Source organism: Peptoniphilus sp. BV3C26 (assembly GCF_000478985.1).
In the GTDB taxonomy this organism is placed as follows: domain Bacteria; phylum Bacillota; class Clostridia; order Tissierellales; family Peptoniphilaceae; genus Peptoniphilus_B; species Peptoniphilus_B koenoeneniae.
Genome location: NZ_AWXB01000046.1, coordinates 1 through 41,426, shown reverse-complemented (window position 1 = coordinate 41,426; position 41,426 = coordinate 1). Strand labels below are relative to the sequence as shown.

The 41,426-nt window shown below is 30.8% G+C and carries 40 protein-coding genes and 5 pseudogenes; 43 read left to right on the top strand and 2 right to left on the bottom strand.

All coding sequences use genetic code 11. The features are described 5' to 3' along the window. The first annotated feature begins 145 nt into the window (after positions 1 to 145). The 4 genes from HMPREF1253_RS05305 to HMPREF1253_RS05290 all read left to right on the top strand — a co-directional run bounded on the left by HMPREF1253_RS05305 (position 146) and on the right by HMPREF1253_RS05290 (position 2,631). Positions 146 to 361, top strand: coding sequence for a helix-turn-helix transcriptional regulator (locus HMPREF1253_RS05305; protein WP_005399336.1), 216 nt, complete (start codon positions 146 to 148; stop codon positions 359 to 361). A gap of 61 nt (positions 362 to 422) precedes the next feature. After that, positions 423 to 677: an N-6 DNA methylase gene (locus HMPREF1253_RS10485; RefSeq protein WP_227932434.1), complete on the top strand. Its 255-nt coding sequence runs from the start codon at positions 423 to 425 to the stop codon at positions 675 to 677. A gap of 34 nt (positions 678 to 711) precedes the next feature. Next, entirely contained in the window at positions 712 to 2,133 is a 1,422-nt protein-coding gene (locus HMPREF1253_RS05295; RefSeq protein WP_023055700.1) for an SIR2 family protein, read from the top strand. Further along, entirely contained in the window at positions 2,134 to 2,631 is a 498-nt protein-coding gene (locus HMPREF1253_RS05290; protein ID WP_023055723.1) for a TIR domain-containing protein, read from the top strand. Between the two features lie 20 nt (positions 2,632 to 2,651). Here the strand turns inward: HMPREF1253_RS05290 and HMPREF1253_RS05285 are convergent, their stop codons facing one another. Together HMPREF1253_RS05285 and HMPREF1253_RS05280 are read right to left on the bottom strand one after the other, a co-directional pair. After that, positions 2,652 to 3,983, bottom strand: coding sequence for a relaxase/mobilization nuclease domain-containing protein (locus HMPREF1253_RS05285; protein ID WP_023055695.1), 1,332 nt, complete (start codon positions 3,981 to 3,983; stop codon positions 2,652 to 2,654). A 1-nt stretch (position 3,984) separates the two neighbouring features. After that, positions 3,985 to 4,341: a plasmid mobilization relaxosome protein MobC gene (locus HMPREF1253_RS05280; RefSeq protein WP_023055693.1), complete on the bottom strand. Its 357-nt coding sequence runs from the start codon at positions 4,339 to 4,341 to the stop codon at positions 3,985 to 3,987. A 329-nt stretch (positions 4,342 to 4,670) separates the two neighbouring features. Here HMPREF1253_RS05280 and HMPREF1253_RS05275 point away from each other — a divergent pair, with 329 nt between their 5' ends. From HMPREF1253_RS05275 to HMPREF1253_RS05085, 39 genes and pseudogenes are all read left to right on the top strand, one after another. Then, the gene (locus HMPREF1253_RS05275) at positions 4,671 to 5,264 is read left to right on the top strand and encodes a TetR/AcrR family transcriptional regulator (RefSeq protein WP_009345225.1); all 594 of its coding nucleotides are present in this window, start codon (positions 4,671 to 4,673) and stop codon (positions 5,262 to 5,264) included. Between the two features lie 17 nt (positions 5,265 to 5,281). Further along, complete coding sequence (locus HMPREF1253_RS05270; RefSeq protein WP_002836642.1) at positions 5,282 to 5,863, top strand: MptD family putative ECF transporter S component; 582 nt, start codon at positions 5,282 to 5,284, stop codon at positions 5,861 to 5,863. A 24-nt stretch (positions 5,864 to 5,887) separates the two neighbouring features. Further along, positions 5,888 to 6,550 (top strand): energy-coupling factor transporter transmembrane component T, encoded by a 663-nt coding sequence (locus tag HMPREF1253_RS05265; protein WP_002841870.1) that lies wholly within the window; start codon positions 5,888 to 5,890, stop codon positions 6,548 to 6,550. A gap of 30 nt (positions 6,551 to 6,580) precedes the next feature. After that, positions 6,581 to 7,972, top strand: a complete 1,392-nt coding sequence (locus tag HMPREF1253_RS05260; RefSeq protein ID WP_002836639.1) for an ATP-binding cassette domain-containing protein — start codon at positions 6,581 to 6,583, stop codon at positions 7,970 to 7,972. A gap of 35 nt (positions 7,973 to 8,007) precedes the next feature. Then, entirely contained in the window at positions 8,008 to 9,750 is a 1,743-nt protein-coding gene (locus tag HMPREF1253_RS05255) for an ABC transporter ATP-binding protein (RefSeq protein WP_023055696.1), read from the top strand. Beyond that, a complete protein-coding gene (locus HMPREF1253_RS05250) occupies positions 9,747 to 11,480 on the top strand; it encodes an ABC transporter ATP-binding protein (protein WP_002836637.1) in 1,734 nt (577 codons plus the stop codon). Before HMPREF1253_RS05255 ends, HMPREF1253_RS05250 begins: the two co-directional genes overlap by 4 nt. A gap of 36 nt (positions 11,481 to 11,516) precedes the next feature. Continuing rightward, complete coding sequence (locus tag HMPREF1253_RS05245) at positions 11,517 to 12,866, top strand: MATE family efflux transporter (protein WP_002836636.1); 1,350 nt, start codon at positions 11,517 to 11,519, stop codon at positions 12,864 to 12,866. Positions 12,867 to 13,185: 319 nt separating this feature from the next. Then, positions 13,186 to 13,596: a sigma-70 family RNA polymerase sigma factor gene (locus HMPREF1253_RS05240; RefSeq protein WP_002836635.1), complete on the top strand. Its 411-nt coding sequence runs from the start codon at positions 13,186 to 13,188 to the stop codon at positions 13,594 to 13,596. Positions 13,597 to 14,031: 435 nt separating this feature from the next. After that, the gene (locus HMPREF1253_RS05235) at positions 14,032 to 14,241 is read left to right on the top strand and encodes an excisionase (RefSeq protein WP_009345237.1); all 210 of its coding nucleotides are present in this window, start codon (positions 14,032 to 14,034) and stop codon (positions 14,239 to 14,241) included. 77 nt (positions 14,242 to 14,318) lie between these two features. Then, on the top strand, positions 14,319 to 15,554 hold the full coding sequence (locus HMPREF1253_RS05230; RefSeq protein ID WP_023055720.1) for a tyrosine-type recombinase/integrase: 1,236 nt from the start codon (positions 14,319 to 14,321) through the stop codon (positions 15,552 to 15,554). Between the two features lie 144 nt (positions 15,555 to 15,698). After that, positions 15,699 to 16,175, top strand: a pseudogene (metG, locus tag HMPREF1253_RS05225) (methionine--tRNA ligase subunit beta); the annotation flags it as partial. 63 nt (positions 16,176 to 16,238) lie between these two features. Further along, complete coding sequence (locus HMPREF1253_RS05220) at positions 16,239 to 16,520, top strand: CD1845 family protein (RefSeq protein ID WP_036739552.1); 282 nt, start codon at positions 16,239 to 16,241, stop codon at positions 16,518 to 16,520. A gap of 82 nt (positions 16,521 to 16,602) precedes the next feature. Next, a pseudogene (locus HMPREF1253_RS05215) lies at positions 16,603 to 16,707 on the top strand (replication initiator protein A); the annotation flags it as partial. Positions 16,708 to 17,013: 306 nt separating this feature from the next. Beyond that, on the top strand, positions 17,014 to 17,244 hold the full coding sequence (locus HMPREF1253_RS05210) for a FeoA family protein (RefSeq protein WP_023055725.1): 231 nt from the start codon (positions 17,014 to 17,016) through the stop codon (positions 17,242 to 17,244). A 93-nt stretch (positions 17,245 to 17,337) separates the two neighbouring features. Beyond that, positions 17,338 to 17,430, top strand: a pseudogene (locus HMPREF1253_RS10480) (FeoB small GTPase domain-containing protein); the annotation flags it as partial. Between the two features lie 103 nt (positions 17,431 to 17,533). Beyond that, positions 17,534 to 17,929: a DUF4418 family protein gene (locus tag HMPREF1253_RS05200; RefSeq protein ID WP_023055721.1), complete on the top strand. Its 396-nt coding sequence runs from the start codon at positions 17,534 to 17,536 to the stop codon at positions 17,927 to 17,929. Then, the gene (locus HMPREF1253_RS05195; protein ID WP_023055713.1) at positions 17,929 to 18,606 is read left to right on the top strand and encodes an ABC transporter ATP-binding protein; all 678 of its coding nucleotides are present in this window, start codon (positions 17,929 to 17,931) and stop codon (positions 18,604 to 18,606) included. The genes HMPREF1253_RS05200 and HMPREF1253_RS05195 overlap by 1 nt, the downstream gene beginning before the upstream one ends. A 2-nt stretch (positions 18,607 to 18,608) precedes the next feature. Continuing rightward, positions 18,609 to 19,946 carry an FTR1 family protein gene (locus HMPREF1253_RS05190; RefSeq protein WP_036739548.1) on the top strand — a complete coding sequence of 446 codons (1,338 nt, stop codon included), beginning with the start codon at positions 18,609 to 18,611 and terminating at the stop codon, positions 19,944 to 19,946. A 9-nt stretch (positions 19,947 to 19,955) separates the two neighbouring features. Further along, the gene (locus tag HMPREF1253_RS05185; protein WP_023055711.1) at positions 19,956 to 20,621 is read left to right on the top strand and encodes an iron transporter; all 666 of its coding nucleotides are present in this window, start codon (positions 19,956 to 19,958) and stop codon (positions 20,619 to 20,621) included. A 95-nt stretch (positions 20,622 to 20,716) separates the two neighbouring features. Next, positions 20,717 to 21,940, top strand: a complete 1,224-nt coding sequence (locus tag HMPREF1253_RS05180) for a DUF2318 domain-containing protein (RefSeq protein WP_023055697.1) — start codon at positions 20,717 to 20,719, stop codon at positions 21,938 to 21,940. Positions 21,941 to 21,948: 8 nt separating this feature from the next. Further along, positions 21,949 to 23,232, top strand: a complete 1,284-nt coding sequence (locus HMPREF1253_RS05175) for an ABC transporter permease (protein ID WP_023055694.1) — start codon at positions 21,949 to 21,951, stop codon at positions 23,230 to 23,232. After that, the gene (locus HMPREF1253_RS05170; RefSeq protein ID WP_023055710.1) at positions 23,222 to 24,370 is read left to right on the top strand and encodes an FtsX-like permease family protein; all 1,149 of its coding nucleotides are present in this window, start codon (positions 23,222 to 23,224) and stop codon (positions 24,368 to 24,370) included. The genes HMPREF1253_RS05175 and HMPREF1253_RS05170 overlap by 11 nt, the downstream gene beginning before the upstream one ends. A gap of 11 nt (positions 24,371 to 24,381) precedes the next feature. After that, the gene (locus HMPREF1253_RS05165; protein WP_023055704.1) at positions 24,382 to 25,101 is read left to right on the top strand and encodes an ABC transporter ATP-binding protein; all 720 of its coding nucleotides are present in this window, start codon (positions 24,382 to 24,384) and stop codon (positions 25,099 to 25,101) included. After that, a complete protein-coding gene (locus HMPREF1253_RS05160) occupies positions 25,098 to 25,523 on the top strand; it encodes an FMN-binding protein (RefSeq protein ID WP_023055716.1) in 426 nt (141 codons plus the stop codon). The genes HMPREF1253_RS05165 and HMPREF1253_RS05160 overlap by 4 nt, the downstream gene beginning before the upstream one ends. Continuing rightward, positions 25,523 to 26,725, top strand: coding sequence for an ABC transporter permease (locus HMPREF1253_RS05155; protein ID WP_023055701.1), 1,203 nt, complete (start codon positions 25,523 to 25,525; stop codon positions 26,723 to 26,725). The genes HMPREF1253_RS05160 and HMPREF1253_RS05155 overlap by 1 nt, the downstream gene beginning before the upstream one ends. A 171-nt stretch (positions 26,726 to 26,896) precedes the next feature. Continuing rightward, positions 26,897 to 27,373 (top strand): annotated as a pseudogene (metG, locus tag HMPREF1253_RS05150) (methionine--tRNA ligase subunit beta); the annotation flags it as partial. Positions 27,374 to 27,433: 60 nt separating this feature from the next. Then, positions 27,434 to 28,303 carry a radical SAM protein gene (locus HMPREF1253_RS05145; RefSeq protein WP_023055699.1) on the top strand — a complete coding sequence of 290 codons (870 nt, stop codon included), beginning with the start codon at positions 27,434 to 27,436 and terminating at the stop codon, positions 28,301 to 28,303. 85 nt (positions 28,304 to 28,388) lie between these two features. After that, positions 28,389 to 29,726 (top strand): aminopeptidase C, encoded by a 1,338-nt coding sequence (locus tag HMPREF1253_RS05140; protein WP_023055705.1) that lies wholly within the window; start codon positions 28,389 to 28,391, stop codon positions 29,724 to 29,726. A gap of 248 nt (positions 29,727 to 29,974) precedes the next feature. Next, complete coding sequence (locus HMPREF1253_RS05135) at positions 29,975 to 30,352, top strand: YbaN family protein (RefSeq protein WP_023055717.1); 378 nt, start codon at positions 29,975 to 29,977, stop codon at positions 30,350 to 30,352. Continuing rightward, the gene (locus HMPREF1253_RS05130) at positions 30,342 to 32,051 is read left to right on the top strand and encodes an ABC transporter ATP-binding protein/permease (protein ID WP_023055698.1); all 1,710 of its coding nucleotides are present in this window, start codon (positions 30,342 to 30,344) and stop codon (positions 32,049 to 32,051) included. Before HMPREF1253_RS05135 ends, HMPREF1253_RS05130 begins: the two co-directional genes overlap by 11 nt. Next, positions 32,048 to 33,706 (top strand): ABC transporter ATP-binding protein, encoded by a 1,659-nt coding sequence (locus HMPREF1253_RS05125; protein WP_023055719.1) that lies wholly within the window; start codon positions 32,048 to 32,050, stop codon positions 33,704 to 33,706. The genes HMPREF1253_RS05130 and HMPREF1253_RS05125 overlap by 4 nt, the downstream gene beginning before the upstream one ends. Beyond that, a complete protein-coding gene (locus HMPREF1253_RS05120) occupies positions 33,707 to 34,522 on the top strand; it encodes a hypothetical protein (RefSeq protein ID WP_023055706.1) in 816 nt (271 codons plus the stop codon). Between the two features lie 301 nt (positions 34,523 to 34,823). After that, complete coding sequence (locus HMPREF1253_RS05115) at positions 34,824 to 36,212, top strand: NEAT domain-containing protein (RefSeq protein WP_081696589.1); 1,389 nt, start codon at positions 34,824 to 34,826, stop codon at positions 36,210 to 36,212. Next, the gene (locus HMPREF1253_RS05110; RefSeq protein ID WP_023055702.1) at positions 36,209 to 37,189 is read left to right on the top strand and encodes a heme-binding Shp domain-containing protein; all 981 of its coding nucleotides are present in this window, start codon (positions 36,209 to 36,211) and stop codon (positions 37,187 to 37,189) included. The genes HMPREF1253_RS05115 and HMPREF1253_RS05110 overlap by 4 nt, the downstream gene beginning before the upstream one ends. Further along, entirely contained in the window at positions 37,176 to 38,093 is a 918-nt protein-coding gene (gene isdE / locus HMPREF1253_RS05105; protein WP_023055715.1) for a heme ABC transporter substrate-binding protein IsdE, read from the top strand. The genes HMPREF1253_RS05110 and isdE overlap by 14 nt, the downstream gene beginning before the upstream one ends. Next, positions 38,080 to 39,069, top strand: a complete 990-nt coding sequence (locus HMPREF1253_RS05100) for an iron ABC transporter permease (RefSeq protein WP_023055709.1) — start codon at positions 38,080 to 38,082, stop codon at positions 39,067 to 39,069. The genes isdE and HMPREF1253_RS05100 overlap by 14 nt, the downstream gene beginning before the upstream one ends. Then, positions 39,059 to 39,820 carry an ABC transporter ATP-binding protein gene (locus tag HMPREF1253_RS05095; RefSeq protein ID WP_023055714.1) on the top strand — a complete coding sequence of 254 codons (762 nt, stop codon included), beginning with the start codon at positions 39,059 to 39,061 and terminating at the stop codon, positions 39,818 to 39,820. The genes HMPREF1253_RS05100 and HMPREF1253_RS05095 overlap by 11 nt, the downstream gene beginning before the upstream one ends. Positions 39,821 to 39,829: 9 nt before the next feature. Continuing rightward, on the top strand, positions 39,830 to 40,345 hold the full coding sequence (locus HMPREF1253_RS05090; protein WP_023055712.1) for a flavodoxin family protein: 516 nt from the start codon (positions 39,830 to 39,832) through the stop codon (positions 40,343 to 40,345). Between the two features lie 38 nt (positions 40,346 to 40,383). Beyond that, positions 40,384 to 41,426, top strand: a pseudogene (locus tag HMPREF1253_RS05085) (hypothetical protein); the annotation flags it as partial.

Sequence of the window (41,426 nt, the reverse complement as noted above, 5' to 3'; positions counted from 1 at the left end):
GATACAGAGAGATAAATATCGGCAGTCTTCGGACTGCCTTTATTTTTTTGTATTTGTGTTTTAGAAAAGTGAATAATATTATGAAAAAAGTGAAGATTTATGCTATAATATAATTGATACAGAATTCATGAATGGAGAGATAGTCATGTTAAAAATCAGCTATAAAAAGCTATTTAAAAAAATGATTGACCTAGATTTAAATAACACAGAATTAATGGAAAAAACAAATATTAGTAGAAGTACATTTTATAAAATGAAAAATGGGGAGAATATTACAACTGACGTATTGTTAAGAATATGTGAAGGATTAAATTGTAATCTTTGCGAAATTATGGAGTTAGTTAAAGATGAAAATGATTGATTATGTTTTAGATAAGACAAATGAATATATTAAGATCGCATCTAAAGAAACTTGAAAAAGAATAGGACAGTTTTTTACGAGTAAAGAAACAGCAAAATTTATGGCATCTTTAATTGAGTTAAATATTAAAAGAGATGAAATATCTATTCTTGATCCAGGAGCTGGCTCTGGAATCCTTTCTGCGGCACTAATTCAGAGAATTATTGATAGTAAACTTATAAAAAAGATAAATTTAACATGTTATGAAACAGATGAAGATATTGTAAATTTGCTGGAAGCTAATTTATATTGGATAAAGGAAAATTCAAATGAATGAAGATAAGTTTTTAGGACCGAGAAAATAAGGGGAGGTGTTTATTATTAAAGGTGAAGTATCTAAAAAAGATTTGATTAGAGAAATTGAAAAAGCCATTAAAAGTGATGAATTGGGAGCATTCATTGGAGCGGGACTATCAATTCCTGCTGGATTTTGTAGTTGGAAAGAACTTCTAAGAGAGCCTGCAAAAGAAATTGGGTTAAATGTTGAAAAAGAAAATGATTTGGTTAGCTTAGCTCAGTATTATGCTAATTCAAAGAAGAGAACATCAATAGATGACTTGATCAAAGTGCAATTTTCTCAATTACTAAAACCTACTGATAATCATAAACTATTATCACAGTTACCGATTTCCACTTTTTGGACGACTAATTATGATAAGTTAATTGAAAAAGCTTTAGAAGATAATATGAAAAAGCCTTATGTAAAAACAACAGATGAGCAATTAAGAGGCACAAATCATGATTTTGATGCAATCGTTTATAAACTACACGGAGATGTAGAAACTCCTGAAGATGCAGTACTTACAAGAAGTGATTATGAAGAATTTGGATATAACAAAAGAAAGTTATTCAGAGAAGTTTTAGAGGGAGATTTGCTTACCAAGACATTTCTATTTTTAGGATTTAGTTTTGAAGATCCAAACTTTAACTATGTAATTGGAAGATTGAGGGTATTGCTCGATGAAAAGAATACAAGAAAACATTACTGTATTATGAAAAGGATCCAAGATACCGATGAGGATTATGAATACAAAAAAGCAAGACAGGAGCTACAAATTGAAGATCTAAATAGATATGGTATTTTTACATATTTAGTAAATAAATATGATGAAATCACTGAAATATTAAGTACTCTTGTTGATAGATTTAGAAGGAAAACAATATTTATATCGGGTAGTGCGTACTCCTATTCGACTTATTCTCAGGAAACTGGAGAAAATTTTATTCATAAACTATCTTTTGAACTATCAAAAAATGGTTATCATATTGTGAATGGATATGGTAAAGGTGTCGGTGATTTTGTATTAAATGGAGTTGCAGATTATTGTTTGACTCATAAGTCCAAAATAAATGATTTTTTAACGCTTATGCCTTTTCCTCAAAATAGTTCATTAGGTATTGATTTAGATAAGCTATATAAAGAAAATAGAGAGCAGATGATTGAAAATTGTGGCATCGCTATATTCATTTTTGGAAACAAAAAAACAGAAGATATTGCACATGGAGTGATGGATGAATTTGAGTTATGTAAAAAACATGGATTAGTATGTTTGCCTATTGAATATACTGGCGGGGCAGCCAAAGAAATATTTAAACAAACAACTCAAGAAATTTTAGACAAACATATAATAAGTGCAATTGAACAGGCAAATAAACAAAGCAATGGCGATATAGATATGTCTATTAAAAACATAGTACAAGCAGTTAAAATATTAAATAAGGAGGAGTTTTAAATGGCAAAAAGACAGGTGTTTTTTAGCTTTCATTACGACAATGATAATTGGAGGGCAGGACAGGTTCGCAACATGGGGAAAGTAGACAGTAGCTCTACCTTTTCAGATAATGACTGGGAGGAAGTAAAAGAAAAAACTGAAAGTAAAATTAAAGAATGGATTGATGAACAGCTAAACAAGCGTTCATGTTTAGTTGTTTTGATTGGAGAAAAAACAGCAAATAGAAAATGGATAAATTATGAAATAAAAAAAGCATACGAGTTAAACAAAGGTATTGTTGGAATTTATATCCACAAGTTGGAGAATGCATTGGGAGAGCAAGATGATAAGGGCAACAATCCTTTTGATTATTTAACATTAGAAGGTGAAAAACTGTCAAAGTATGTTAAATGTTTTGATTCTGTATACTTATCAAGCAAAAATGTTTATAGCGATATTAAAGATAATATTGAAGATTTAATTGAGTATGGAATAGAACATAAACCATCAACTTGGTAATAAATGATGATGGAGAGCAGCTACCTCTCCACCTCCTTCCCATAATAATTTTCATAGTTTTTCCTATAATGAACAAGGTCAGAAAATTGTTCTTTATTTAAAGAATACTCTTGCATAAGGGTGTTCTTTTTTTCTTGCAATTTATCAAGGTTTGATAGTATTTCTTTTGTGTTGGGTAGTTTTTTATAGTTTTCTAAAATTTCTTTAGCAGCTATTTTATAGACGGAAAGTTCACTATAATATTCTTCTGCAAATTGTTTATCTTCAGGATTTTTCTTATGATATTTATAGATTTCACGATACTTGTTTATAGTATTTATATTTTCCATATCTTGAGATAGACTCTTCATTTCAGCTTCAATTTTCTTTATTTCATCTAACAAGTCTTGTCTATCATCTGCAGATTTTTTAATAAGATCATCGAGTTGTGTAATTGAATTAATTCCTTGTTCTCTTAATTTAATTATTGAATCAGCCATTGTTTTGATATTATGTTTTCTTGCCCAAACTTCATAACCTTTTGAGGATTGAGCTTTTTCATTAGTAGATATATCAATGACGTTTCCTACACGTTTTTTAATAGGATTAGTTTTGTTTTTAATAGCTAAATCTATTCTTTCTTTAATTTTTTCTTCGGTATAATCTTCTCCGATAGTCTTTGCCCTTGTAAATCTTTGCTTATCTTTATGACGAAAAGCAATGTGTTTACCAAACTTAATTTCATAATCAAGAGCTTTCATATTTTCTAAAAACTCTTCCCACGAGTTAGACCTATTAATCATTCTATCTATATCAAATTGCAGTTTAGATTTCCAAGAATTTCCTTTCTTGTTTTGGTCATACTCGTACCAAGATTTACCAGCAGTTTTATATTTTCTCTTGTAAGCTTCATAATATTCATCAATGACTGAAAGCTTATTTTCTTTACATAACTCATCACTTTGATATCTGATTTTATGGTAAGTTTTTTTGTTGGATTGGTAGCATTTACCAGTCTTGTAATTAACATTATTAAAAATAATATGGTTATGGATATGCCCTCTATCTATATGAGTTGCAAGAACAAATTCATAATCTTCTTTTAAAATTTTCTTACATAATTCCATTCCAATTTCGTGAGCTTTTATAGGATCAACCTCTCCTGGTAGAAAAGATTGGATCAAATGTCTAGCCAAAACTGTACCTTTAGTATCATTGTCTTCTCGTGTTTTCATAAATTGAATATGAGCAGTAGATGGATGACAATTAAATGAAGATACCAAGACTTTTTCATCAGTTTTTTCGCTCTTAGTAATGTAATCTATTGCCAAATTTAGAGTTGATTTTATAGGATGTATTTTTGTAATTGCCATACTAATCACCAGAACTTTCTTTTGATTTGTTAAGAAGTAGGGAATGGATCTGCCATATTTCTTTTGATAATTTTTCTATCTGATTATTCATAGATTCAATTTCATTCTTGTAAATAACACCAGTTGTATTAGTTGCTTTTGCAATCTGGTTTATATTATTCGTAGCATTTGAGAGTAACCATTGCAGGTTTCTAAATGGTTCTAAATCTACTACATAAATTTCTTTTTCTAATACACATTTCCTAAGAAAGTGGGACATTGTTTTGCAATTAGCAAGTTTCATTTTCTTTTCAAAAACTTCCTTTTCTTCTTTAGTTACTTTTATTTCTATTCTTTCATTTCTAAATCTATTTGCCATTTTATTCTCCTTTATAAAATATATTTCGGGGTCTTAGGGTTCTCCCTAACAAGGTAAAAATTAAAAAAATGGAGCATTCCGTAAAGGGCTGCTCCATTAATTTTTTCGTAAGTGTCCGTACACTTACTGTGCTTGCTATTAAAGTTGTAAGCGTTAAGCGTTTATTAGGTTTTATTAATTATACCGCATTTAAATAAATTAATTAAGAAGTATACGGTAGAGTAGAGCAAAATTTATAATTTGATTGATATTGAAAATATTTTTCAATTAAGATATAATAAAAACCGAGGGAATCCTCGGAAAATAATTGAATGATTGGAGGTATTTTATTGAAAGATAAGGAAACAAAAGTTGGTCAAATTAGAAAAAAAGAAATTCGAGATGCAGCAATGAGATGTTTTTTGAATAAAGGATTTCAGAATACAACAATGGAAGATGTGATTAAAGAAGTTGGCATGAGCACAGGTGGTGTCTATCATCATTATAAAAGCACAGCTGAAATGCTTAAAGATTTAATGCTTGATGGAAATCAGTATAGAAATAATTTAATTGATAATTATTTAGAAGCTCACATAGGTCAAGATAAATATGAACAGATGAGTGAAATTTTAGTGGATAAGTGTCTACCAGATACAGATATTACTAAGGTTTATTCTCTTTTATTACAATCAAAAAAATATAATGAAGATTTAGAAAAGATGTTTCAAGATTTGAAAACAGAAACAGTAAATCAATTAGATTCAATATCTAATAAATTAGGAATTGATTCAAAGATTTTTGAAGATGGTTTTTTAGTAAATTATATAAATGGAATGATATTAAGCTCGCAAGTTCTTAATGCAAGAGATTCATATGATGAGAATAGGAAATATCTAAAAGATACAATTTTAAATTATATTTTAGATTTAGAAAAAAATAGATAACTAAGGAGGTTTCAGAAATGAATAAAAAATTAGAAGTTAGAGATTTAATTAATGTTGGTTTGTTTGCAGTACTTGGGTTTATTTTTATGCTAATAGGCTCATTTACAGCTATGGTTCCTGTTTTGATGCCAATTGTTCCCTTAGTACAGGGAATTTTAGTTGGACCTAGTAACATGCTTTTTTCAACAAAAATTAAGAAGCCAGGAATGCTTTTTATTCAAACAATGCTAATATCTTTAGCTTATGTCATCATGGGTCATGGTCCATGGGCACTTTTAACAGGAGCAATTGCAGGATTTATTGGAGAAATAATATTAAAATCAGGCTCTTATGACAGTAAAGGAAAATCTAGATTAGCATTTTCTTTTTCAAGTCTTTGCACTTTAGGAAACTATGTTCCGATTATCATCTCAAGAAATGAGTATGCACAAGGGCTTTTAAATCAAGGTTATAAGCAAGAATTTATTGACACAATGATGAAAGTTATGCCTGATTGGATTTTAATAGTTATGGCTATTTTAGGATTTATTGGTGCTTTTGTAGGTTGTAGCTTAGGAATTGTGTTTTTGAAAAAACATTTTTCAAAAATTGGTAAGTAAGAATTAGGGAGCGGGTTATTAGATATGATAAGGATAGATTTTAGAGCAAAATTATTTTTAATGATGGTTATTTCTTTTATTATGACAATTGGAAATATTCAAAGCCTAAATCCTATATATTATGTATTAATATGTATGCTCCCTACTTTTTTATTATTTTTATCTGGACATATAAAATCCGGGATTAAATCAATCATACTTTTTATAATATTGAATATTATAGAAATTAATATTAGGGAATTAAATGATTCTATAATATTATCACTTATACACATAGTTATAATTATAATAAAAAGAGTTTTTGCACCTATGGTTATGGGAAATTATATAATTTTAACGACTAGTGTAGGAGAAGCAATTTGTTCATTAAAAAAGGTGAAGTGTCCTGATCAGATAGCCATTCCTGTTGCGGTTATGGTTAGATATTTTTATGCAACAAGAATTGAGTATAGACAAATAAAACAAGCTATTTATTTGAGGGGTATAAGTTTTAGGAAATTTTTAAAGAATCCTATTTTATTAATTGAATATAGGATAATCCCACTATTGATGACCCTATCAAATTCTGCTGATGAATTGACAGTAGCTTCATTAACTAAGGGTCTTGCTGTCAATCAAAATAGATCAAATATTAGAGAAGCAAAGTTAACATTTGCTGACTATTTAATTTTTTTGTTTCTATTTTAGTTTTATTTTTTTATATAAGAGGTAGAAAATATGCTTAAAATAAGAAAGCTTGATTTATCTTTTGATGATGAAAATATCTTAAAAAATCTAAATTTTGAATGTAAAGCTGGTGAAATTACAGTTATTACAGGACATTCTGGATGTGGAAAAAGCACACTATTAAAAGCAATTAATGGAGTAATACCTGAATACCTTGATGCTAATATTAATGGAGAAATAAAATATAACAGCCTAGATTTACTTAGTAAAAATATATTTGAAAGATCATGTATTATTTCAAATGTATTTCAAAATCCAAAATCTCAATTTTACTGTATGAATTCCACTGAGGAGTTAGCCTTTCAGCTAGAAAATAGAAATACTGACAAGTCAGAGATAATCAATAGAATAAAGAAATACTCAAAACTCTTAAATATAGAATACTTATTAGACAAAAATATATTTGATTTATCTGGTGGAGAAAAGCAAATGATAGCACTTGCAGCTTGTGCAATTTCTGAAAATGATATTATTTTATTAGATGAACCATCTTCATCATTAGATAATGAATCTATAGAAAGGTTAAAAGAAGCCTTAGTGAAATTAAAAGAATTAAATAAGATAATAATTGTTGTGGAACATAGATTATTTTATTTAAAAAATATAATGGATAAGCTATGTATTATTGATAATGGGTCTTTAAATTTATACGAAAAAGAAGATTTAAATGATTATAATTTGAAAGCTATTGCAGAAGGATATGAACTTAGAACATTTAATAAAATAGAGAAAAGTGATTTAGAAATTAATAAATATTATAAAGTGAATTTATTGGATGATAAAAATAATTTTAGCAATGGAGATTTATCATGTCATAATTTTAAGAAAAAATATGAAAAGAATAAAATTTTTGACTTTAGTATTTCCTTTAATAAGGGAGTAAATTTTATCATTGGAAAAAATGGAATAGGGAAAAGTACTTTCATTAAATTATTGACCGGTATTACAAAAGGTCACGGAGATGTATTTGTTAATCAAAAAAAAGTTACAAAACAAAATAAAGAAATTTTTATGGTAATGCAAGATCCTAGCTCCCAGCTTTTTACAGAAAGTGTATTATCGGAAGTATCAACAGTAAGTGAAGATAAAAGCCTAAATGAAAAAATGTTGGAAAAGATGGGATTATTATCAAAGCTTGAAAAACATCCTCAAAGTTTATCGGGAGGAGAGAAGCAAAGATTGTTGATTGCTATAGCAAGGCTTAGTAATAAACCTATTATTATCTTAGATGAGCCTACAAGTGGATTATGTAAACCACAGATGAATACATTAATTAATTTCCTACACGATATGGAGAGAGAAGGAAAACTCATTATAATTATTACACACGATTTTGAATTTATAAAACACTGTGATGGTACAATATATGAATTTCTAAAATAAAATGCAAATGGATACAATTATGGAGGTGTTAAATTATGAAAGAAAAAAGTCCTGCTGTAATATTGTGGGAGCTTGCATATAAGGAACATTCAAAGTTAAAAACATCTGTATTTATAGCAAGTATCGGTGTTATTGCCGGAATTGTTCCATACATTGCTGCAAGCCGTATTTTAGTCTATTTATTAAATGGAATTGCAGATTTCAAGGTCTATTTTTTATGGATGGGAATAGGTCTGTTATCTTATATTTTAAAATCTGTTTTATACTCTACGGCGTTATCTGTATCTCATAAAGCGACTTTTAGTGTATTGAAAGATATTCGCTTGAGAATGATTGATAAACTTCCGAAGATGCAGTTAGGAGAAATAATCTCTGTTCCAAGCGGAAACTTTAAGCAGATTATAGTGGATCAGGTTGAAAGTATGGAGAAACCGCTCGCTCACCTGTTGCCTGAAATGACATCGAATCTCTTAGGTTCTTTGAGTATATTTATTTACTTATTATTTCTTGATTGGAGAATGGCTCTTTTATCATTAGTATCCATTCCTGTGGGGATGCTTTTTATGGGACTCGTAATGAAAAATTATGCTGTTCAATATGAAGGATCTGTAAAGGTAAATCGAGAAATGAATTCTGCAATTATTGAGTATGTTAATGGAATAGAAGTGATAAAAACATTTAATCAAGACAAGAGATCGTACGCAAAGTACAAAGATAAAGTCATTGCAAATGCAAGATACTTTTATGAATGGATGAAGAGCTGTCAGTTACCTGTGTCTTTATCTAAAAACATATCTCCTACTACAATAATCACAATGCTTCCATTTGGTTGGTATTTCTACATTAGCGGCAGTTTAAGTGCAGAAGTATTTATATCTGTAATTATTCTATCTTTAGGTATTGCAGGACCTTTACTTGAAACAATCAATTTTGTTGATGGTCTTGCTAAGATAGGGACTATTGCAAATTCTATTAACTTAATTTTAGAAGGAAAAGAACAAAAGCATTCTGATAGAGAAGTGACTATCCAGCAATATAATATTGATTTACAAAATGTAAAGTTTGGATATGAAGAAGAAAAAGAAATTCTTCATGGAATATCCCTAAACATAAAAGAAGGTACAACAGTGGCTTTTGTTGGACCAAGTGGAAGTGGCAAGTCAACTTTAGCAAAATTAATAGCTGGATATTGGGATAGCATGGAAGGAAATATAAATATTGGTGGACACAATCTTAAGGAAATTCCATTAAAGCAATTATATAGTTTGACCGCCTTTGTTTCTCAGGATAATTTTTTGTTCAACGAAAGTATTAGGGAGAATATAAGAATGGGCAATCCAAGTGCCAGTGATAAAGAAGTAGAAGACATTGCTAAGAAATCGGGTTGTCATGATTTTATTATGAAAATGGAACATGGTTACGATACGGTTGTCGGAAGTAGTGGGAGCCATGTTTCTGGTGGAGAAAGACAAAGAATATCAATTGCAAGAGCAATGCTCAAAAATGCACCTATTGTAATACTTGATGAAGCTACTTCATATATAGATCCTGAAAATGAAGTGATTATAAAGCAAGCTTTATCAAAGCTTATAAAAGATAAAACGGTGATTATTATTGCTCATAGGTTATCAACTATAACAGATGCAGAACAAATATTCTTAATTGAGAATGGAGAGCTTGTTTCACATGGTAAGCATGAAGAACTTATGGAAGATTCTGAGTTATACCAAAAGATGTGGAATGCCCATATTGGAGTAAAGGATGGTGAAATAAAATGATAAGTGCCTTAAAGAAAATTTTAGACTTCTCAGGTGATGAGAAGAAAAATGTATACCATTCTATATGGGTAAGTTTCTTGTTTGCAATTTTTCACATGCTCCAAATCAGTGCAATATACATTATTGTTAAAGCTATTGTTGAAAAAGATATGAGTATGACACCTGCATGGATTGCTTTGATACTTCTTGTTATAAGCATAGTTGGCAGAAGTGTTGCAAATTATTATTCACAGTTACAGCAATGCCATGCAAGTTATTTTATGGTGGCAAATAAAAGAGTTGCAATAGGTGAAATGCTCAAAAAAATACCTATGGGATTCTTTAATGAAAATAATATTGGTGAAATCGTTGGAATTTCTACAACTGTTTTGGAAGATGTAGAAAATACTGCGGCAATGGTTATGGTAAATACCTTATCTGGTTTTATTAACACAATAATTTTTACAATAATGATTTTGGCTTTTGAATGGAGGATCGGTCTTATTGTTACAATTGGATGCTTGTTGTACTTATTAATTCTTTCAAAAATGGAAAACAAGTCAAGAAATGTTCTTCCTAAAAGACAAGTGGCATCGGCAAAATTAGTTGACACTATTTTAGAACAAATAGGTGGAATGGCTGTTATAAAATCCTTCAATTTAACAGGGAAAGGAGATGAAAAAGTCAGAGATGCTATTGAAAATAGTAGAAAAATAAATCTTGATTGTGAAAAACTGTTTACACCTTATACGATTTTGCAAAATATTCTTTTGGATTTGTTTAGCATTTTGATAATAGGTGCAGGTATTTTCTTTTATATTAATGGAGAACTTTCATTCTTAAATACAGTTATGACGATTATAATTTCTTTTCTTGCTTTTTCTCAAATAAAATTGGCAGGAAGTGCAACAACCTCTCTCAGAGTTGTTAGTGGATCTATTGAACAAACAAAGAAGTTAGAGGAATTTCCACAGATGGATATTGATGGAAAAGACATAAAGCCTACTACTTTCGATATTTCTTTTGATAATGTAGAGTTTTCATATTCAGGCAAAAAAATCCTTGATGATATTTCGGTCAAGATACCACAAAAACAAATGACAGCTATAGTTGGAGCTTCAGGAGCTGGAAAAACTACATTTTGTAATTTGATAGCGAGATTTTGGGATGTAGAGAAAGGAGAAATCAGCATAGGTAAACATAATATTAAAGAATATTCATTGGAGTCATTAATGAGACAAATTAGTATGGTTTTTCAAAATGTTTATTTATTTCAAGACACTATTGAAAACAATATAAAGTTTGCCAAGCCAGATGCTACTCATGAGGAAGTTATAGAAGCTGCAAAGAAAGCGTGTTGTCATGAATTTATTATGAAACTTCCTGAACAATATGAAACAGTTATAGGAGAGGGAGGTGCAAGTTTATCTGGTGGAGAAAGACAAAGAATATCTATAGCAAGGGCTATGATAAAAAATGCCCCGATTATTATTTTTGACGAAGCTACTGCAAATGTAGACCCTGAAAATGAGGATAAACTACAGATTGCTATGGAAGAACTTACAAGAGATAAAACTGTAATAATGATTGCACACAGACTAAAAACCATAAAAAATGCAAATCAAATTCTTGTCTTGGCTAATGGAAAGATAACGCAACAAGGTACACATGAAGAACTTATTCAAGTTGATGGTATCTACAAAAAATTTGTTGAAGCAAGACAAGTGGCAGCAAAGTGGCAGTTGTCATAAGTTATAAAAATATTGAAAACAACTGGAGGAAGTCATATGGGAAAACAAGATATGAAAACACAACTATTAACCAAAAGTCCTAAAGAACTGTTATTTAAGTTGGCAATTCCCGGAATAATCGGGATGATTGTCATAGGATTGTATCCATTTATGGATGGTGTGTTTGCAGGATGGCTCATTGGTGATTATGCTATGTCAGCCATTAGTGTGTCTATGTCCTTAACGATTATAAATGGAGGAATATCGGCATTGATTGGCGTTGGAAGTGCCTCAATACTATCAAGAGCAATCGGAAAGGGCGATAAAGAAACGACAGATAAAATATTCGGGAATTTTTGTTACTGGGTAATATTTTTTTCTGTAATTATCACGATATTGGGTTTGGTTTTTGCACCTCATTTTTTAGATTTGGTAGGAGCTAAAGGAAATATTAAAGAACTTGGTGTGAGATATTTAAGAATAGTTTTCTTTGGCTCTATATTTGTGAATTTTGCTCAAGCGGGAAATATGACAATGCGTGGCGAAGGTGCATTAAAGCAATCAATGATGATTATGGGCGCGGGAGCTATATTAAACATTATTTTAGATCCTATTTTTATGAAGTTGATGGGTGAATATGCGATTGAAGGTGCAGCTATTGCAACTGTAATATCTCAAATTGTACAAGCAATATTGACATTCCACTATTTTTCAAAGAAAAGTGCTTTTGTAGGGATCCATAAAATTCAAAAATACAAGGCAATTTATAGCGAAATGTTCAGTATAGGAAGTTCAGCAATGATGATGCAAATTTTATTTGCAGTACAGCAAACATTTTTGTTTAAGCAAGCCTTTGCGTATGGAGGAGATGATTGGGGAATTTTGATGTCTGCTACAATGCGATTATATATGTTTTCCTTTATTCCACTGTGGGGTATGAGTCAAGGCTTACAACCTGTTATTGGAGCTAATTTCGGAGCAAAACAATACGGAAGAGTAAAAGATACGATGAAGATTTTTATGTATGGTGCAACAATTCTTGCAGCTGCTTCATGGATACCATCAATGTTTTGTTCAGAAAAATTACTATCATTATTCAGTGTGAGAAGGGAGATTATTGAAGTTGGTGTTGTAAACTTTAAGATGTTTTATTCAACATTCATCTTATATGGAATTATGATTATGACACTTACATTTTTCCAATCCATAGGAGATGGAAAAAAAGCAGGCATGATTGTAATGCTTAGACAGTTAGTTTTATTTATTCCTGCAATATTACTATTTCCAAAGGCATTTGGAGCGTCAGCAGTTTGGTGGACAGAACCTATCGTAGATTTTAGTATGATTATGTTGGGACTGTTTTTAATGCTTAATGGACTTAGGAAAATGGGAAAAGACAAAGCATAAATACAAGGACATTTGATATAAAAGCGAAAATAATCAAAAGAGGCTGTAGGTATGGATGCTATTTATCTATAATGAACGGAGGGAAAGGGAGATGAACAAGTGTATAAGTTACCTTGTAGAATTGAAATGGAATAAAAATACTCCTTTTTTCTATAATTCTTGTAGTTGTCTGTCTTTACATTTTCTCGTCTAAACAATTAAATATAGTAAAAGAAAGAACGGATTTCTTTCATTTCAGAGGACTTCTTATGCCAAGATGCAGGAGTCCTCCTTTTTTGTCTGAAAAACAAATAGACAAAAAAGAAATGGAGGAAACTTTATGGCAAAAGAGTATTACCTTTATGTCAGAGGGCAAAAGGTAAAAGTCAGTGAAGATATTTATAAAGTCTACTGGCGAGAAAAAGAACACGAAAAGTATTTGGAGCAGGTGGACAAGAAAAACCACTTGCTATTTTTTTCGTCTCTAAATCACGATGGGAATTTTGAAGATAATCTAGAAGATAAAAATGTTGATGTTGAAAAAGTTGTAGCTACACAAATGATGATTGAAGCACTAAGAAATGCAATGTCAAAGTTAAATAAGGATGAACGAGAAATAATTGAAAGATTATATTTCAATGATGAAACACTTCGTGCAGTATCAAAGACTCAAAATATATCACATACTGCTTTAATAAAAAGGCGAGATAAGATTTTAGAAAAACTAAAGAAATTTATAGAAGAAATATAGTTTCTGGTTACCAAAGAGGGCAAATTTTCCTTTATAAAGTGAGGGGAGTTTTGTCCTCTTTCTATTTTAAAAGCAATCTAAATAATATTTGAACCTTAACAATTGAATAGACCAAGACAAGACATTAATCATTTTTGGAGCGTAATAACCTATCCGCCAAGATCTTTCTGCTGAATAATTCGGTAAAACAAGTACTGCTAAGCAAAAAGCAAGGGAAGAAGAAAGGGAGCGATAAGTAAGAGTTTGAACATAGGGAGGGATACCCTATTCGCTATGAAGAAAATGAGGATAATGATACTTCTAAGGTTGAAGCCGGCTCATCCTGAACAGAGGCGGAGGTGAGATTCCTATGTTGCTAATCCAAGGCACTTGTCAATGTCAAAAAACTTTAAAAATATTAAAATAAATATTTTAAATATATTATTTGGAGGATTTATGATTAACGAAAATATAAAAGGTGTTCGTGTTTCTGAGAAAGCATTTCTAACATTAAAAGAAGCATCTGAATATTTTAATATTGGTCAAGATAAAGTTAGACAATTAACGGATGAAAATGATTGCGATTTTGTATTATTTAATGGTAGTAAGCGTCTTATTAAGAAAAAGTTAATGGAAGAATATTTAAATAGACAGTTCTCTATTTAATCTAAAACTATATATAAAACACGCTTAATGCGGTATAATAATTATAGCGTGTCTTTTATCAAAAAAGGAGAATTTTTATGGTAAAAAGACGCAAAGATAGTAAAGGGGTTGTTTTAAAAGACGGTGAATATCAAAGATCAAATGGCACTTATGAATTTAAGTGGCAAGACAAAATAGGTCGTAGAAAATCTATGTATGCGAAAACTCTAAAAGAATTAAGAGAAAAGGAATTAGATATTTTACGCAATACTATAGATGGAATCAACAACGAAGGAAGTAGCTTATCTGTAAATGATACTTTTAAGCTATGGACAAAGGTAAAAAGAGGTTTAAAAGATAATACCTTTAAAAATTACATCTATATGTATCAACAATTTGTCGAACCGACTTTTGGTCGCATTAAACTATCTGATATTAAAAGATCTGATGTTAGAAGTTTTTATAACAGATTAAAGGAAGATCAGGGATTGATGGTTTCTACCATAGATTGTGTTCATACTGTCTTACATCAGGTTTTAGAATTAGCAGTGGATGACGAATATATAAGATTTAATCCATCTGACAATGCTTTGAAGGAATTGAAAGTAGCTTATCGAAATGAATCTCCGAAGAAAAAAGCCATGACAATAGAAGAACAAGTGCTATTTGAAGAATATTTATCTAATAGTGATGAATATAAAAAATGGTATCCAATATTCATTGTTATGCTTTGGACAGGAATGAGAGTTGGAGAAGTTACAGGATTGCAATGGGACGATCTAGATTTTGATAATGGTCTTATAAATGTAAATAGGACTTTGGTATATTATAGTAAAGGTAAAGGATTAAACAATAGATATGCTATTAATACACCGAAGACAGCATCAGGTAAGCGAAGTATTCCTATGGTTCAAAAAGTAAAAGATGCTTTTCTTATGGAAAGAGAGTTACAAAAGACTTTTGGAATCGAATGTTGTGATTCAATCGATGGATTTAAAGACTTTGTATTTTTAAATAGATTTGGTAAGGTTCACAATAATGGAACACTTAATAAAGCTTTAAGAAGAATTGTTAGAGATTGCAATTTAAGTATAATGGATAAAAATAAATCGAGCTCTAATGATATTCTATTAGTTCCACATTTAAGCAATCACATTTTCAGACACACCTTTACTACAAGGCTTAATGAACAAAATATAAATACAAAAGCAATGCAGTCTATTCTAGGTCATTCTGATATTAGTACAACAATGGATATATATGTAGATGCAACAGAAGATTTTAAGATAGAACAGATGGGAGAATTTGAAAAAGCGATGAAATTTATATTTTAGAATTTACGACAGCTTACGACAAATTTACGACAATTTGCTAGAAATCTATAGGCACTTATAGAGAGTTAGCAAATTGTCGTAAATGGAGAAGTACCATAAAATAGACTTTTATAGAGATTTAGACAATTATCTAAAGTAGAGGGGATTTTCCCAACAATGAAGCCAATTGGTAAAGAAAAAACAGAAAATGAAGATTCTTCAAAAGAAGCTAAGGGAAACAGCGATATAATTACAAAAGAAAAAATAGATTTTTCAAAAGTAAAAGTAGAGCCATTATTTGAAGATATGGTTGATTTTGATACATTCTCAAAATCTGATTTTAGAGTTGTAAAAGTTAAGAACTGCGAAGAAGTTCCAAAATCAAAAAAACTTTTGAAATTTACATTAGATGATGGTTCTGAAAAAGAAAGAGTTATATTATCTGGTATTAAGGAATATTATAGTGCGGAGTCTTTAATTGGAAAGACACTACTTGCGATTTGTAATCTTCCTCCTCATAAGATGATGGGAATCGACTCAGAAGGTATGATTATATCTGCAATTTGCGAGTACGACGGAGAAGAAAAACTTAACTTAATAATGTTGGATGATAATATTCCAGCAGGATCAAAATTATATTAAAGAACACGCTAATTATGAAACTGGGGTTTGTTACGAATCCCAGTTTAATTTTTAGGGGTATGTATGAGATGGATAATTAGAATAATTTTATTACCGATAAGATTAGTGCTGAGTTTGCTCATAGCTTTTTTAACCTTCATATTAAGTTTGAGTACTGCGTTGTTAAGCGTAGTTTCTACTTTAATTTTTATAATTGGATTAGCTAACATATTTCAAGGAGATAATCAAATTGTAATTGAAGCACTAATCTTAGCATTTTTATTTAGCCCATTTGGATTACCTAAATTAGGTATATATGTTATTGGATTATTAGAATTATTAAACTATACAATAAAATCTATTTAAAGAAAAATAAATATTAGACAATCGTAGACGATAGAAATCAATAATTCTGTCGTATTTTTTATTTCAAAGAAAGGAGGCAGGAATGAATTTTGATTATTTTTATAATAGGAAATCTGAAATGTATAACTTCATTAGGTTACCTATGGTATTGCTGGAAGATGGGATTTTTGAGAGCATTTCTATTAAATAAATTATTTTGGGAATAAGTTTTACTTATAAAATTACTAAAAATTACTATCTAACAAAAAATAAACGAGCCTTTTTTATTAAAGTTCTTCTATTATATAGGCCAATAAAAAAAGAAAATTATAATATACAAGGCAACATAAGAAAGATAAATTAAAAATATTCTCAATCTTAAAAATATGCCCTTTAAAAAAACTGAAAAATTGATTTGAATTTTCAATTTCCTATGTTATAATAACTAAGAAAGCGATAATCAAACAAATGTTAATTTATTTTAATAAAATTAAAACTAGAAACGAGTGGTTAGATGCTTAGCTTAGTAATGGCACCCTTAAATGTTAATTATAAGATTTTAAGGATTAAGTCTTTAGGAGATAGTAATGTAACTGAGTCCCACCCGGCGAATCTTGGTTTTGTCAAAGATGCAGTTATAAAAGTTGTTAATGAGAACGATGGTAATTTAATTGTATATGTTAAAGATTCCAGAGTTGCAATCGGAAAAGATATAGCGAAAAAAATATTAGTAGAGAAGATGTAAGACTTGCAAACTTTAAGAGATGCAGTTGTAGGAAAATACTACATCGTTAAAAAAATCAATGGTTCTGGTCCTTTGAAAAGAATGAGGACTAAGATGGCTATTACTATTGCATTTGCCGGCAACCCCAATAGTGGTAAGTCAACACTTTTTAACTGCCTCACTGGTTCCAACCAATATGTTGGTAACTGACCAGGGGTAACTGTTGAAAAAAGACTGTTAAGTATAAAAAAATAAACACGTTTTCATGTTGCAATGTTATTAATAAAGATAAGTAGAAAGGGTGATTAAAATGAGTAGAAAAAAGATTTTAGGATATATTTCAGCTATTATAGGTTTTTTGTTAGTGCTTGCACCAAAATTTATAACACCAGTTTGTCCTCCTATGGAAGATGGGATGTTCATGAAATGCCATTGGATGGGAAATATGACTATGGGTATTGGAGCGGTCATTTTAGTATTAGCAATCATTTTTATTGTAGTTAAAGATTCAAAAATATCTTTAGGATTATCTATTTCAAATATAGCAATTGGTATTTTAGGGATACTAAACGCTCATGTGCTTATTGGTGGATGCATGAAAGCCGATATGGCTTGCAGAGCAAAAACCATTCCATTTTGCACGTTGTTGTTAGGTATATTGGTTTTAGTTAATATTTATTATTGTATGAAAGAAAGACATTCATAATGGAATCAATAATTGAAACTGAAAATTTAAGTAAGAGTTTCAAAAGAGGTTATAATACACTTTTTGCAGTTAAAAATGTAAACTTTACCTTGGAGGAGGGAGATTTTGTCAATATAATTGGCAGAAGTGGTTCAGGGAAGTCAACTTTTTTAAATCTTTTGTCTGGTTTATTAAAGCCGACTGAAGGTAAAATTTTTGCTAAGGGCAAAGATATGAGTGATTTTTCTGATAGAGAAATTAGCAAATATAGGAATGAAATCATAGGTTTTGTGCCACAAAGTCTAGGAACACTTCCGAATTTAAATGTTTTAGAGAATGTGTCTCTTCCTTATTATCTATTTAAAAGAGATGACTCTGCTTATGAAAAGGCCGCTATGCTTCTTGATGAGATGGGAATTTTGCATTTGAAAGATGATTTTCCTAAAAATTTATCTGGAGGAGAGCTAAAAAGAGTGCTGATAGCCAGATCAATGATTAATTCGCCGGAACTTTTGATTTTGGATGAGCCTACAAGTGATTTGGATAAAAACACTACTATGGAGATAATGGATTTATTAAAAAAAATAAATTCTAAAGGTACTGCACTTATTATAGTTACTCATGAGCTTGATATTTTAAAATATGGCAATACACTTTGCCAAATGGAAGATGGAAGTTTAATAAAAAAAGAGGGATAGAGATGAATTTATTAAAGAAAAGGACTAGCATTTTCGCACTGATAGTAATCATGATTAGTCTCGCTTTCATGCCTGCTTTTGCAGCAGAAACAAATTATAGTAACTGGGTTGAAGTCGCTGATGCTATGTCAGAACATTTACAAAAAGCTGTGGAAGTTTACAAGCCTGGAGATAAGGATGCTAAAAAAGCAGCCACAGATGCAATTAATGTTGCTTACTTTAAATTCTATGAAAAAATTGGATTTGAAAAAACAACTATGTCTGCAATTTCAGGCCAAAGGGGTTCAATGGTTGAACATCAATTTTACAGAGCAAAAAAATCTATCAAAGAAGATGCAGACCCAAAAGAAGTTAAAGATGAAATTGATGCACTTATAACTTATCTTCATGAAGATGCTCATACTCTTGATGGAACCTCTGGAGATTCTAAGTCCAGTGGTCAAAGTCAAGAAGATGTAAACAGCCTTTCAACAGGTCAATTGTTGGGAGAGCTGCTAAAAAGATTTGGCACATTTTTTGCAGTTCTTGGTCTTACACTTCGTGAAGGACTTGAAGCCATTTTAGTTGTAGCTGCCATTGCTGCATATTTATCAAAGACTAATAATAGAATTTATTTAAAAGGTGTATATATTGGAGCCTTGCTAGGCATTGTTTTTTCAGTAGTCCTAGCTGGAGTATTTAATATCATCGCCAATACAGTGGGAGAAGTTGAGTCTGGAATGGGACAAGAAATATTCGAAGGAATTGCGATGTTTCTTGCTGTCATCGTACTATTTTATGTATCCAATTGGATGCTTTCTAAATCTGAAGTTGAAGTTTGGAATAGATACATTAAAAACAAAGTTGAACAATCTGTTTCCAAGGGTAATTATTTTGCCTTATCTTTCACTTCATTCTTAGCAGTAGCGAGAGAGGGTGCAGAACTTATTTTGTTTTTCCAAGGTATGAGAACAGGCATTTCTGATAATCCGATGCATATGTGGATTGGACTTTTAGTTGCCGCCATAATACTTGCAATTGTATATTATTTAATTGCTAAAGTTTCTGTAAGGCTACCATTAAAACCATTCTTTACATTTACTTCTTGGCTAATGTTTATACTTTGCTTGTCTTTCTTAGGAAAGGGCATAGGAGAATTACAAGAAGCAGATGTAATTGGCAGAACTATAGTTCCTTGGATGAATGGATGGTCTGCTGAAGTTATAGGAATATACGATAGGTATGAAAATCTTATTCCACAAATTATTCTATTAGTAGTAACCATTGTTTCTGTTATCTATCAAAATAATAGAAACAAAAAAATTAGAGCTGAGCTTGAAGCCAGCCAAGAAAAAAAATAGGAGGGTATCATGTTAAAAAAGAAAAGTTTATTTCTTGTTGTTATGACACTTGTGTGTGCATTAATGTTTACAGCTTGTGGTAAAAAAGAAGATACAAAAGCTAATAATACAGCTAAAACTTCTACAGAAGAAAAAGCACCAGCTGAAGGAAACAAGAAAGAAGCAGGAGATGCAAAAGCTGCAGCTCCAGGAGAAGATGCAGGATTTGAAGAATTTCCAATTGGCGATGACCAAACTAAAGGACCTTTAGTAATCTCTGGTGTATATTTCCAACCAGTTGATATGGAACCAGCAGGAAACTCAATTCCTAAAGAAGATGCTGACTGCCATATTGAAGCTGACATTACAGCATCACAAGAAGGTTCAACATTAGGTTATGGTGTTGGTGATTTTGTTCCATGGTTAAAAGTAAAAGCTTATTTACAAAAGAAAGGTTCAGACCATGTTCAAGAAGTAGCTTTCATGCCAATGAACGCATCTGATGGTCCGCACTATGGTGCAAATATTAAATTTGACGAAGGTGTTGGCGTTTATAATGTAAAATTCGAAGTAGCTGCACCAGGCAATGACTACTTACTACACGTAGATAAAGAAACTGGTGTAACAGGTAGATTCTGGACAGAACCACTTGTTGCAGAATGGACTGACTTCGAATGGAACGGACCACAATGGTAAAGTTTTGAAAATTTTTAATATTTTGAAGGGGAATTCACGTTCCCCTTATATGCATTTATGGGGGTGAAATTATTTTAAAAATTTTTATTAAAGTTATGGAGGCGGGAATAGCCTTTTCTCTAATGATTTCTTTAATACTTGCCTATTATACAACTAAAGAGAGCAAATATAAAAAGTATGTTATTATAATTTCTTTAGTTTTAGGGGTAATTGCAGCAATTGTTTCAATAATTATAAGAAATATACCTAATTTTATTAATAGAACAGAATTGAATTTCTGGTCTATGGTACCCATAGTTATCTCAGTATTTTTAATATTAATTTTTATGATATTTGAAGATAAGATAAATGCTAAAATTTATGATAATTTCATTTCATCATCGGTTGTTGTTTATCTTGTAGGAATTTGTTTTTATTATTTACCGTATGTATTTAACCAATCAAACAAATTTGTATATTATGGCGAAAGTGCTGTTTCAACTATTGTACTTTTTAGGATTTTAGGCTTTGTTTTTGGGATAATCATGATGATTTTATCAGGACTTGCCATATATAAGTCTTCAGTTAAACTTGAAGGTAAAAACTTAAAGATTATTGTTTTTTTGAGCTTGATATGTTCAGGTATAAGCCAATTTAACGTCATAATTCAAAGATTTTATTCTAAAGAGATTATTCCTAGAAATGTTAACTTTTTTAGAGTTATTGCATTTATAGCTAATCACGAAAATGTGTTTTTATTTGCAACAATGTTAATTATGATAGCTATTCCAGTAATTTTATATAAGCAAAATATTAAAGTTAATGAAGATTATAGCAATAGGGCTCAGTTAAGAAAAATAAAGTATAGAATGAAGAATAAAAGACATTGGGCAATTTTTTTCCTTGTCGTTCTGTTTATTAATACTTTTTCATTAACGGCTGGAAAGGCATATGCTAATAAGGAACAGGCCCTTTCACCACCTGAAGATTATCAAACTGAAAATGGAATGATTGTTATTCCTTTAAGTAGCTTAGAGGATATGCATTTGCACAGATATTTGTATAAGGCAAAGGATGGTGCAAAAATGAGATTTTTCTGCATTAAAAAATCAGAAGGTTCCTATGGAGTTGTACTTGATGCCTGCGAGATATGTGGTCCATCTGGATATTTTGAAAGAGGCGATGATGTTATTTGTAAGTTGTGCGACGTTGTAATGAATAGGGGTACAATAGGTTTTAAGGGTGGATGTAACCCGATACCTTTCCCATACATTGTCCATGATAAAAAGATAAAGATTGCGCCAAAAGATCTTGACGCATTGTCTTATGTATTTAAGTAGGAGGGCTTATGTTTTGGAGAATAGTTAAAGGAGCGCTTTTTAGACAAAAGGGAAAGATGGCTCTTATTGCATTTACAGTTGCCCTTGGAGCTTCTCTTGCCACTTCAATGTTAAATACCATGCTCGGCGTTGGAGATAAAGTTAATCAAGAATTAAAGACCTATGGAGCAAATATTAATGTATTGCCTAAGGAAGCTTCCCTTCTTGATGATTTGTATGGCATGCAAGAAAAAGAGGGGCAGGTTCAAAAATATTTAAAGGAATCAGAACTTCCAAACATTAAAACTATTTTTTGGGCTTACAATATTGTAGACTATACGCCATATCTTAACACTTGGGTTTCTTGTAATAATGATTCTAAACATACTAAGATGGTAGGAACATGGTTTAATAATCATATGGATTTGCCTACTGGAGAATCAGTTGATACTGGTATGATTAGACTTAAAAACTGGTGGGAAGTTCAAGGCGAGTGGTTATCAGAAAATGATAGCGATTCAGTTATGCTTGGAAAGATTTTTGCAGACAGAAATGGATTTAAAGTTGGTGATGAAATCCAACTAAAAAGCAATAATTTAGACAAAAAATTAAAAGTTAAGGGTATTTTCTCATCAGGTTCTGATGAAGATGCATTTATATATTCTACTTTAAAAACAGCACAAGAATTTGCTGGAGTTACTGGAGTTGTAAATAAAGTTGAAGTATCAGCTCTTACTACACCAGACAATGACTTAGCAAGAAAGGCTGCCAAAAACCCACTATCTTTAACTATTAAGGAATGGGAAGTATGGTATTGTACAGCTTATGTTTCTGCTATTTGTTATCAAATAACAGAAGTAATGACTGATTCTGTAGCTAAGCCAATTCGCCAAGTTGCAGAAAGTGAAGGAGATATTTTAAATAAGACTACTCTTCTTATGGTTTTAATTACAGTATTAACTTTGATTGGTTCAGGCTTTGGTATTTCTAATCTTATTACAGCATCTGTAATGGAAAGATCTAATGAAATTGGACTTCAAAAAGCTATAGGGGCGTCAAATGGAAGGATAATTTGCATAATTCTTGTGGAAATAATTTTGACAGCGATATTTGGAACAGTTATAGGTTACGGTGTTGGTCTGCTACTTACTCAGATTATTGGTCTAACAGTTTTTGGCTCAGCAATAGCTCCAACAGCTATGGTAGTTCCTATTGTAGCAATACTTATTATTCTTGTTACAATATTGGGGTCAATACCAGCTATAAGATACCTTTTGAATTTAAATCCAACGGAGGTACTACATGGCAGATAAACAAAGTAAAAATAAATTTTACTTAAAAATGATAATGACTTCCTTGGCAAGGAGACGTGCAAGAATGTTAACAGCACTACTTGCTATAGCTATGGGAGCAACAATTATTTCAGGACTTGTTACTATTTACTATGATATTCCTAGGCAAATGGGTAAGGAGTTTAGGTCTTATGGTGCAAATATGTTGGTAATTCCCACTAACCCTGATAAAAAAATTACCAATGAACAGTTAGATGAAGTTAAATCGTTAATTCCTTCAGGAAAGCTTGTCGGTCAGGCACCCTATATTTATACAAATGCAAAAATTAATGAACAACCTTATATGCTTGCAGGTACAGATTTAAAGGGAGCGAAAGAAAATTCTCCATACTGGCTTATTGACGGTTCATGGCCTGAAAAATCGAGAGAAGTTTTAATAGGTAATGAAGTTTCAAAGGCTTTGGAATTAAAAGAGGGAGATAAAATTATTATAAATACTCCCAAAGTTAATGGAGAAGGTTCTATAGATACTAATTTTGTTGTTTCAGGAGTTGTAACAACAGGTGGTAAAGAAGAAGAACTTATTTTTATGAGTATTGATGATATTTCACAGCTTGTTAAAGACAAAAATTTTGATATCGTAGAATATTCAATAGAAGCTGAACAAAATGAACTTTCAAAAATAGTATCAAATATTTCACAAAAGGATGGATCTCTAACTCCACAAATGGTAAAAAGAGTTACCGCCTCACAAGATATAGTTTTGAATAAATTACAAGCTCTTGTCTTCATTGTAACGATAATAGTATTATTCATAATGATGATATGTGTATCCACAACAATGATGGCAGTTGTAACTGAAAGGCGTAAAGAAATAGGTCTTAAGAAAGCTTTGGGCGCCACAAATGCCTCAGTAATCGTTGACTTTTTAGGTGAAGGAGCATATTTGGGAGTTTTTGGTGGACTTTTAGGTGTTGCATTAGGATATATATTTGCCAATAGAGTAAGTATTTCGGTTTTTGCTAGAAAGGTAAGTTTCTTGCCTCTTTTAGTACCTATGACAATTATTGTTTGTATAGTAATAACTATAGTTGCATCTTTAATACCAGTATCTAAAACTGTTGATATTGATCCAGCTTTAGTGCTTCGTGGAGAATAGAAAGGAATTTTATGGATATATTAAAACTCGTAGATGTTTCAAAAATTTATGGTGAACTTAAAGCCCTTGACAAAATTAATTTAAGTGTAGAAAAGGGTGAATGGATTTCTATAATGGGTCCATCAGGTTCTGGTAAAACAACAATGATGAATATTATCGGTGCCATGGATAAACCTTCATTTGGCGAAGTTATTTTGGATGGTGAAGATATAGCAAAAAAATCACCTAAGGAACTAACAGTTATTAGAAGGGATAAGATAGGACTTATTTTCCAACAATTTCATTTAGTTAATTATTTAAGTGCTTTGGAAAATGTAATGATGTCACAATATTATCATTCTATGCCAGATGCACAAGAAGCAATGGAAGCTTTGGCTGCAGTAGGTCTTGCTGATAGAGCCAAGCACTTACCCAACCAATTATCAGGTGGGGAACAACAAAGAGTATGCATTGCTAGAGCTCTTATTAATCATCCTACAATACTTTTAGCCGATGAACCCACAGGAAATTTGGATGAAAAGAATGAATATATAGTTCTTGACATATTTGAAAAACTTCACAATGCAGGATCAACAATTATTGTTGTAACTCACGACCCTGAAGTCGGTGAAGAATCTGAAAGAATGATAACTCTTGAACATGGTAAAATTTCAAAAGAAGAAAAAATGAAAAGAAAAAGACCAGTTCTTGATTCTGTAAAAAAAGATGAAAAACTTAAGGAGTTTATATGAGAAAATTTTTAAATGTATTAATAATTTTTTCTTTGGGGCTTGTCCTAGTTGCTTGTGGAGGAGATAAAAAAGAAGAAGCTCCAAGCGTAAGCTATAAAGACGGCACATATCAAGGAGAATCTGCCAAAGATGAAAGAGGCGGACTTGTAAAGGTGGATATAACCGTTAAAGACAATAAGATTGAATCTTGCACAATGCAAAACATTGATGGAGATGGAAAAGAAAAGGATGAATCTTATGGTCAAAGCCAAAATGAAGGACTATATAAGATAGCCCAACAAGCTATAAATCTTGCAAAGTCATACCCAGATAGATTAGTGGAAAAAGGAAATCCTGAAGGAGTGGACGTTATTTCGGGAGCAACAGAAACCTACAAGCAATTTATAGAAGCTTGCAATAATGCTCTTGATGGTGCAAAATAATGAAAGATTTATACACAATTAATTTAGCAAAAAAAAATATAGAAAATAAGAAGACAAGATCAATTACCTTGATTTTTCTTGTAGGGATTTTAACTTTTATTTTATTCATGTCATCATTTATAATTTTTTCTCTTAAAAATGGCATGAAATCTTTATCAGATAGGATGGGAGCAGACATTATAGTAGTTCCAGAAGGTTATGATTCTAAAATTACAGGTGCAATATTAAGGGGAGAACCTAATACATTTTTTTTTGACAAGGACATATTAAGTAGAGTAAAAAAAATACCGGGCATAGAAAAAGCTTGTGGCCAAGTTTATCTAGCTACACTTTCTGCTGGATGCTGTTCTTTTCCCATTCAAGTTATAGGAATTGACTTTTCTGATGACTTTAGCGTTAAACCTTGGCTTGAAAAACAGATTAAAACTCCAATTAAAGCTGGGCAAGTTGTTGTAGGTGCTAACATTGTGGGGAATATTAATCATAAGGTTAAATTTTTTAATCAAGAATTTGATATAAGAGGTAGGCTTGCAAAAACTGGCATGGGTTTTGATAATTCAGTTTTTATGACAATAGAAGAAACTCATAGATTAGCCAAGGAATATGAAAAGATAATTAATCATCCGGTGGCAAAAAAAGATGATATATCTTCTATTTTAGTAAAAGTTGAAAAAAACAAAGATCCAAAAACAATTCAAAAACTTATTAAAGAAGAATTTAAAAAAGAAAAAGTGTATCCTTTATTGCCAAGAAAAATAATGACACAAGTTTCAGATTCAGCAAAAAACATGCTTGTATATGTGTATATATTGATAGCTTTGATTTGGATACTAGCTTTCTTTATTTTAAGTCTTGTAAATACCTTATCAGTTAAGGAAAGGAAAAGAGAATTTGCAACCATAAGGATATTAGGAGCAACAAAGAAAAAACTCAGTGAAGTAGTTCTTATTGAATCTATGCTAATTAATGGTACAGGTGCAGTCATAGGTTCTGTGCTTTCCTTTGTTTTAAGTATAACTTTCAATAATGTATTTTCATCACTTTTGAAAATGCCTTTTTTAAGACCGAATATATTCCTTATGATTTTAATGTTAATAATAGTAATAATTTTGGGAACCTTGTTAGGACCAATATCTTCAATTATTGCTATTAATAAAATAAATAAAGTAGAATTATTATTGATGCAAAGAGATAATGATTAAAATAGGCTCTTTGTCAAATTTTGGGGAGACTTGTTAACTCGAGTCTCTCTTTTCATTTAAAAATCAATACTTAAACGCTAATAAAAGATCAAAACTAAAATAACTAAAAAACCATTAAAAATAAACATAGCAAACAAGACTCATAGGGGTTTTGCGAAATTTTCCCATTTTCTTATCCCAACAATGAAGCCAATAGGCTTAGAAAAGGTAGAAAATAGGGATTCATCAAAAGAAATTTACGAAACTTACGACAAACTTACAAAAGAAAAAATAGACTTTTCAAAAGTAAAAGTTGAACCGCTATTTGAAGACATAGTGGACTTTGAAACTTTCTCAAAATCTGATTTTAGAGTTGTAAAAGTTTTAAACTGCGAAGAAGTTCCAAAATCAAAAAAACTTTTGAAATTTACATTAGATGATGGTTCTGAAAAAGAAAGAGTTATATTATCTGGTATTAAGGAATATTACAGCGCAGAGTCTTTAATTGGAAAGACACTACTTGCGATTTGTAATCTTCCTCCTCGTAAGATGATGGGAATCGACTCAGAAGGTATGATTATATCTGCAATTTGTGAGTACGACGGAGAAGAAAAACTTAACTTAATAATGTTGGATGATAATATTCCAGCAGGATCAAAATTATATTAAAATAAATTTAAAAACAGGGGTTATTAATTAAAATAATTCCGGTTTTTTTGAGGTGATTATTTGGAATATATAGGAAAAGTTTATAGACCTCCATCAGAATGGAGGAGTTTAATTGTTCAGGCTACTGTTGGGTGTAGTAACAATACCTGCACCTTTTGCTCCATGTATAAAGACGATTATTTTTATGTAAAAGATGAAGAAAAATTATTTAAAGAACTTGAAGAAGAATCAAAAAATTTTAATGGATATAGAAGAGCTTTTATAGGTGATGGAGACGGTCTTTGCCTATCTAAGGAAAGAATAATAAGACTTAATAAAAAAATTAAAGAACTCTTCCCTTACATTGAAAGAATAGGAATATATTCAACTGCAAAAGATGTAAACAAAAAATCTTTAGAAGAATTAAAAGAAATTAAAGAGTCTGGAATAGAAATTGTTTACATGGGAGTAGAAACAGGTTCGGACCTACTATTAAAAAAAATAAAAAGAACTGAAAATAGAGAAAGTTTTTTAAAGGCGGCAAAAAAACTTCATGCTGCAAATATAAAACAAAGTTTAACCCTTATAACAGGTCTTGGAGAAAATAAAAATATTTTAGAATATGCAAAGGATACAGGAGATTTAATATCAGAAATGAATCCAGAATACTTATCATTTTTAGCATTGACTTTAGAGCCTGGCTCTGAACTTTATGAAAAATATATGCAAGGTAAATTTTATTTGCAAAATCCCAAAGAATCATTAGAAGAAATATATTATTTTTTAAGCTTTTATAAGGGCAAAGGACCAACAATATTTCGTTCAAACCACGCATCAAATTATTTGTCATTAAAAGGTCAGATACCTGAAGATGTTGAGAAATTAAAAAAACAAATAGAAAATGCCATTATGAATAATAATTATAGACCGGAATATTTAAGAGGCTTATAAAGCTTACAATTAAATTCACTAGGAAGAATTGAATTTTATTATCATAAGGGCTATTATAGTAATGTAAATAAAAAAGGAGGAATTTATGGAAATAAGTAAAGAATTTTTAAAAAAATTAAAAGATGAATTTGAATCCTGTCGCACAAATAGAATAGCTCAACGTGCTGCAACAAACACAGGACTTTTAGAAGCATCCGTTGACAGATTTGAAGACAAAATAAATCAAAATCGTCATACTTTCAATATAAACTTAAAAGAAACAGAAGTTAGAAACCAAAAAAAATCAGGACGTTGCTGGATGTTTGCATCTTTAAACCTTATGGAATATAAACTTTGTCAAAAAAATAATTTAAAAGAATTTGAACTTTCACAAAACTATACTTTATTTTATGACAAACTTGAGCGCTCTCATTATTTTTTACAATCAATTGTAAAAACATTTGACCAAGATGTACATGGAAGATTAGTAAGCCATCTTTTAACAGACCCTATGGGAGATGGTGGACAATGGGATATGCTAAAAAATATAGTTAAAAAATATGGAATAGTCCCAAAATATTCAATGCCAGAAACAGAAAACTCTTCAAATACATCAAGTATGGATTCATATTTAACAAAGATGTTAAGAATGTTTGCAAAAGATTTAAGAAATGCCCATGAAAATGGAAAATCAGATGAAGAAATTCAAAAAATAATAGAAGAAGACATGAAAGCCATTTATCGTACCCTATGCATTTGCTTAGGAACACCACCAAGCAAAATTGATTTTGAAGCAAGAGATAAAGACGATAAATTTATTTCACATAAAAATTTAAGTCCAAATGAATTTTTTGATAAATTTGTAGGAATGAATCTTGATGATTATATTTCAGTTATAAACGCACCAACAAAAGACAAACCATATTACAAATCCTACACCGTAAAATATCTTGGAAATGTTGTAGAAGGAGACATTGTAAGATATGTAAATGTTCCTATTGAAGAAATGAAAAAAATGGTTTTAAAGCAACTTCAAAGTGGTGAACCTGTTTGGTTTGGATGTGACGTAGGACAAAACTTCTATAGACAAGGATCAAGACTTGACCTTGAAAGTTTAAGAGTAGATGAACTTTTAGGAGTTGACTTTAAATTTAATAAAGAAGAACGTCTTGACTATAAAGAAAGCTTAATGACTCATGCAATGGTATTTATGGGATGCGACTATGATGAAGAAAAAGACAAAATAAATCGCTATCGTGTAGAAAATTCATGGGGAAAAGATGCAGGCTATAATGGATTTTTAGTAATGAGTGATGAATGGTTTAACGAATATATGTATCAAGTATTAATTAACAAAAAGAATATTTCACAAGAAATAGTAAAAGCATATGAAAGTAAACCAACTGAACTTGAACCATGGGATCCAATGGGTTCACTTGCATAAAAAAAGATATATAATATAAAACTTCTCGTAAAAATTGCGAGAAGTTTTTTTATTAAAAAATACAAAAAAAGTTAACCCCGGTTAACAAATTTAAAAACAATAAAAAGTAGATATATACAAACTTGTAGAAGAAAAATAAGAAATAAACAAAAAAAGGTAAAGAATAAATCTTATCAAAAACCTTTACTTTAAAAAATTACTTTGATACTATCAAAAGCATAATAATATCAATTATCAGGAGGTAATTTTTGAAATACATATTTATAATTTTAGGATTTATTTTTTTAGGAATAGGTATAGTTGGAATATATTTGCCACTTTTACCGGCAACACCTTTTCTACTTTTAGCAACAGCATGCTTTGCAAGAGGATCAAAAAAGTTTGAAAAATGGTTTAAAAATACAAAAATTTATAAAAATAACCTAGAGCCTATAAAAAACAAAGAAGGCCTTAGCCTAAAGAAAAAGATAAAAATTTTAGCCACGATAACTCTTTTTATAGGAATATCATTTTACTTGGTAAAAAATTCTCATGGAAGAATTTGTCTTATTATGGTTTTACTTTTTCACTATATTTATTTTTTCACAAAAGTTAAGACTGTTAAGGAGATGAAAGATGCTAAATAAAAAACTTTTAAATGAAATAGGTAGAGAAAAAAAATCCATAATAACCTTAATAATTTTAAAAATACTTGAACTTTTAACAAATATAGCCTTAATATTTGCCATAGGTAAATTTATAGAAGAAATTGTAGCAGGAAAATATGAAGAAAAAATATTTATAATTCAAATATTATTAATAATAATAATTGCAAAAATTTTAATAATAAAAATAAACTCCTACATATCCTATAAAGTATCAGTAAATATAAAAAAATCTTTAAGACAAAGACTTTTTAGAAAAATTTATGGATTTAAAATGGAATATGGAGAAAAAATATCTATATCTGAAATAATAAACTTAAGTGTAGAAGGAATAGAGCAACTTAATATATTTTATGGAGAACTCTTGCCCCAACTAATTTTTTCAATTTTAGGACCCCTTATTTTATTTTTAATAATGTCCTTAATAAATATAAAAATTTCTCTAATAGCCCTTGTTTTTATACCCTTTATACCCATAGCCATAATGATGGTACAAAAACTTGCAAAAAGAGTTGTAAAATCCTATTGGAAATCATACACAAATTTGGGAGAAGTTTTTATAGATTTTTTATATGGACTAAGCACCCTTAAAATCTTTAATACCGCTGACAAATATAACGAAAAATTAAATAAGATGGCAGAAGATTTTAGAATGAAAACAATGAAACTTCTAATGGTTCAGCTTAACAATATAACAGTAATGGACTTAGTTTCCTACACAGGAAGTGCCACAAGTATTTTTATGACCCTTTATTACTTCAGTAAAGGAGAAATTAATATATTTACAGGCTTTGCATTTATTTTACTATCTCAAGAATTTTTTACTCCCCTAAGAAGACTTGGAGCTCTTTTCCATGTAGCCATGAATGGAATTTCAGCAGCAAATAGCCTATTTGAAGTTTTAGACATAAAAGAAACCGAAGATGGTATAAATGAAATTACAGATGAAGAAGTAGAAATAAGCTTTAATAACCTTAACTTTTCTTATGACAAAGAAAAAATATTAGAAAATTTAAACCTTAAATTTAATAAAAATCAAATAACTTGTTTAGTAGGAAAAAGTGGTTCAGGAAAATCGACCATTGCAAAACTAATTTGCGGAATGCTTAAAAACAAAGAAGACTCAATTATTTATAATGGAAAAACCAATATAAAATCAGATAGCTTAATAGAAAATATCTGTATGATAGATAATTCTCCCTTTATTTTTAGCCAAAGCTTAAAATATAATCTTCTTCTTGCAAACCCCTTGGCAAAAGATGAAGAACTGGAAGAAAGCTTAAAAATAGTTGGACTTTATGAATATTTTAAAAATCAAAAGGGACTTGATACACTTCTTGAAAGCCAAGGAAATAACCTGTCCGGAGGTCAAAAACAAAGAATTTCCATAGCAAGAGCAATATTAAGAAAACCGAAAGTTTTAATTTTAGACGAAGCTATTTCAAATATAGACATAGAATCAGAAGAAATAATATTAAAAGTATTATCGGAAATGAAGAAAAATATGAACATAATTTTAATAACCCATAGACTTAGAAACACAGAAAACTCAGACTATATATACTTTGTTCAGGATAAAAAAATAATAGAAGAAGGAAGCTTTGAAGAAATGCTAAATAAAAATAATTTTGCGAAGCTTTATAAGGCTCAAATGGACTTAGAAATGTGGGGTGTCAAATGATAAGTCTAAAAGAAAGAAAAACTCTCTTACAAGACCTCTTAGGGCTTGTAAAGCCATTAAAAATCCAAATGTGTTTTGCAATTTTGTTCGGACTTTCTGGACATGTTTTTGCAAGTCTAATACCAGGACTTGGCTCTTTGTACTTTGGGAAAATATATATGGGAGAAAATATAAAACTTAAAAATATTTTAATTTTACTCCTTATCCTTGCAATTTTAAGAGCCCTATTTAAGTATATTGAACAACTCTTCAACCACTATGTAGCCTTTAAAACTCTTGCCATAATAAGAGATTTGGTATTTAAAAGCTTAATAAGACTATGCCCAGCAAAAATGGACACAAAAGACAAGGGACAACTTATATCAATAATAACCTCAGACATAGAACTTTTAGAAGTATTTTATGCCCATACAATATCGCCAGTATTAATAGCATTTTTCCACACACTTATATTTTTCATAATCCTATTAAAAATAAATGTAAAATATGGTATTTGCCTTTTAATTTTTCATATAATTCTTGGAGTAATTGTTCCTGTCATAACTGAAAAATTAGGCAAAAAAGTAGGAGAAAGCCAAAGAAAAAATCTATCAAACCTAAACTCATCAATCCTTGAAAGCTTTAAGGGAATAAAAGAAATAATTAATTTTTCAAGGCAAGAACAAAGATTTGAAGAAATAGGAAAATTAACAAGAGATTTAAACAGGTCCTCAAAAAAATTGTCAAAAAATATGGGGAACAATTTTTCCATATCATCAAGCCTAATAATACTAGCCGATTTAATATTTATACTTATAGGATCTAATCTCTATAAAAATGGACAAGTAAACTTTGTAAATTTAATATTTCCAATAACAATATTTATATCATCCTTTGGACCCACATCAGCCTTAGCATCCCTTGGAAACAACTTAGTACTCACCTTTGCATGTGGAAAAAGAGTAATGGGCATATTAAAAGAAAAAGCAGAAGTAGAAGAAATTAAAAACAAAAAAGATATAAGCTACGAAAATATAGACCTTAAAAACATAGAATTTTCTTATGATGAAACAGAATTAATAAAAAACTTTAACCTATCAGGAAAATTAAACGAAATAATAGGACTTCAAGGAAAAAGCGGTTGCGGAAAATCTACAATTTTAAAATTAATAATGAGATTCTTTGATCCAAAAAAAGGCGAAATTTTCTTAAACAGTGAAAATATAAAAAATATAAATAGCAAAAACTTAAGAGAAAATATTTCCTATGTAGCTCAAGAAAGCCATCTTTTTAAAGGAACAATAAGAGAAAATTTATTAATAGCAAAAGAAGACGCAAAAGAAGAAGAATTAATAGAAGCAACAAAAAAAGCAAACATATATGACTTCATAGAATCCTTAGAAAAAGGATTTGACACAGAGATAGTAAAAGATAAGACCCTACTTTCAACAGGACAAATTCAAAGACTTGCCCTGGCAAGAATCTTCCTAAGAGATTCAAAATTATATATCTTAGATGAACCAACAGCAAACATAGACGCTTATAACGAAGGAATAATATTAAAATCCCTCTACAAAGAAAAAGACAACAAAACAATTTTTATATCCTCCCATAGGAAAAGCACCCTTAGAATCTGTGATCGTATAATAAATATGGAAAGGAGTATAAGTTCGTAAATGAAAAAAACAAATCTAACAAAAATGCAGGTCCAATATCTTTTATTTTTAAACAATAATTCAGGAAAAAATACAATAACTGAATTTTCAAAAAACTTTTATTGCTCCAAGGCAAACGCAAAAAAAATAATGGATAGAATGGTTATCTTAGGCATATTCTATAAAGAATTAAACAGATATTATTTAACAGCCATAGGAGAAAAATACGCAGAAGCATACAATAAAAAAATAAGTAATTCACAAATAATAGTAGAAAACGCCTTTAAAATAAAAGACGAAAAAAATAGAGAAATAGCAGAAGAATTAATTTATATAGAAAATTTAAATGACGTTATAGAATACCTTTCAGAAAAAATAAAAGAAATAGAAAAATTAAAAACTAAAATAGCGGGAGAGGACATCCTTAACATATATTCAAAATTTCCCTGCGAAACCCATCTAACAATCTATAAAATCAGTGAAAATAACAAGGAGTCCTTTGTTGAAAACTCCATGGCAATGATGGGATTTGAAAAAAATTTTGAAATAATAGAAGACGAAGAAGCCTACATTTGTATAAAATCAAAAATAATAGAAAAAATTCATGGAGGATACAATAAAAAAGCCATAGCAATAATCTTATACTATGAAGACGAAAAAGGAAGCCATAAAATAGATGGAGAAAATGGAATTTTTAAAATTCCCCTAAAAGTTGTAAAATATTGGAACAAATTGGGGAAAAGCTCTATGCAAACATCACTGAATTTAACCATAAAATCCCAAATAGGCTTTATCAGCCATGTAGAAAAAGCAAATTTTATTTTTTTGTTAACCTAAGTTAATATCAAAAATAATTATCATTATCTAAAAATAATGGCTTGAATTTAAGCTTAATAAAATCAATTATCAAAAAGAAAATAAAAAATCAGAAATAAGTTAACTCAGGTTAACTTATTTTTTTTTATAAAAAATCTTTAAAAAAGTAGAAATGCGTTTATAATTAGGGTGATGTCAATTATATGATATCAATTATCAAATTATAAATTACAAAAAGGAGGTTTTTAAAATTAAAAAGAAATACGTATTTTTTTTGATTTTACTTTTAATTTTTTTACCGAAAATAAGCTTTTCAAAGGAAATGGATTCAGAATTTCCAAAAAAAGAAGATCTTGGCTTAGAAGACGGTTTTTATAAAATTCCAATAAAACTTTGGCATTCAATAGAAGAAAAAGAAAGCATGGGAAATAAAGCTTTAAATCAAACAGCAGAGATAGAGGTAAAAAATAAAGAAGGATATTTATACATAGGTTCAGGAAAGATGGAGTACATGAAATTAATAGCATCCCTTGTAAATTTATATGTGCAAAAAGAAGATGGGATTTTTTATCCAGCAGACAGGGGATCTTTTACCATGGAAATTCCTGACGAAGAAGAAAAAAGGCCATCAGTATTTAAAACTAGCCTGCTAAATAAAAACGAAATGACCTATGTTTATGTTGACCCTAAAGTTGAGCCTATGGGAGATGCACCCATAAAAGCAAGACTAAAACTTGACTTTTCAAAACTTGAAAAAATCAACTATGAAGACGCTAAACTAATAAAGGAATTTGAAGAAGGACCTAAAAAGAAAGAATTTAATCCAAAAGAAAAAGCGGTCCTTCAAAACAAGGGAATATGGGTTTACGCAGATCCGGACACCTTTGACAAAGAATACACCTTTTATGGAAACAAACTCTCTGGAAAAGCAGCAGAAGAAGTTTCATCCAAATTTACACCCTTAGATCAAGTAGCAGTATATAACATTGAATTTTTGGGACCAGTTGACAAAGTCATAGACAAAGAAGACGTACAAGGCAAAAGAGAAAAAATAAAACCTAAAAAAGATTTTGAAATAAAACTTCCACTATTTAAGTTTTCCAAAGACGATAACTTAAAAGTGTATGACTTCACAGAAGACAAAAAAGAAGTAAACTTTGAAATTGACGGAGAACACGTAAAATTTAGGGGAAAAAATCCAGGCAACTATGCCTTGGTCAAAGTAGCAGAAAATAAAACAAAAGTAACAAACTCCATAGACAATAAAACACAAGGACCAAAGCTTAAAACAACAAACTCCCAAAAAACATCAAAAGCAAAAGCCTTTATGAACTCTGTAAAAGCACCAAAATCACAAAAAATAAAAACTTCAACAAGCTCAAGAAATTTACAAAGCTCAAAAAGCGTAAAAGCAATAAGCAAAAAAACACCAAGCCTTGAAGAAATAAAAGCAAGCGTAAAAGCACAAGGAGAAAATGCAAGCTCAAACCTAGGGATAAAAGCCAGTGAAAAAACTGAAAAGGCAAACACAGAAGACAAAGAAACATTAAAATCAGACACAAGAGAATCAAAAGCCATAATATTTTTTGCCATAGTAATTATATTAGCAATAAATATTACAAGCATCATATTCATTAAAAAATGCTTAAACTTAATCCTTAATTTAAAAGACGAAGAAAGATTATTAAAAGAATTAAGGAGGAAAGAATGAAAAGAAAAATTTTAATATTTTTATTGATGTTAAGCCTTTTGACAACCACCAAAGCCCTAGCCTACACCCAAGAAATATTTAAAGCCACACCCTATTACATACATCCAGTCACAGGAGTAATAGAAGACGCAGGCAACAATCCAGGCATAGGACAAGGAATGACAGAAAATGTACTTAACCCCCAAGCCCTTTTAGAAACAACAGACGACGGAAGAATGTTCCTATCAGTTAGATATAGTCTTGCAAACTATATAAAAAACGAAACATTTGCAGTGCAAGAAAGAGGAGAAAAAGACTTTTATTCAGTATCAGCAGAAGTAACAGGTCAAACAGAAGAAACAAAAGACTATAGATTTGAAATCCCCTCAAAAAATGTAATAGTAAGAGCAACATTTTTCGTAGGACCAATGGGAAGAGATGTAGTTTTCTATTATGACATATCAAATCCCGCGCCAGGTAACACCGACTTTAAAACCTTAGAAGACCTACCAGAAGACAATCAACCAGTAAACATAGGGCAAGAAGAAGAAATAGAAGAAAATCAAAATACAGCACAAAACCCTATAGAAACTGAAAAAAACACAGGAAATAGCCCTTTAAACTTAAAAAATATGAAACCTGTAGAAGGAGGCTCCCAAGTAGGACAAATTCTACAAGCAAGTGAAGGAGAAAAAATAGAAGTAAAGCCAGTAAACTCAAAATTTTCAGCAGGAGATTTAGGCTATAAACATGGTCTATTAACAAAAGACTCACCCCAAATAAAAAAACTATACTACTCCGACACAAGCGAAGAAGAAAAAGACAACAGACCCCTTGGGAAAATAACAATGGCATTTATATATTTATTAATAGGAGTTTTATTTTCAGTAACAACAATTTTAATTCTAATAAGCCTACTAACATTTTTATACTATAAAAAAATGGAAAGCGACTTAGAAGACGAAAGAATGGAGGCATATGAAAATGAAGAAAACTAAAATTTCTACACTTTTACTTGCAATCCTCCTATTAACAGGATGCGTCAACCAAAAAACAGAAGGAAAGAAGACCGGAGGCAACTTAAGAATAGCAGCAACATCCATGGCAACAGTTTACATTATGGAAAAATTAAACATAGACCTAGTTGCAGTACCAGACTCAGAAATAGATAAAATGCCAGAAAGATATAAAGACGTACCAAAAGTAGGTATGGCAATGACACCAGACATAGAAAAATTAAAACAAATAAATCCAGACTATGTTTTTTCACCAGTGTCCTTAATCTCAGACCTACTTCCAAAATACAAGGCAGCAGACCTTGACTATGGATTTTTGAATCTAAACAACACAGATGGAATGTATAAGTCAATAGAGGATCTGGGAAAATTACTTAACAGAAAAAAAGAGGCCAAAGCCTTAATTGACGACTACAAAAAATTCATAGACGACTACAGAGAAAAGCATAAGGACAAAAAAGCACCAAAGGTATTAATCCTTATGGGTTTGCCAGGGTCCTATGTAGTAGCAACAGAAAACTCCTATGTAGGAAGCCTCGCAGAACTTGCAGGAGCAGAAAATGTCTATGGTGGCACCAATCAACAATTCATAACAATAAACACAGAAGACATGCTACAAAAAGATCCAGACATAATATTAAGAACAGCCCACGCCTTGCCAGAAGAAGTAATGGAAATGTTTAAAAAAGACTTTGCAGAAAATGACATTTGGAAACACTTTAGGGCAGTTCAAGAGGGAAAGGTTTATGACCTTGACTACAAAAAATTTGGTATGAGTGCCAAGTTCAACTACAAGGAAGCCCTAAATGACTTAGACAAACTCTTCTATGGAAAAGACTCAAATGAAGTAGGAAATACAGGTGATAAGACAAATGAAGAAAAATAAAATCATCCTAGTTTACACCATATCAATCCTAGTCCTAATAGGACTCATACTTTATTCAGCAAAAACAGGATCTATAGAAATGACCTTTGGCAAATTAATAAGAGGCTTGTTCATAGAATATGATCCCGACGTGGCGACAATATATGACCTTAGGTTTCCAAGAATAATAATCTCAATACTAGCTGGAGCAGCCCTTGCAACATCAGGAGTTCTCCTTCAAGCAGTAATGCAAAATCCCCTAACAGATCCAGGAATAATAGGAATATCATCAGCAGCTAGTCTATCAGCAAGCCTTGTAATGATATTATTCCCTGGCTTATATGCCTTTAGCCCACTTTTTTCAGTTGTGGGAGGACTCCTTGCCTACCTCTTAATATATTCACTAGCTTGGAACGGAGGATCCAACCCAATAAAATTAATCCTCGTAGGTGTGGCACTCAACATGACCCTAATAGGAATAAATGACGCAATAAAAGCCATGATGGGAGGAAACCTAACAAACGTACAATCCATAATAGAAGGAAATGTAGCACAAAAAACCTGGTCAGACGTAAAAATTATGGCAATTTACGGAATCCTATTTCTAATAATAGCACTCTTCACCATAAGAACAGCAAACCTACTTCAACTGGAAGACCAAACAGCAAAATCCTTGGGAGTAAACGTCAATAGAGACAGATTTATTCTGGCACTAATAGCAATAATTCTAGCCTCCGTATCAACAGCAATAGTAGGAGTAATAGGATTTTTAGGATTAGTAGTACCACACATAGGAAGAATAATTCTTGGCTCAAACCACAAGAACTTAATACCCTACTCAATGATATTAGGAGCCATAACCCTCCTATTATCAGACACCTTAGGAAGAGTAATAGCCTACCCCTACGAAATAAAACCATCAATAGTAATGACAGTAATAGGCGGAATATTTTTCATTACACTACTTAAAATAGGAGGAAAAAACTATGGAAATTAAACACTTATTTTTCTCCTATGGAAAAAACTCAGTAATTAAAGACTTAAGCCTAAAAATAGAAAAAAATAAAATAACCACCCTCTTAGGAGCAAACGGCTGTGGAAAATCAACCCTCTTTAAACTAATAACAAGAGTGGAAAAACCAAAAATGGGTTTTATAAGTCTTGATGGCAAAAATATAAAAAATATAGAGAGAAAAGAATTTGCAAAAAAAGTTGCCATAGTTAGACAAAAAAATCAAATAGCAGGCGATATTAAAGTTGAAGAACTTGTTGCCTATGGAAGAAATCCCTACCTAGGATTTATGCAGAAGCCAAGTCAGGAGGACAAAAATAAAATAAACCAAGCCATAGAAGTTTGTGGTTTAGAAGAAATAAGAAAAGAGCGAGTAAACTCTCTATCAGGTGGACAAGTCCAAAGGGCGTGGATAGCCATGGCAATTGCACAAGATAGTGAGATACTTCTCTTAGACGAACCCACAACCTACTTAGACATAAAATACCAGGTAGAAATTTTAAAACTAATAAGAAATTTGAATAAAAATCTTGGCAAGACAATAATCATGGTCCTTCACGACATCAACCAGTCCTTAGAATATTCAGACACCATAGTAGGAATGATGAAGGGAAAAATCGAATTTCAAGGAAAGGCAAGCCAAGTCTTGACAGAAGATAAGATAAGCAAGATTTACGACACAAGGCTAAAAATAATAGATATAGAAAATAAAAAATATGTATTTGCAGAAGACTAAGGAGGAAAAGTGAAAGGACTAATAATTTATTCATCAAAGACGGGAAACACCAAGAGAATGGCAGAAAAAATTTATGAAGTCTTAAAAGACAAGCAACAAATGACAATAAAAGACATAAGAGATGCACCTGAAGTAGAACAATTTGACTTTATACTTTTGGGAGCCTGGATTGATAGAGGGACCTTAGAGACCAAGACCCTAAAGTTCTTAAAGACCATCAAAAATAAAAAACTTGGCTTATTTGCGACCTTGGGAGCCATGCCAGACTCAGAACATGGAAGGAAGGTGATAAAAAATCTGCAGGACCTATTAAAAGATAGAGATTCCCTGGGACAATACATATGCCCAGGACTAGTAGACCCAAAGATGATAGAAAAATTAAAAGGAATAACAGGACTTGTAGTTCCAAAAAAGATAAAAGAAAAAATGATAGAAACAAGCCTTAAATCAAGAAAGGCAACAGAAGAAGAACTATTAAAAGCAGCAAACTATTTTGCGGAGAACATAAAACGATTAGCAAACTAAAAGCTAAAAGTAAGAAGAAAAATATGAAAGGAGTACTAATGAACAAAATAAAAAGAATAATATCGGCAACACTTGTCGGAATTATGATAATCCCCTCGGCAGTATCGGCATTCCAGATAGCACCTGTGGAAGATATAAACCCTATAATTCAAACAGTCCAATTAAGAACAACGCCAAATAAGGCAGTTCTTTCATTAGGTAAGTATGAAGCAATGCCTCTTATAGATGAAACAGACCCAATGAATGCAGGTATAAAAGGGCTTTGGGAGAATGGAAAGTTTAAATACACCAAAGAAGAATATAATAAGATGCTTGCGGCTCGTCACACAGATAACAACGGTCTTTTAAACGTGGAAATAGGAGTTAATCCATATTACGAAGTTGAAATTAAAGACAATAAAGCAAACCTTACAGTATCTTATGTAAACAATGTAATGGGAGAAGAAAGTCCTGAAGAATATGGTTTAGTAAAAATAAATGACGATGAAGAGATCAGATATAAAACTGCCGACGGAAAATTACAACCTGTCGAAATATTGGATGGAGAAGAGTTTACATTAGACCCGGCTATGGAAGAGTATGGAGAGAGAATTACAAAGATAAGATTAGAAAATGTACCTATATCTAAACTTGGAGATGCAAATCAATTCATATATCTTGAAAATGCCAGATATGTACGTTGCTATAGTGAGTGGAATAATCTAAAAGTTGATGCCAAACCGGCCGAAGGGGAAGACCCCATCAAAAACATGTATGGCATCAATAACTTTGACTTGAATAAAATGGTCCTTGTGGAGAGTGCAACACCTGGCTTAAATAAAGCTGATCTACAAGAAAAGGTGAATGAAGCTAAGGCTATAGCACAAGGTAAGAAAACAGACGAAGCTTTTAATACTCTTAAAGCTGCAATAACAACAGCAGAAGAAACATTAAAAACTGCAACAGATCAAGAAGCTTTAAACCAAGGAGTAGCGACACTACAGGCAGCAGTAGAAGCCTTTAAAGCAAGTGAAGACGTAAAGCTTCCGATAGAAGACGGAATATACACAGCACCTGTAGAAGTAGACCATGCATATAATCC

Coding starts and splice junctions, on each gene's coding strand:
- HMPREF1253_RS05305 (WP_005399336.1), top strand. CDS start 146: ATGTTAAAAATCAGCTATAAAAAGCTATTTAAAAAAATGATTGACCTA.
- HMPREF1253_RS05290 (WP_023055723.1), top strand. CDS start 2,134: ATGGCAAAAAGACAGGTGTTTTTTAGCTTTCATTACGACAATGATAAT.
- HMPREF1253_RS05285 (WP_023055695.1), bottom strand. CDS start 3,983: ATGGCAATTACAAAAATACATCCTATAAAATCAACTCTAAATTTGGCA.
- HMPREF1253_RS05280 (WP_023055693.1), bottom strand. CDS start 4,341: ATGGCAAATAGATTTAGAAATGAAAGAATAGAAATAAAAGTAACTAAA.
- HMPREF1253_RS05270 (WP_002836642.1), top strand. CDS start 5,282: ATGAATAAAAAATTAGAAGTTAGAGATTTAATTAATGTTGGTTTGTTT.
- HMPREF1253_RS05265 (WP_002841870.1), top strand. CDS start 5,888: ATGATAAGGATAGATTTTAGAGCAAAATTATTTTTAATGATGGTTATT.
- HMPREF1253_RS05260 (WP_002836639.1), top strand. CDS start 6,581: ATGCTTAAAATAAGAAAGCTTGATTTATCTTTTGATGATGAAAATATC.
- HMPREF1253_RS05255 (WP_023055696.1), top strand. CDS start 8,008: ATGAAAGAAAAAAGTCCTGCTGTAATATTGTGGGAGCTTGCATATAAG.
- HMPREF1253_RS05250 (WP_002836637.1), top strand. CDS start 9,747: ATGATAAGTGCCTTAAAGAAAATTTTAGACTTCTCAGGTGATGAGAAG.
- HMPREF1253_RS05245 (WP_002836636.1), top strand. CDS start 11,517: ATGGGAAAACAAGATATGAAAACACAACTATTAACCAAAAGTCCTAAA.
- HMPREF1253_RS05240 (WP_002836635.1), top strand. CDS start 13,186: ATGGCAAAAGAGTATTACCTTTATGTCAGAGGGCAAAAGGTAAAAGTC.
- HMPREF1253_RS05235 (WP_009345237.1), top strand. CDS start 14,032: ATGATTAACGAAAATATAAAAGGTGTTCGTGTTTCTGAGAAAGCATTT.
- HMPREF1253_RS05230 (WP_023055720.1), top strand. CDS start 14,319: ATGGTAAAAAGACGCAAAGATAGTAAAGGGGTTGTTTTAAAAGACGGT.
- HMPREF1253_RS05220 (WP_036739552.1), top strand. CDS start 16,239: ATGAGATGGATAATTAGAATAATTTTATTACCGATAAGATTAGTGCTG.
- HMPREF1253_RS05210 (WP_023055725.1), top strand. CDS start 17,014: ATGCTTAGCTTAGTAATGGCACCCTTAAATGTTAATTATAAGATTTTA.
- HMPREF1253_RS05200 (WP_023055721.1), top strand. CDS start 17,534: ATGAGTAGAAAAAAGATTTTAGGATATATTTCAGCTATTATAGGTTTT.
- HMPREF1253_RS05195 (WP_023055713.1), top strand. CDS start 17,929: ATGGAATCAATAATTGAAACTGAAAATTTAAGTAAGAGTTTCAAAAGA.
- HMPREF1253_RS05190 (WP_036739548.1), top strand. CDS start 18,609: ATGAATTTATTAAAGAAAAGGACTAGCATTTTCGCACTGATAGTAATC.
- HMPREF1253_RS05185 (WP_023055711.1), top strand. CDS start 19,956: ATGTTAAAAAAGAAAAGTTTATTTCTTGTTGTTATGACACTTGTGTGT.
- HMPREF1253_RS05180 (WP_023055697.1), top strand. CDS start 20,717: ATGGAGGCGGGAATAGCCTTTTCTCTAATGATTTCTTTAATACTTGCC.
- HMPREF1253_RS05175 (WP_023055694.1), top strand. CDS start 21,949: ATGTTTTGGAGAATAGTTAAAGGAGCGCTTTTTAGACAAAAGGGAAAG.
- HMPREF1253_RS05170 (WP_023055710.1), top strand. CDS start 23,222: ATGGCAGATAAACAAAGTAAAAATAAATTTTACTTAAAAATGATAATG.
- HMPREF1253_RS05165 (WP_023055704.1), top strand. CDS start 24,382: ATGGATATATTAAAACTCGTAGATGTTTCAAAAATTTATGGTGAACTT.
- HMPREF1253_RS05160 (WP_023055716.1), top strand. CDS start 25,098: ATGAGAAAATTTTTAAATGTATTAATAATTTTTTCTTTGGGGCTTGTC.
- HMPREF1253_RS05155 (WP_023055701.1), top strand. CDS start 25,523: ATGAAAGATTTATACACAATTAATTTAGCAAAAAAAAATATAGAAAAT.
- HMPREF1253_RS05140 (WP_023055705.1), top strand. CDS start 28,389: ATGGAAATAAGTAAAGAATTTTTAAAAAAATTAAAAGATGAATTTGAA.
- HMPREF1253_RS05130 (WP_023055698.1), top strand. CDS start 30,342: ATGCTAAATAAAAAACTTTTAAATGAAATAGGTAGAGAAAAAAAATCC.
- HMPREF1253_RS05125 (WP_023055719.1), top strand. CDS start 32,048: ATGATAAGTCTAAAAGAAAGAAAAACTCTCTTACAAGACCTCTTAGGG.
- HMPREF1253_RS05120 (WP_023055706.1), top strand. CDS start 33,707: ATGAAAAAAACAAATCTAACAAAAATGCAGGTCCAATATCTTTTATTT.
- HMPREF1253_RS05115 (WP_081696589.1), top strand. CDS start 34,824: ATGGATTCAGAATTTCCAAAAAAAGAAGATCTTGGCTTAGAAGACGGT.
- HMPREF1253_RS05110 (WP_023055702.1), top strand. CDS start 36,209: ATGAAAAGAAAAATTTTAATATTTTTATTGATGTTAAGCCTTTTGACA.
- isdE (WP_023055715.1), top strand. CDS start 37,176: ATGAAGAAAACTAAAATTTCTACACTTTTACTTGCAATCCTCCTATTA.
- HMPREF1253_RS05100 (WP_023055709.1), top strand. CDS start 38,080: ATGAAGAAAAATAAAATCATCCTAGTTTACACCATATCAATCCTAGTC.
- HMPREF1253_RS05095 (WP_023055714.1), top strand. CDS start 39,059: ATGGAAATTAAACACTTATTTTTCTCCTATGGAAAAAACTCAGTAATT.